The 56453-nt window shown below is 65.9% G+C and carries 54 protein-coding genes, 1 tRNA gene and 2 riboswitches (1 of these 57 running past the window's edge); of the genes, 19 read left to right on the top strand and 36 right to left on the bottom strand.

Features of this window, described 5'->3' with window-relative positions; all coding sequences use genetic code 11:
- The 4 genes from iolD to AC1DRE_RS12670 form a co-directional block, all read right to left on the bottom strand.
- On the bottom strand, positions 1-1322 hold the 5' portion of the coding sequence (gene iolD / locus AC1DRE_RS12685) for a 3D-(3,5/4)-trihydroxycyclohexane-1,2-dione acylhydrolase (decyclizing) (protein WP_476985064.1). Its footprint begins 607 nt before the window's first position; only the first 1322 of its 1929 coding nucleotides appear in the window; it begins with the start codon at positions 1320-1322; its stop codon lies off the left edge, out of view.
- A gap of 39 nt (positions 1323-1361) precedes the next feature.
- Positions 1362-2312 carry a Cgl0159 family (beta/alpha)8-fold protein gene (locus tag AC1DRE_RS12680; protein WP_476984968.1) on the bottom strand — a complete coding sequence of 317 codons (951 nt, stop codon included), beginning with the start codon at positions 2310-2312 and terminating at the stop codon, positions 1362-1364.
- Positions 2309-3310 carry a 5-dehydro-2-deoxygluconokinase gene (iolC, locus tag AC1DRE_RS12675; protein WP_476984967.1) on the bottom strand — a complete coding sequence of 334 codons (1002 nt, stop codon included), beginning with the start codon at positions 3308-3310 and terminating at the stop codon, positions 2309-2311. The genes AC1DRE_RS12680 and iolC overlap by 4 nt, the downstream gene beginning before the upstream one ends.
- Positions 3311-3518: 208 nt before the next feature.
- Positions 3519-3923 carry a tautomerase family protein gene (locus tag AC1DRE_RS12670; protein WP_476984966.1) on the bottom strand — a complete coding sequence of 135 codons (405 nt, stop codon included), beginning with the start codon at positions 3921-3923 and terminating at the stop codon, positions 3519-3521.
- A 173-nt stretch (positions 3924-4096) separates the two neighbouring features.
- Here AC1DRE_RS12670 and AC1DRE_RS12665 point away from each other — a divergent pair, with 173 nt between their 5' ends.
- The 3 genes from AC1DRE_RS12665 to AC1DRE_RS12655 are packed head-to-tail and all read left to right on the top strand — an operon-like array spanning position 4097 to position 5435.
- Entirely contained in the window at positions 4097-4459 is a 363-nt protein-coding gene (locus tag AC1DRE_RS12665; protein WP_214950414.1) for an ArsR/SmtB family transcription factor, read from the top strand.
- The gene (locus AC1DRE_RS12660; RefSeq protein ID WP_476984965.1) at positions 4456-4965 is read left to right on the top strand and encodes an SRPBCC family protein; all 510 of its coding nucleotides are present in this window, start codon (positions 4456-4458) and stop codon (positions 4963-4965) included. The genes AC1DRE_RS12665 and AC1DRE_RS12660 overlap by 4 nt, the downstream gene beginning before the upstream one ends.
- On the top strand, positions 4962-5435 hold the full coding sequence (locus tag AC1DRE_RS12655) for an SRPBCC family protein (RefSeq protein ID WP_476984964.1): 474 nt from the start codon (positions 4962-4964) through the stop codon (positions 5433-5435). The genes AC1DRE_RS12660 and AC1DRE_RS12655 overlap by 4 nt, the downstream gene beginning before the upstream one ends.
- A 179-nt stretch (positions 5436-5614) precedes the next feature.
- Here the strand turns inward: AC1DRE_RS12655 and sucD are convergent, their stop codons facing one another.
- The 6 genes from sucD to AC1DRE_RS12625 form a co-directional block, all read right to left on the bottom strand.
- Positions 5615-6517, bottom strand: coding sequence for a succinate--CoA ligase subunit alpha (sucD, locus tag AC1DRE_RS12650; RefSeq protein ID WP_214950403.1), 903 nt, complete (start codon positions 6515-6517; stop codon positions 5615-5617).
- 11 nt (positions 6518-6528) lie between these two features.
- Complete coding sequence (gene sucC, locus AC1DRE_RS12645; protein WP_104173615.1) at positions 6529-7698, bottom strand: ADP-forming succinate--CoA ligase subunit beta; 1170 nt, start codon at positions 7696-7698, stop codon at positions 6529-6531.
- 224 nt (positions 7699-7922) lie between these two features.
- On the bottom strand, positions 7923-8630 hold the full coding sequence (locus tag AC1DRE_RS12640; protein WP_476984963.1) for a hypothetical protein: 708 nt from the start codon (positions 8628-8630) through the stop codon (positions 7923-7925).
- A gap of 18 nt (positions 8631-8648) precedes the next feature.
- The gene (locus tag AC1DRE_RS12635; protein ID WP_476984962.1) at positions 8649-9962 is read right to left on the bottom strand and encodes a glycosyltransferase; all 1314 of its coding nucleotides are present in this window, start codon (positions 9960-9962) and stop codon (positions 8649-8651) included.
- Between the two features lie 121 nt (positions 9963-10083).
- Complete coding sequence (gene pcrA / locus AC1DRE_RS12630; RefSeq protein ID WP_476984961.1) at positions 10084-12576, bottom strand: DNA helicase PcrA; 2493 nt, start codon at positions 12574-12576, stop codon at positions 10084-10086.
- 79 nt (positions 12577-12655) lie between these two features.
- Positions 12656-13504, bottom strand: coding sequence for an inositol monophosphatase family protein (locus AC1DRE_RS12625; RefSeq protein ID WP_476984960.1), 849 nt, complete (start codon positions 13502-13504; stop codon positions 12656-12658).
- A 66-nt stretch (positions 13505-13570) separates the two neighbouring features.
- Here AC1DRE_RS12625 and AC1DRE_RS12620 point away from each other — a divergent pair, with 66 nt between their 5' ends.
- On the top strand, positions 13571-14194 hold the full coding sequence (locus AC1DRE_RS12620) for a hypothetical protein (protein WP_476984959.1): 624 nt from the start codon (positions 13571-13573) through the stop codon (positions 14192-14194).
- 4 nt (positions 14195-14198) lie between these two features.
- On the opposite strand, the gene AC1DRE_RS12615 is transcribed toward AC1DRE_RS12620, so the two are convergent.
- The gene (locus AC1DRE_RS12615) at positions 14199-14984 is read right to left on the bottom strand and encodes a DUF998 domain-containing protein (RefSeq protein WP_476984958.1); all 786 of its coding nucleotides are present in this window, start codon (positions 14982-14984) and stop codon (positions 14199-14201) included.
- A gap of 86 nt (positions 14985-15070) precedes the next feature.
- Here AC1DRE_RS12615 and AC1DRE_RS12610 point away from each other — a divergent pair.
- The 3 genes from AC1DRE_RS12610 to AC1DRE_RS12600 all read left to right on the top strand — a co-directional run bounded on the left by AC1DRE_RS12610 (position 15071) and on the right by AC1DRE_RS12600 (position 16097).
- Positions 15071-15143: transfer RNA gene (locus tag AC1DRE_RS12610), tRNA-Arg, on the top strand.
- Between the two features lies 1 nt (position 15144).
- Positions 15145-15690: a DUF6314 family protein gene (locus AC1DRE_RS12605; protein ID WP_476984957.1), complete on the top strand. Its 546-nt coding sequence runs from the start codon at positions 15145-15147 to the stop codon at positions 15688-15690.
- A gap of 2 nt (positions 15691-15692) precedes the next feature.
- Positions 15693-16097 carry an NUDIX hydrolase gene (locus AC1DRE_RS12600; RefSeq protein ID WP_476984956.1) on the top strand — a complete coding sequence of 135 codons (405 nt, stop codon included), beginning with the start codon at positions 15693-15695 and terminating at the stop codon, positions 16095-16097.
- 9 nt (positions 16098-16106) lie between these two features.
- On the opposite strand, the gene AC1DRE_RS12595 is transcribed toward AC1DRE_RS12600, so the two are convergent.
- Both AC1DRE_RS12595 and AC1DRE_RS12590 read right to left on the bottom strand, forming a co-directional pair.
- Positions 16107-18020, bottom strand: coding sequence for an ABC transporter ATP-binding protein (locus AC1DRE_RS12595; RefSeq protein ID WP_476984955.1), 1914 nt, complete (start codon positions 18018-18020; stop codon positions 16107-16109).
- The gene (locus AC1DRE_RS12590; RefSeq protein WP_476984954.1) at positions 18017-19723 is read right to left on the bottom strand and encodes an ABC-F family ATP-binding cassette domain-containing protein; all 1707 of its coding nucleotides are present in this window, start codon (positions 19721-19723) and stop codon (positions 18017-18019) included. The genes AC1DRE_RS12595 and AC1DRE_RS12590 overlap by 4 nt, the downstream gene beginning before the upstream one ends.
- A 183-nt stretch (positions 19724-19906) precedes the next feature.
- Here AC1DRE_RS12590 and AC1DRE_RS12585 point away from each other — a divergent pair, with 183 nt between their 5' ends.
- Together AC1DRE_RS12585 and AC1DRE_RS12580 are read left to right on the top strand one after the other, a co-directional pair.
- Positions 19907-20650: a hypothetical protein gene (locus AC1DRE_RS12585; RefSeq protein WP_476984953.1), complete on the top strand. Its 744-nt coding sequence runs from the start codon at positions 19907-19909 to the stop codon at positions 20648-20650.
- Complete coding sequence (locus AC1DRE_RS12580; protein WP_476984952.1) at positions 20647-21381, top strand: hypothetical protein; 735 nt, start codon at positions 20647-20649, stop codon at positions 21379-21381. Before AC1DRE_RS12585 ends, AC1DRE_RS12580 begins: the two co-directional genes overlap by 4 nt.
- Before the next feature lie 189 nt (positions 21382-21570).
- Here AC1DRE_RS12580 and AC1DRE_RS12575 read toward each other — a convergent pair whose 3' ends face one another.
- The 10 genes from AC1DRE_RS12575 to AC1DRE_RS12530 form a co-directional block, all read right to left on the bottom strand.
- Positions 21571-24597, bottom strand: a complete 3027-nt coding sequence (locus AC1DRE_RS12575) for an alpha-mannosidase (protein ID WP_476984951.1) — start codon at positions 24595-24597, stop codon at positions 21571-21573.
- A gap of 174 nt (positions 24598-24771) precedes the next feature.
- Entirely contained in the window at positions 24772-25644 is an 873-nt protein-coding gene (gene fdhD / locus AC1DRE_RS12570) for a formate dehydrogenase accessory sulfurtransferase FdhD (RefSeq protein WP_476984950.1), read from the bottom strand.
- Between the two features lie 71 nt (positions 25645-25715).
- Entirely contained in the window at positions 25716-27233 is a 1518-nt protein-coding gene (locus tag AC1DRE_RS12565) for a molybdopterin molybdotransferase MoeA (RefSeq protein ID WP_476984949.1), read from the bottom strand.
- Positions 27230-27598, bottom strand: a complete 369-nt coding sequence (locus AC1DRE_RS12560; protein WP_476984948.1) for a DUF6457 domain-containing protein — start codon at positions 27596-27598, stop codon at positions 27230-27232. Before AC1DRE_RS12560 ends, AC1DRE_RS12565 begins: the two co-directional genes overlap by 4 nt.
- 61 nt (positions 27599-27659) lie before the next feature.
- On the bottom strand, positions 27660-28277 hold the full coding sequence (mobA, locus tag AC1DRE_RS12555; RefSeq protein WP_476984947.1) for a molybdenum cofactor guanylyltransferase: 618 nt from the start codon (positions 28275-28277) through the stop codon (positions 27660-27662).
- A gap of 47 nt (positions 28278-28324) precedes the next feature.
- The gene (locus AC1DRE_RS12550; protein WP_476984946.1) at positions 28325-28825 is read right to left on the bottom strand and encodes an HNH endonuclease; all 501 of its coding nucleotides are present in this window, start codon (positions 28823-28825) and stop codon (positions 28325-28327) included.
- A 222-nt stretch (positions 28826-29047) separates the two neighbouring features.
- A complete protein-coding gene (locus AC1DRE_RS12545; RefSeq protein ID WP_476984945.1) occupies positions 29048-29803 on the bottom strand; it encodes an NlpC/P60 family protein in 756 nt (251 codons plus the stop codon).
- A 138-nt stretch (positions 29804-29941) separates the two neighbouring features.
- On the bottom strand, positions 29942-30604 hold the full coding sequence (locus AC1DRE_RS12540; protein WP_476984944.1) for a C40 family peptidase: 663 nt from the start codon (positions 30602-30604) through the stop codon (positions 29942-29944).
- Positions 30605-30674: 70 nt separating this feature from the next.
- A riboswitch (cyclic di-AMP (ydaO/yuaA leader) is annotated at positions 30675-30852 on the bottom strand.
- A 130-nt stretch (positions 30853-30982) separates the two neighbouring features.
- A complete protein-coding gene (locus AC1DRE_RS12535) occupies positions 30983-31810 on the bottom strand; it encodes a M23 family metallopeptidase (protein ID WP_476984943.1) in 828 nt (275 codons plus the stop codon).
- Positions 31811-31813: 3 nt separating this feature from the next.
- Positions 31814-32027, bottom strand: a riboswitch (cyclic di-AMP (ydaO/yuaA leader).
- A gap of 140 nt (positions 32028-32167) precedes the next feature.
- Complete coding sequence (locus AC1DRE_RS12530) at positions 32168-32863, bottom strand: iron-dependent transcriptional repressor DtxR (protein ID WP_104173688.1); 696 nt, start codon at positions 32861-32863, stop codon at positions 32168-32170.
- A gap of 383 nt (positions 32864-33246) precedes the next feature.
- Between AC1DRE_RS12530 and serC the strand changes: the two genes are divergently transcribed.
- Positions 33247-34377: a phosphoserine transaminase gene (gene serC, locus AC1DRE_RS12525; protein WP_476984942.1), complete on the top strand. Its 1131-nt coding sequence runs from the start codon at positions 33247-33249 to the stop codon at positions 34375-34377.
- Positions 34378-34400: 23 nt separating this feature from the next.
- Here serC and AC1DRE_RS12520 read toward each other — a convergent pair whose 3' ends face one another.
- From AC1DRE_RS12520 to AC1DRE_RS12510, 3 genes are read right to left on the bottom strand one after another with little or no spacing between them, the layout of a single operon-like run.
- A complete protein-coding gene (locus AC1DRE_RS12520) occupies positions 34401-35750 on the bottom strand; it encodes an MFS transporter (protein WP_476985063.1) in 1350 nt (449 codons plus the stop codon).
- A 44-nt stretch (positions 35751-35794) separates the two neighbouring features.
- The gene (locus AC1DRE_RS12515) at positions 35795-36421 is read right to left on the bottom strand and encodes a DUF3027 domain-containing protein (RefSeq protein ID WP_476984941.1); all 627 of its coding nucleotides are present in this window, start codon (positions 36419-36421) and stop codon (positions 35795-35797) included.
- 8 nt (positions 36422-36429) lie between these two features.
- Entirely contained in the window at positions 36430-36813 is a 384-nt protein-coding gene (locus AC1DRE_RS12510) for a cold-shock protein (RefSeq protein ID WP_011690655.1), read from the bottom strand.
- A 184-nt stretch (positions 36814-36997) separates the two neighbouring features.
- Here AC1DRE_RS12510 and AC1DRE_RS12505 point away from each other — a divergent pair, with 184 nt between their 5' ends.
- The 6 genes from AC1DRE_RS12505 to AC1DRE_RS12480 all read left to right on the top strand — a co-directional run bounded on the left by AC1DRE_RS12505 (position 36998) and on the right by AC1DRE_RS12480 (position 44131).
- Positions 36998-37231 (top strand): hypothetical protein, encoded by a 234-nt coding sequence (locus AC1DRE_RS12505; protein WP_476984940.1) that lies wholly within the window; start codon positions 36998-37000, stop codon positions 37229-37231.
- A gap of 10 nt (positions 37232-37241) precedes the next feature.
- On the top strand, positions 37242-39746 hold the full coding sequence (locus tag AC1DRE_RS12500; RefSeq protein WP_476984939.1) for a helicase-associated domain-containing protein: 2505 nt from the start codon (positions 37242-37244) through the stop codon (positions 39744-39746).
- A gap of 40 nt (positions 39747-39786) precedes the next feature.
- A complete protein-coding gene (locus AC1DRE_RS12495; protein ID WP_476984938.1) occupies positions 39787-41442 on the top strand; it encodes a DNA repair helicase XPB in 1656 nt (551 codons plus the stop codon).
- A gap of 81 nt (positions 41443-41523) precedes the next feature.
- Positions 41524-42234, top strand: a complete 711-nt coding sequence (locus AC1DRE_RS12490) for a response regulator transcription factor (RefSeq protein ID WP_104173653.1) — start codon at positions 41524-41526, stop codon at positions 42232-42234.
- A gap of 2 nt (positions 42235-42236) precedes the next feature.
- Complete coding sequence (locus AC1DRE_RS12485) at positions 42237-43727, top strand: sensor histidine kinase (RefSeq protein WP_476984937.1); 1491 nt, start codon at positions 42237-42239, stop codon at positions 43725-43727.
- A gap of 116 nt (positions 43728-43843) precedes the next feature.
- Positions 43844-44131, top strand: coding sequence for a WXG100 family type VII secretion target (locus AC1DRE_RS12480; RefSeq protein ID WP_476984936.1), 288 nt, complete (start codon positions 43844-43846; stop codon positions 44129-44131).
- 84 nt (positions 44132-44215) lie between these two features.
- Here AC1DRE_RS12480 and AC1DRE_RS12475 read toward each other — a convergent pair whose 3' ends face one another.
- The 6 genes from AC1DRE_RS12475 to AC1DRE_RS12450 all read right to left on the bottom strand — a co-directional run bounded on the left by AC1DRE_RS12475 (position 44216) and on the right by AC1DRE_RS12450 (position 50055).
- The gene (locus tag AC1DRE_RS12475) at positions 44216-45232 is read right to left on the bottom strand and encodes an RNase H family protein (protein ID WP_476984935.1); all 1017 of its coding nucleotides are present in this window, start codon (positions 45230-45232) and stop codon (positions 44216-44218) included.
- 210 nt (positions 45233-45442) lie between these two features.
- On the bottom strand, positions 45443-47071 hold the full coding sequence (gene groL, locus AC1DRE_RS12470; protein ID WP_104173656.1) for a chaperonin GroEL: 1629 nt from the start codon (positions 47069-47071) through the stop codon (positions 45443-45445).
- Between the two features lie 295 nt (positions 47072-47366).
- Positions 47367-48698, bottom strand: a complete 1332-nt coding sequence (locus AC1DRE_RS12465; protein ID WP_476984934.1) for an ABC transporter substrate-binding protein — start codon at positions 48696-48698, stop codon at positions 47367-47369.
- Entirely contained in the window at positions 48698-48901 is a 204-nt protein-coding gene (locus tag AC1DRE_RS12460) for a cold-shock protein (RefSeq protein ID WP_476984933.1), read from the bottom strand. The genes AC1DRE_RS12465 and AC1DRE_RS12460 overlap by 1 nt, the downstream gene beginning before the upstream one ends.
- 169 nt (positions 48902-49070) lie before the next feature.
- Positions 49071-49718, bottom strand: a complete 648-nt coding sequence (locus AC1DRE_RS12455) for a LytR C-terminal domain-containing protein (RefSeq protein ID WP_476984932.1) — start codon at positions 49716-49718, stop codon at positions 49071-49073.
- Between the two features lie 49 nt (positions 49719-49767).
- Positions 49768-50055 carry a DUF3263 domain-containing protein gene (locus tag AC1DRE_RS12450; protein WP_258073917.1) on the bottom strand — a complete coding sequence of 96 codons (288 nt, stop codon included), beginning with the start codon at positions 50053-50055 and terminating at the stop codon, positions 49768-49770.
- Positions 50056-50232: 177 nt separating this feature from the next.
- Between AC1DRE_RS12450 and AC1DRE_RS12445 the strand changes: the two genes are divergently transcribed.
- Together AC1DRE_RS12445 and AC1DRE_RS12440 are read left to right on the top strand one after the other, a co-directional pair.
- Positions 50233-51000 carry a uracil-DNA glycosylase gene (locus AC1DRE_RS12445; RefSeq protein WP_476984931.1) on the top strand — a complete coding sequence of 256 codons (768 nt, stop codon included), beginning with the start codon at positions 50233-50235 and terminating at the stop codon, positions 50998-51000.
- A 15-nt stretch (positions 51001-51015) separates the two neighbouring features.
- The gene (locus AC1DRE_RS12440; protein ID WP_476984930.1) at positions 51016-51855 is read left to right on the top strand and encodes a siderophore-interacting protein; all 840 of its coding nucleotides are present in this window, start codon (positions 51016-51018) and stop codon (positions 51853-51855) included.
- A gap of 58 nt (positions 51856-51913) precedes the next feature.
- Here AC1DRE_RS12440 and AC1DRE_RS12435 read toward each other — a convergent pair whose 3' ends face one another.
- The 3 genes from AC1DRE_RS12435 to AC1DRE_RS12425 are packed head-to-tail and all read right to left on the bottom strand — an operon-like array spanning position 51914 to position 55454.
- Entirely contained in the window at positions 51914-53410 is a 1497-nt protein-coding gene (locus AC1DRE_RS12435; RefSeq protein ID WP_476984929.1) for a threonine/serine exporter family protein, read from the bottom strand.
- Between the two features lie 29 nt (positions 53411-53439).
- Complete coding sequence (locus tag AC1DRE_RS12430; protein WP_476984928.1) at positions 53440-54573, bottom strand: lipid II:glycine glycyltransferase FemX; 1134 nt, start codon at positions 54571-54573, stop codon at positions 53440-53442.
- A gap of 59 nt (positions 54574-54632) precedes the next feature.
- Positions 54633-55454 carry a DNA/RNA non-specific endonuclease gene (locus AC1DRE_RS12425; protein ID WP_476984927.1) on the bottom strand — a complete coding sequence of 274 codons (822 nt, stop codon included), beginning with the start codon at positions 55452-55454 and terminating at the stop codon, positions 54633-54635.
- A 136-nt stretch (positions 55455-55590) separates the two neighbouring features.
- Here AC1DRE_RS12425 and AC1DRE_RS12420 point away from each other — a divergent pair, with 136 nt between their 5' ends.
- Positions 55591-56157 (top strand): TspO/MBR family protein, encoded by a 567-nt coding sequence (locus AC1DRE_RS12420; RefSeq protein WP_476984926.1) that lies wholly within the window; start codon positions 55591-55593, stop codon positions 56155-56157.
- Position 56158: 1 nt separating this feature from the next.
- Here AC1DRE_RS12420 and AC1DRE_RS12415 read toward each other — a convergent pair.
- Positions 56159-56453: L-serine ammonia-lyase, iron-sulfur-dependent, subunit alpha (locus tag AC1DRE_RS12415; RefSeq protein WP_476984925.1), on the bottom strand; the 295-nt coding region annotated here is incomplete at its 5' end.

Here is a 56453-nt window from a genome sequence, read left to right as displayed (position 1 = left end):
ACGTGGTAGCCGAAGGGGTCCCGGACACGCCACATCTTGTGCAGGTCACCGGGCAGGGACCCCGCGGCGCAAATGACGACGTCCGCCGCGTCCATGGCCCGGCTGGTGGCGCCGATGATCTCGTTCTGGGCCGGCAGCGGCGTGAACCGGGTGTCGAACGCTTCGTCCACCGTGGCGTCCCAGCGCTTCTTCTCGGCAGCGATCCGCTGTTCCAGGTCGGCACCGACGCGGTAGCCGCCCAGGGCCTGGTTCAGCTTGACCAGGGCCTTGCGGGCATCGGCGACGATCGGCAGCGAGGTGCCGTGCTTGTACGCGTCGATGGCGGCCACGTTGATGTTGATGAACTTCACGTCCGGGTTCTGGAACGCGGTCCGCGACGCGGTGGTGAAGTCCTCATAGCGCGTGCCGATCCCGATGATCAGGTCCGCTTCGGCTGCGATGGCGTTCGCCGCCGTCGTGCCGGTGGAACCGATCGCACCGAGGGAGAACTTGTGGTCCCAGGGCAGGACGCCGACGCCGGCCTGGGTGTTGCCCACCGGGATGCCAGTCAGTTCGACGAACGTCGCGAGTTCGTCGTTGGCGTAGGCGTAGAGGACGCCGCCGCCGGCAATGATGAGCGGGCGTTTCGCGGCACGGATGGCTTCCGCGGCACGGCGGATGTCCCCGTCCTCGGCCTCGGGGCGGCGGATGCGCCACTCGCGCTCGGCCAGGAACTCCCCGGGCACCTCGAACGCCTCGGCCTGGACATCCTGCGGCAGCGAGATGGTCACGGCGCCGGTTTCTGCCGGGTCGGTCAGGACGCGCAGGCCGTGGTGGAACGCGGAGAAGAGCTGCTCGGGCCGGGTCACCCTGTCGAAGAACTTGGACAGCGGCCGGAAGGCGTCGTTGACGGTGATGTCGTAGGCGTAGGGCTGCTCGAGCTGCTGCAGGACGGGGTCCGCGGCGCGGGTGGCAAAGGTGTCACTCGGGAGCAGCAGCACCGGCAGGCGGTTGGTGGTGGCCAGTGCCGCCCCGGTGAGCAGGTTCGAGGACCCCGGCCCGATCGAGGTGCTGATCGCGAACGTCTGGCGGCGCCGGGTGTGCCGGGCGTAGCCCACAGCCTGGTGCGCCTGGGCCTGTTCGTTGCGGCCCTGGTAGTACGGCATGATCGCGGGATCGAGCTGCTGGTACTGCTTGAGGGCCTGGCCGACGCCGGCAACGTTGCCGTGCCCGAAGATGCCGAACGTTCCGGGAATCAGGCGTTCCCGGTAATCCAGCCCGCCGACAGAGTCAACGGTGTACTGCTTGGAAAGGTATTCCACCACGGCCTGGGCCACGGTCATACGACGGGTTCCGGTTGCTGTTCTCGTCCCCATGGGAAGTTACTCCGATACTTCTGCGGTGTGGGCTGATGCGGTGTGGTGAAGGAGGGAGGCGGCGGTGGCCACGGCCCCGGCAACGTCGCCGTCCTGCGGGTACAGGAGGGTCCGGCCGACAGTGAGGCCCTGCACGCCGGGGAGGGCCAGGGCGGCTTCCCACGTGGCGAAGACCTCGTCCTGGGTACCTTCCGGATCCCCGCCCAGCAACACGGTAGGCATGGTGGTGGCGGCCATAACGCGCTCCATCCCGGCCACCACGGGCAGCTTCATCCACGTGTACGCGCTCGTGGAGCCCAGGCCCTCGGCGATCGCGATGGACTTGATGACTGCGTCCGTGGACAGGTCGTTGCGCACCTTGCCGTGTTCGCGGACCGACAGGAAGGGCTCCACCATGGCGATCAGCTTGCGTTCAGCGAGGGAGTCGATGACCTTGGCCGTCGCTTCCAGCATGGACACCGTGTCCGGGTCGCTCAGACAGATGCGCGTGAGCATCTTCCCGCCGTCTGCCCCCAGGGCTTCCAGGGCTGCGGCGGTGTGGCCGGTGAAGCGGTCATCGAATTCGTTGACCAGGCCGGACAACCCGCCGCGGTTCATCGATCCGAACAGCAGCTTGCCCTCGAGTGCCCCGAGCAGAAGCAGGTCGTCCATGATGTCCGGCGAGGCGAGCACGCCGTCCACATCGGGGTTGGCCAGCGCAATCTGCAGGCGGTCCAGCAGCTGCCGGCGGTCCGCCATGGCCACCGGATCGTTGCCGACCGCGAGGGCGCCGCGGGCGGGGTGGTCGGCGGCGACGATGAAGTTCTGCCGGCCGTACTTAAGCCCGGGGTGGCGGCGCCGCGCCTTGGCAGCGCGGGCAATAGCGTCCGGATCCTCCAGGCGGATGGTGCTCAGGTGCGCGTAGCGGCGGGGATCATCGTCGAGGGCATTGTTCGAGGCGATGGGCGTGAGGGTCACAGTGCTGCTCCTTCTGTGGCGAACTGCCCGGGAACCAGGCGGCCGCGTTCGGCCAGCAGCGAGGTGACCTCGGCCGGCGTCGGCATCGCGTCGGCGCAGGACAGGCGGGAGGCGACGATCGCGCCGGCGGCATTCGCGTAATCCAGGACCTGGGCCAGGGGCCAGCCGGCCAGCAGTCCGTGGCAGAACGCGCCGCCGAAGGAGTCTCCGGCGCCGAGGCCGTTGACGGTCTCCACCGGAACGGGGGCGGAGACCACGCGTTCGGTGCGGGTCTTGGCCATCACGCCCTCGGGGCCGAGCTTGACGACGGCGATTTCAACGCCGGCGGCCAGGAGCCGGTCTGCCTGCTCGTCCGGAGTTCCCTCCCCCACCGCGACGGCACATTCCTTGTCATTGCCGATCGCCACCGTGACATGCGGCAGGATCCTGGCGACCTGGGCACGGGCCTCCGCTTCCGAGGACCAGAACATGGGCCGGTAATCCAGGTCCAGGATGGTGTACTGCCCCTCCTTCAGGCCGGCGTGCGGGCGCGCTTCGTGGGCCTTGATGTGTGCTTCGCGGCTGGGCTCCTGGCACAAACCGGTCACCGTGGACCAGAAGATCCGAGCCTCCCGGATGGCGTCCAGGTCCAGCTCTTCGGCCCTGATCTGCAGGTCCGGGGCCGTGGGAAAACGTCCGTAGAAGTAGAGCGGGAAGTCTTCCGGCGGCTTGATCGCGCAGAACGTGACCGCGGTGGGCCATTCCTTCACCGGCGTCACGAACGTGTCGTCCACGTTGAACTTGTGCAGTTCGCGGTGCAGGTACGTGCCGAAGGCGTCATCGCCGGTGCGGGTGATGACACCGGTCCGGCGGCCGTGCCGCGCGGCTGCCACAGCCACGTTGGACGGTGAACCACCGAGGTACTTTCCGAAGGACGTGACGTCCTCCAGATTCACCCCGATGTCGTTCGGGTAGATATCAACGCTGATGCGCCCGATCGTGAGCAGTTCGTGGGTCACGGTAATCGCGGACCTTTCTGGTTTGAACTCTGTACCTCTGAACAGATAGAGCTCCGGTTCCTGGCGGACCCCCGTGAGCGGGGCCACAACCACTACTTTGCCCTAGAAATAATGTCCTGTCAAAGGTTTGTACTGACATATTTACAACTTGGCATAACGCGCCGACCTGCCACCCGCGGGACTGCCCGGCGGGGGCAAAAAGCCCGGGCTACTTCCGTGGAACCGCCAGCTCTCCGGTGACATACTGGGCCCGGCCGAAGCCGAAGGACCAGTCGCCGGCAGTATTCTCCACATATCCGATAAACACGTCCTCGCCGGCCACGCCCAGCTCACCCAGCCTGCCCGCGATCGCCGCAAAGAGGGATTGCTTGGCCTCCTGACTCCGGCCGCCCTGGGTAAAAATCTGGATCATCACCACGTCCGGCGTGCGCTCAAACCCCAGCCCGGCATCCTGGGCAAGGATCTGCCCGCGCGGATGTTCGGTCAGGACATGGAAGTAGTCGCGCTCGGGGATCCCGTATTCCGCCAGGATCGCATCATGGATCCCCCGGCTAAGACGGCCCAGATCCTCAGGACTGCGGCCCTGGTTGACATCAATTCGCACGAGAGGCACGCTTTGCTCCTTCAATAGTTTGTACTGACATACTAACAAACTATGGAAGGAAGGGACAAGCCGACAGTGCGGGGAAATACCCCTTGCCCCGGGGACTGCAGCAGGCGTAGCCTTAAACAACCAACAGGTTGATAAAGCGATTGATTGACTAATGGCGAGGTGATTGGCAGGCCATGGACACCGGCGACGATGAACTGCTCGATGCGGCCTTCCTGGCCCTCGCCGATCCGGTCCGCCGGCGCATCATCTCCCGGCTCAGCCGGGGCCCGGCTACCGTCAACGAACTGGCGGAACCCTTCGCGATCACCAAACAGGCGGTCTCGAAGCACATCCAGGTCCTCGAGCAGGCGCAACTGGTCACCCGCACGCGTGACGCCCAGCGCCGGCCCGTCCACCTGAACCCCGCACGGTTGGAGGCGCTCACCGCATGGATTGACCAGTACCGGTTGGTCCGCGAGGGGCAGTTCCGCAGCCTCGATGCCGTACTCCAATCCAGGGCCGCCGCAGGCGGCACACAGGCAAAGGACCCATCATGAGCAACGAACTGAAACTCAGCATCCCCGAGGGACTCCCCTTCATTGACTACGAACGGGAATTCGACTTCCCGGTGGCGGATGTGTTCCGCGCCCACAAGGAGCCGGACCTGATCGTCCAGTGGCTCGGGCCCCGTGGACTCAAGATGGAAATCAACCACTACGATTTCCGCACCGGCGGCAGTTACAGCTACCTCCACACGGGACCGGACGGCTCCGCGTACGGGTTCAACGGCGTCTTCCATACCGTCCGCGAGAACGAGTTCGCCGTCCAGACCTTCGAATTCGACGGCTACCCGGACGTGGTCAGCATCGAATTCCTCACCTTCGAGGACCTGGGCGGCGGCCGGTGCCGCATCAAGGGGCACTCCGTCTACCCGAGCCAGGAGTCCCGCGACGGCATGGCGCAGTCCGGCATGGAGGGCGGCATGACGGAGGGCTATGAGCGGCTCGACGAACTCCTCGGCGGGACTGCCGGCAGCCTGGTGGCCGGGGAGGGAACGGCATGAGCAACGCACTGAAGCTCGTGGCCCCGGAGAATCTTCCATTTGTGGACTCCGAGCGCGAGTTTGATTACCCGGCGGCAGCGGTCTTCCGCGCGCATGTGGATCCCGGGCTGTTCCGGCAATGGATCGGACCGCGGGAACTGACCACGCGGATTGACGGGTTTGATTGCCGCCCAGGCGGAACGTACCGCTTCGTGCAGGAGGGCAGGGACGGCCGGGAGCATGCGTTCCGCGGCGTCTTCCACACGGTCCGCGAGAATGAGTTTGTGCTGCAGACGTTCGAATATGAAGGGTATCCGGATGTTGTCACGCTGGAGTTCGGAACATTCGAGGACCTGCCGGGCGGGCGTTCCAAGCTCACCGGCAGGTCCGTTTACCCCAGCGTGGAAGCACGCGCCCGGTTTCTGGCTGACGGCATGGAAGCCGGCATTGCTGCAGGCTACGAACAGCTGGACGAGCTGCTCGACACATAGCGCGAACGGACAGTTGTGGCCCCTGCGCCCGGGGCCACAACTGTCCGTTCGCGCTGCCCCAGAGGTGGGCGGCCAGTGAGGCAGCTGGCGGTTAAAGAAAAGCACGACGGCGTCCGGTCACCTTCCCAGGGGAAGGCGACCGGACGCCGTCGTACTTTTGGTGCTGTGGTGTTTCGGACCTAGAGGGTCGCGAAGACCTCGCGCAGCAGCTTGGCGGTCTCGGACGGCGTCTTGCCGACCTTGACGCCGGCGGCCTCGAGGGCTTCCTTCTTGGCCTGGGCGGTGCCCGCGGAACCGGAGACGATGGCGCCTGCGTGGCCCATGGTCTTGCCTTCCGGAGCGGTGAAGCCTGCCACGTAGCCGACAACCGGCTTCGTGACGTTTGCCTTGATGTAGTCCGCGGCACGCTCTTCAGCGTCGCCACCGATCTCGCCGATCATCACGATCGCCTTGGTCTCGGGGTCCGCTTCGAACGCTTCGAGGGCGTCGATGTGCGTGGTGCCGATGACGGGGTCGCCGCCGATGCCGATGGCGGTGGAGAAGCCCAGGTCCCGCAGTTCGTACATCATCTGGTAGGTCAGGGTGCCTGACTTGGAGACGAGGCCGATGGGGCCCTTGCCCGTGATGTTTGCCGGCGTGATGCCAACGAGGGCCTCGCCGGGGGTGATGATGCCGGGGCAGTTCGGTCCGATGATGCGGGTGACCTGCTTGCCGTTGGCGTCGACCTTGGACTGCGCCAGTGCCCAGAACTCAGCGGAGTCCTGGACCGGCACGCCCTCGGTGATGACGACAACCAGGCCGATGCCGGCCTCGATGGCTTCAACAACGGCGTCCTTGGTGAACGCCGGCGGTACGAAGACGATGGAGACGTCGGCGCCGGTCTCGGCAATGGCTTCCTTGACCGTGCCGAAAACGGTGATTTCGTTATCGCCGTGCAGGACCGTGGTGCCGGCCTTGCGGGCGTTGACGCCGCCCACGACGTTGGTGCCGGCCTTGAGCATCAGGGCGGTGTGCTTGGTGCCTTCGCCGCCGGTGATGCCCTGGACGATGACCTTGGAGTCCTTGTTCAGATAGATAGACATGGTGCGTCCCTTTACTTAGCTGCGTTGGCGAGCTCGGCGGCCTTGTCGGCGCCCTCGTCCATGGTGGCGGCCAGGGTAACCAGCGGGTGGTTGGCCTCGGCCAGGATGCGGCGGCCTTCTTCGACGTTGTTGCCGTCGAGGCGGACAACCAGCGGCTTGTTGGCGGAGTGCCCCAGCTCAGCCAGTGCACCCACGATGCCCTTTGCCACAGCGTCACAGGCGGTGATGCCGCCGAAGACGTTCACGAACACGGACTTGACCTGCTCGTCGCCCAGGATGACGTCCAGACCGGCAGCCATAACCTCGGCGGACGCTCCACCGCCGATGTCCAGGAAGTTGGCGGGCTTGACGTTGCCGTGGTTTTCACCGGCGTAGGCAACGACGTCCAGGGTGGACATGACCAGGCCGGCGCCGTTGCCGATGATGCCAACTTCGCCGTCCAGCTTGACGTAGTTCAGGTCCTGCGCCTTGGCCTTGGCCTCGAGCGGGTCAGCAGCATCCTTGTCTTCGAGGAGTGCGTGCTTGGGGTGGCGGAAGTCCGCGTTCTCGTCCAGGGTGACCTTGCCGTCAAGGGCAACGATCTCGCCGGCGCCGGTCTTGACCAGCGGGTTGACCTCAACCAGGGTTGCGTCTTCCTTCTTGAAAACGTCCCACAGCTTCAGGATCACGTCGGCGACTTTGCCACGCAATTCCTCCGCGAAGCCTGCAGCGGCAACGATTTCATCGGCTTTTGCCTGGTCGATTCCCACAGCGGGATCGATGGCGATTTTGGCGAGCGCCTCGGGGCGTTCGACGGCGAGCTGTTCGATTTCCATGCCGCCTTCTACCGAGCACATGGCCAGGTAGTTGCGGTTGGCCCGGTCCAGCAGGACGGAGAAGTAGTATTCTTCGGCGATGTCCGCGCCCTGGGCGATCATGACCTTGTTGACCGTGTGGCCCTTGATGTCCATGCCCAGGATGTTGGTGGAGTGCTCCAGAGCCTCATCGGCGGTCTTGGCGACCTTAACGCCGCCGGCCTTGCCTCGGCCACCGACCTTAACCTGTGCCTTGACGACAGTTACGCCGCCGATCTTCTCGGCAGCTGCCTTTGCTTCTTCAGGGGTGTGCGCCACGATGCCAGCAAGCACGGGTACACCGTGCGCCTCGAACATATCGCGCGCCTGATATTCAAACAGGTCCACGGTTTAGTGTCCTTCTACGTCGAAGTAGTTTCTGTACAGCCGGACCCCACGTAGTCGTGGTTACCGGGCTGCGGAATAAACGCACCCTGCGGCAGGTTTGGAAACGAGCCACACGGCGCAATGCTCCTTTCGGAACTCTAGTCCTTTCTGCGGACCGGCCCGTTCCAGAGTACCTGTTATGTGAGTAAGGACACTATTCTATGGAGCGTAGAAAAACCCCTAGATTACGGGCTTTTTGCCCCCTCCGAGGGCGTCGCTGAGGCGTTTTCACTGCCGCCGGAAACTAGTTCGTAATGGTCCCGGGAAATGAAGAAGGCAACACCGGCTGAGACGTTTCCGCAGGCCACGCCGCCGTTGTAGGCCGAGCAGCGCAGCCCGTTCCGCTCCAGGTTCTGGCCGTCCTCCAGGACGGGGAGCTGGGATACGGGGCCGGCTTTGCTGCCTTTGGGCCCGAATTCGGCTTCCATCTGGGTCACACCGGAGCGGCATTCGCCGTAGCTCGCCTTGTCCGGCGTGAGGAGGGCTGCGCCGCCCAGGTAGCCCAGGCCGGTGCCGGCGCAGTCGTCCGTGACGTCCGCGGGATCAGGTTTGGCATACCTTGCCAGCTCGCAGTGCGCCACCGGCACGATGGCGAGCTTGTTGTTGCCGGGGTCGCTGAAGGCGTTTGGTTCATACGGCAGGTTGACGTGTTCGCCGCGCGCCGAGGTGAGGGAGCAGACGGTGTTTCGGTCCGCCGTGACGAAGCTGAGTACGTCCGCGCCCGCAGAGAACGGGGCGGAGTCCGCCACAGGCGCCTGTTCCAGCTGCTCCAGCACGGGAAGCGGCGGCGGGGGCACGTAATCCGGGTCCTTCTGCGTGACGGTGCACGCCGTGCAGGCCATCAGGAAGAGGGCGGCCAGGATCCCCAATACAGTCCGTCGCATGGCACCCATTATGCGTCATGACTGCCGTCACCCCGCGCCGGGAGCCAGCACGCTTTCGACGACGGCGGCCGCGGCGTCCGCCGGGTCACGGGTATTCAACTCTTCTTGCATGCTCCTGGCGCGGCTCTTCCAGCCGGGATCTGCCAGGACCGTTTCCACTGCCTTGGCCAGGTCCGCGGGCCTGGGCGCCTCGGTGCGCAGGTTGATTCCTACTCCCGCATATTCCACCCTGGCATTGACGTCGCTTTTGCCCTCATTGATGCCGGACACCACCAGGGGTACACCCTTGGACAGGCTCAGCTGGACTCCGCCGAATCCGCCGTTGGTGACGAAAGCGTCGGTAAAGTCGAAGACTTTGGCGAAGTCCACATAGTCGCGCACCAGGATATTGGGCTGCTGATAGCGTGCCTGCAGGGCGGTAGTGCCGCGGCCGCCGGTGGCCACGATGACCAGCGCGTCCATGTCCTTGACAGCTTCGAGCGCCGGGATGATGAGCTTGCCCTGGTCGGCATTGTCGACCGTCCCCTGCGTGATCACCAGGGTTTTGGAGTACCCTTTCGGCCACTCATCGTCCGGGCCTGCCGCCCCGGCGTCAGCAGCCTTGGCAGCCCCTGGCAGGCGGTATGGAAGAAGGGCGCCGACATACCTGACCTTGGGATTGACGTTGCGGCGGGGAAAGTCCAGCTGCGCCGGGCCCGTCTGGATGGTCGCGTCGGAGCAACGGTAGGGTTCATCGGTGAGCCGCCCTCCCCGGGGCACCTCCTGCCCAAAGGCCGCATGTTGCCGCCGGTAGCTTTGTCCTGCGGGCCGAAGAATGACTTTGTCCGAGATCAGGCCGGCCGCAGCCTGCAGGGCCCGTTCCACGGGATTGCGCGGCGGAAGGAACCCAAAGAAGAGCGGCGGAACCTGCGGGTCGCTTTCCATGTTGGGGATCGCCACAAAGTTCACCACCGGCTTGCCCAACAGATGCGACACGAGCCGATGGATGAACATGGAACTGTCCGCCACCAGGACGTCGAAGGTAAAGTCCCGGTGCAGGTCGCGGATGTCCTCGAAAAAGCTGGTGACGTTGCTGGCGAAGATCTTCTCGCCGTCGAACCCAATGGCCCGGGGCCCTTTCAGCCGTGCCCGCTCCGGATAGAGTTCCTCGAGGTTATCCGCCCGGTGCTCCGTGGCACGCCGGAACGGATGGAGCGGAATACCCAGGCCGTGGAGCTTGTCCCGGAAGACGGGCCCTGTGTACCAGCGGACGTCGTGTCCGTGCTCCTTGAGGCGCATCGCCACACCGGTCATAGGATTGAAATGGCCTTCTATGGCCTGGCTGGCGAAAAGGACTTTCATGCGGATCTGCTCCTGGTGGTGCTGATGACACGAGCTGAGATCCCTGAACTGTAATCCTGCCGCCAGGGCCCGGCAAGGGTCACTGCCCGGAGGCGGGACCCTTCCCGTCCTGGAACGGGTGTTAGGCGTCGAGCTTGGTCAGCGGTGCGTACCTCAGCAGCAGGCGCTTTTCGCCGACGCTGAACTTCACCTTGGCCACGGTCTTGTCCCCCGCGCCTTCGACTGCCAGGACGGTGCCGTTTCCGAAGCTCGTGTGGTTCACCTTGTCCCCGACGCTGACGGCAACGACTTCCTTCTGCGGCTGCACGCGGTTCTTGGCGACGGCGGCCGGAACATCGGCATTGAAGCCGGCGGAAGGGCTCGCCGCATTGCCGCGGGCCGTGCCCGCACCCCAGAACGATCCGCCGTACCGGCTGGAGCCGATGGACGCCCCGCTCCCCCAGCCACTGACCTGCCGGGAGGTACCTTCACGCCGCCATTCCACCAGTTCGGCGGGAATTTCCTCGATGAACTGGCTGGCCGGGTTGTACTGGCTCTGGCCCCACATGCTGCGGACTTCCGAGCGCGTCACATAGAGGCGCTTCCGGGCACGGGTCAGGCCCACGTAGGCCAGCCGCCGTTCCTCCGCGAGCTCCTTGGGATCCGTGGCCGAACGCTGGTGCGGGAAGAGGCCGTGCTCCATGCCGGTGAGGAACACCACCGGGAATTCCAGCCCCTTGGCGGTGTGGAGGGTCATGAGCGTCACCACGCCCAGTCGTTTGGCTTCCGCCACGGCGGCATCGATGTCAGCGCCCGGGGCGTCCGGGATCTGGTCGGCGTCCGCCACGAGTGACACCTGCTCCAGGAAGGCGCCCAGGGAACCTTCGGGGTTCTCCTGCTCGTATTCGCGCACGACGGCGACGAGTTCCGCGAGGTTTTCCACCCGGGACTCATCCTGGGGATCGGTGCTGGACCGCAGCCCTGCCAGGTACCCGGTCTGCTCCAGGACAGCTTCCAAGGCAGCAGCGGCACCGGAGCCGCTGGCCACCTCGGCGAGGTCATCCAACAGCTTCACGAACCCAAGCACCGCGTTGACCGAGCGGGTGGCCATCCCCGGCGCCTGGTCCGCGCGGCGGGCGGCGGCCATGAATGAGGTCCGTTCGCGTTCGGCCAGGGCCGCCACGGCACCCTCGGCGCGGTCGCCGATGCCGCGTTTGGGTTCGTTGAGCACACGGCGCAGGTTGACGTCGTCGTCGGGGTTTACCAGCACGCGCAGGTACGCGAGGGCGTCCTTGATTTCCTTGCGCTCGTAGAAGCGCGTGCCGCCCACCACCTTGTACGGCAGGCCAACGCGCACCAGGACATCTTCGATGGAACGGGACTGGGCGTTGGTGCGGTAGAAGATCGCGACGTCGCCGGGGCGCAGGTTGTCCTCGTCCTGCAGCCTGTCGATTTCCTTGGCGATGAACTGGGCTTCGTCGTGTTCGTTTTCGCCCACGTAGCCGATGATTTTGTGGCCTTCACCCTCGGCGGTCCAAAGCCTCTTGTCCGGACGGTTGGGGTTGCGGGAAATCACCGAGTTGGCGGCTGTGAGGATGTTCTGGGTGGAACGGTAGTTCTGCTCCAGCTTGATGGTGCGCGCGTTCGGATAGTCCTTTTCGAACTCCACGATGTTGCGGATGTCCGCCCCGCGGAACGCGTAGATGGACTGGTCCGAGTCGCCCACCACGGTGAGTTCGGAAGCCCCGGGCCCCTCGCCCACAATTTCGCGGACCAGCGCGTACTGGGCGTGGTTGGTGTCCTGGTATTCGTCCACCAGGACGTGCCGGAAGCGCCGGCGGTACGATTCGGCGAGCGCCGGGAAGGCTCGGAACATATAGACGGTTTCGGCGATGAGGTCGTCAAAGTCCATGGCGTTGGCCTGGCGCAGCCGCTGCGTGTAGCCCTTGAAGACGTCGGCCACGGCTTGTTCGAAGGGATCGTTGTAATTGGCCGAGGAGGCATACGAATCGGCGTCGATCAGCTCGTTCTTCAGCGCCGAGATCTTGTGCTGGATGGCCTTGGGCGCGAACTTCTTGGGGTCCAGGTCCAGGGTTTTGGACACCTGGGTGACAAGCCGCAGGGAGTCCGCGGAGTCATAGATGGAGAAATTGGACTTGAGTCCGACGTTGGCGGCTTCCTGCCGGAGGATGCGCACGCAGGACGAGTGGAAGGTGGAAATCCACATGATCTTGGCGCGGCCCCCCACCAGTGCTTCGATGCGCTCCCGCATTTCCGCGGCGGCCTTGTTGGTGAAGGTGATGGCCAGGATCTCACCATGATGCGCCCTCCGGGTGGCGATGAGGTAGGCGATCCGGTTGCTGAGTACGCGTGTCTTGCCGGATCCGGCTCCGGCCACGATGAGCAGCGCGCCGCCGGTGTGCTTGACCGCTTCTTCCTGCTGGGGGTTGAGGCCCTGCAGGAGTTCGTCCACGCCGGGCAGCTTGGGACGTGCCCGTTCCCCCTCGGATTCCGGCCCGCCGTTCCCGTAGCGGGCCGGATCTTCCCCTGCCCCGGGGCGCGACTTGGTGAGCGCTGCCGCTTTCGGGGCAGCCTTGAACGGTCCGTCAGCATACGGGTCAAACAACATATCCATGGTGCTATAAGTCTAGGCGGTGGGGCCGACACTCACTTCCGGACCGGCCTGCGTTCGGCTCAGAGCGTGTCCAGGGCCCTTACTCCACCGAGCCGGACTCGAGGGCGGCGCGGAGCTGCCGGACCGCCGTCGTGCCTCCTGCAACGAACCACTCCAGGCCGTTGACGCGCACGACGTCGACGGCGCCGCCGGCGGCAAGCACAATGGCTTTGCCGGGGAGCCAGTCCCATTCGGGGCAGCTGTGCTGAAACCAGCAGTCGAGCTCGCCGTCGGCCACCCGGCCAAGGTCGCAGGACCCTGATCCGAACATTCGCAGCGATGCAGCCGCGGTGGCCGCGGAGTGCCAGGGCATGGCGCACAGCGGGTCCGCAAGCCACGAGGGGTGGATGTAGGTTGCGGCGCCCTGTTCGGCCAGCGGCTGCAGCGTCCGCGCCCCGCCGTCCATATGGAAGGACGTCAGCCGTTCACCGTTCAGGGTGGCTGGCCGGGTGGTTCCGCCCAGCCAGAGTTTGTCCTCTTCAGGCTGGAAAATGGCGCCGAGAACCGTGCCGGCCGAGTCCTTGAGGGCGAGCGCGGAGCACCAGTACGTGGAGCCGTGCAGGAAGTTGTAGGTGCCGTCCACGGGGTCGATCACCCAGGTCCGCCCGCTGCTCCCCTCCACGGAGGCGCCTTCTTCCCCCAGGATGCCGTCGTCCGGGCGGCAGCGCCGCAGCTGTTCGAGGACATAGGCTTCGGCGGCGTGGTCGGCAGCCGTGACCACATCGGAAACCGAGGTCTTCTGCTGTCCTTCCAGGCCGCCCTGGCGCATCATCAGGGCCAGCATCCCGGCTTCCCGGACCAGTGCCTCGGCCAGCTGGTAATCGTCCAGGCCCGCACTGAGCTCCGCCGCGCTGTGCCTGCCAAGTTTGTGTCTTCCAAGTTCCGTCACGCGTCCCAGCCTATCCGCGGCCGCAGGCGGGGAACAGGCGGGGACAGGAACAGCGATAATGAACCCATGGCCAAGACACCAGCACAGCGGATCAAGAAACATGGCGCCAACGCGTCCGTTCCCCAGCACCACCTGCCGCCGGTGATCAACCCCACCACCCAGCGGTCGCCGGAGAAAGCGCGGAACAACAGCAACGTAATCCTCATTGCCGGCGTCGTGGCCAGCCTCTTCCTGTTCTGGTACCTGCATTTGCTGACGCTGAACCAGCTCACCCAGCTCTCCGGCGGCCTGCCGATGCCCGATTCGCTGATCGGCGGTTTTGACCAGGGCTTCGTGGACCAGCTGAGGGCGGCGATGAATGAGGAAGCCCGCGGCCAGCTCAACTATGTCCACAAGACGGCGGGAACGCTGTTTCCGCTGATTTTCGGCTTCACGTGGCTCCTGCTGATTGGGACCAACGTGGCACGCAAAACGCTCCGCTGGTCGCTCTGGGCGCTCCCGCTCCTTTTCGCCGCCGCCCGGCTGTGGGGAAACGCTGCCATCGATTCCATGCTGTCCGCGTCAACGGCCGACGGCGGCCAGGTGGCCCTCGCGTCCGCCCTCACCGTCAGCGGCTGGGTACTGCTCGTGGTGAGCCTGCTGGCAGGCGGCGCGGCGGTGTTCCTGGGTCGGAAGCCCAAGGGTCGCTAGCCCCTCAAAGGGTCCCGGCTGCTTGGGCAGCTATCCGCGCCTTCCGTGCCTTCAGTTCCTGCCGGACGCGCTGGGCAATCACCAGCCCCGTGGTGGCCAGGCCGATCGTGACCGGATAGCCCATAAACCGCTCCAGCGTGCCCGGCTCCGGGACATCCATGCCAGTGGCCCCGCCGATCGCCAGCGCCCCAAAAGACACCGCCCCGCACGCAAGGATGAACCATCCCAGCGGCGACTGCCTCAGCCACAGCGTGCCTAACAGCAGCAGCGCCAACGCCCCGCCGATGAAGTACATCAGGGCGCCGGTCAGATGCACGGCGAACCATCCGGCGTCCTCGGGCACCAGCCCCACAATGACGGTCCCGGTGCCAGCAGTGAAGGTGAGGACCTTGGCCGCAAGGGCCGTGAACCAGGGAACACGGTGGCCGGGACCGAAGGTAAGCCGGACGCCGGGCCGGGCTGCGACGCACAGGAGTGCCGAGCTGAGGAGCAGCGCCCCCACCAGCATGCCCAGGCCCTGCACCACGAACGAGGCATTCATGACCGCGTGCAGGGGCGAACACACGTCCCTGCTTTCATAAAGGCCGCAGTGGACGGCCCCGAGATCGCTGATGTAGCCGGTCCGGCGGTCGTAGGGCTGCGGACCGGACCACGCCGCGATCACCGCCGATTCAGCCACGAAATACTGCAGCACGCTCAGCTTGGCCCAGGCCCCGAAATACTCCCGGGTGGAGGCTATGTCCGGGAGGAATCCGGCCCGGAGGGACGTTGCTGGTGTTGCTGCAGTCATGTCAAGAGCGTAGTACGCGCCTGTACCTTGTATGCTTGTATCCGTGCCCGAACAGGACGGCCTGGTGCCAACCACTTCGGACGCCCGCCCTCGTAGCTCAGTGGATAGAGCACGGCTCTCCTAAAGCCGGTGTCGTTGGTTCGATTCCAATCGAGGGCACTTGAACTTCCAGCGGCAGGATGCAGAGCTGAACGAGGCGCAGGATTTCGATCTGCGTGCCTACCTGCTGGGCAGCTGGTCCGTGGAGCGCACCCTGTGGGACCGCAGCTCCGACGCCCGAGGAACCTTCACCGGCGTCGTCCGCTTTTCCCCGAACGACGACGGCGGCCTTGCCTTCCATGAAGAGGGCACCATGCGCTGGCCTACTCCCGCCGGCGACACGTTCACCGGCCCCGCGAGCCGGGACTACATCCTGCATCCCACGGCCGCCTCCGACTCGATGGACATGACGTTCCCCGACGGCCGGCCGTTCCACCGGATGAGCTTCCGGGCCGAGTCCAGCCACGACGAGCACTGGTGCGACCCGGACACCTACCGCGTCACCTATGCGCTCCGCGGCCCGGACGAGTTCAGCTACTCCTGGGACGTTCACGGGCCGCGGAAGAACCAGCTCCTGGAATCCGTGCTGCGCCGGCTGGCGCGGGACGGAGCAGGTCCGGACGGGCTGGCGCCGGACGTGGCGGGCTCCTATGGGCTAGGGTCGTAGCCGTGAAAGACCGCATTGTTGTGTCCGCCGTCTGCGTCTATGACGATCGGGGCCGCCTGCTGACCGTCCGCAAGCGCGGCACGGACAAGTTCATGCACCCCGGCGGCAAGCCCGAATCCGGCGAAACCGCAGCCCAGGCCGCCTCGCGTGAACTGCTGGAGGAAGTGGGCATCGAGGTGGCGCCCGAAGACCTGCGGCCCATGGGCGTCTGGCTTGCCGACGCCGCCAACGAGGCCGCCACGGACATTGAGGCAACAGTGTTTACTGCTCCGGGCACCTGGAGGGCGCACCCCTCGGCCGAGATAGCCGAAATCCGCTGGCTGGACCTGGCCGCCGAGCCGCCGGCCGACCTTGCACCCCTGCTGACGGACCACATCCTGCCCGCCCTGGCGGCGGACCGCGCGTAGGGGCCGGGCCTAGAACTCGGGAACGGCCTCTTCCACCACAGCGTTCGCTTCCGCGAACTGGGTGCGGTAGAGCTCCGCGTACCGGCCTTCCGCCGCGAGCAACCCGGTGTGGGTGCCGCGTTCCACGATGGCGCCGTCCTCCACCACCAGGATCATGTCCGCGGCGCGGATGGTGGACAGCCGGTGGGCGATCACGACGGCGGTGCGGCCTTCGAGCGCTGCCCCCAGCGCAGCCTGCACGGCCGCTTCGTTGGTGGAATCCAGGGCGGCCGTGGCTTCGTCAAGGATGACGACGCGCGGCTGCGCGATCAGCAGCCGGGCAATCGTGAGGCGCTGGCGTTCACCGCCGGAAAGCCGGTAGCCGCGCTCCCCCACCACTGTGTCAAGGCCGTCGGGCAGGGACCGGATCATGTATTCGAGCCGGGCCTGGCGCAGCACATCCCACATGTCCGCTTCTGTGGCGTCCGGGCGGGCCAGCCGCAGGTTGGAGGCGATGGATTCGTGGAACAGGTGCCCGTCCTGGGTCACCATGCCCAGCGTCGCCCGCATCGAATCAAAGGTGGCGTCACGGACGTCCAGGCCGGTCCCGGGCACTGTTCCGCCGAGGCGCACGGCGCCGGAATCGACGTCGTACAGCCGTGACAGCAACTGGGCGATGGTGGACTTGCCGGCGCCCGAGGACCCGACCAGGGCAACGGTCTGGCCCGGTTCCACCCGGAAACTGATGCCGTGCAGCACTTCTTCGCCGCCGCGGGTGTCCAGGGTGGAGACGTCCTCGAGCGACGCCAGCGACACCTTGTCCGCGGCAGGGTAGGCGAACCGGACGTCGTCGAACTCCACCGAGACGGGACCCGGCGGCACCTCAACGGCGTCGGGCTTCTGCTGGATCAGGGGCTTGAGGTCGAGGATTTCGAAGACCCGCTCAAAACTGACCAGGGCGCTCATGATTTCCACCCGGGCGTTGGAGAGCGCGGTGAGCGGCGCGTACAGGCGGGTGAGCAGCAGCGCCAGCACCACGACGTCGCCCGCGGCGAGCTGGCCCTGCAGGGCGAGGAAGCCGCCCAGCCCGTACACGAGGGCAAGCGCCAGCGCCGAGACCAGTGTGAGCGCGGTGACGAACGTGAACTGGAGCATGGCGGTGCGCACGCCGATGTCCCGGACCCGCCCGGCGCGGACGGCGAACTCACGGGATTCCTCGTCGGGGCGGCCGAAGAGCTTGACCAGCGTGGCGCCGGGCGCGGAGAACCGCTCGGTCATCTGGGTACCCATGGCGGCGTTGTGCTCGGCAGCCTCGCGCCGAAGGTCGGCCAGTTTGGACCCCATCCGGCGTGCCGGAATGAGGAAGATCGGCAGCAGGATCATGGCCAGCACGGTCACCAGCCAGGACTTGCCCAGCATCACCACGAGGGTGAGCGCCAGGGCCACCACGTTGCTGACCACGCCGGACAGCGTGCCGGCGAAGGCCGACTGCGCGCCGATGACGTCGTTGTTCAGCCGGCTGACCAGGGCCCCTGTGCGGGTGCGGGTGAAGAAGGCGATGGGCATCTTCTGGACGTGGTCGAACACCTTGGTGCGCAGATCCACGATCACGCCCTCGCCGATGGTGGAGGACAGCCAACGGGTCACGAGCCCCAGCCCGGCCTCGGCCACGGCCACGACGGCGATGAGCACCGCCAGCCTCATCACGACGTCGGTACCGGCGCCTGCGATGATGGCGTCCACCACCTGGCCGGCAAGGACCGGGGTGGCCACGGCCAGGACAGCCATGGCGATCGAGAGCAGCACGAAGGCGATGAGCTTGCGGCGGTGCGGCCGGGCGAAGCCGAATACGCGCTTGAGAGTCGCCTTGGAGAACGGCTTGGAACCGCTGGCGGCCCGCGTGATGTTGTAAAGGGAGCTCCATGCTACCCGGTCCATGCTCATCGTGACTGGCCTTTCATGGCGCCGTTCCCGGCGCCTGGTGATGCCGCGGCTGGTGCGGACCCGCCGGCGGGCAGCTCGGTCACCACGCCGTCCTCCACATTCCAGCGGACGTCCAGGCGTACGTTTTCCAGCAGCCTGCGGTCGTGCGTCACCAGGAGCAGGGCGCCGTCGTAGCTTTCCAGGGCCTCCTCGAGCTGCTCGATGGCGGGCAGGTCCAGGTGGTTGGTGGGCTCGTCCAGGACCAGCAGGTTCACGCCGCGAGCCTGCAGCAGGGCAAGGGCCGCGCGGGTCCGTTCGCCCGGGGAGAGCGAGTCGACCGGGCGCGAGGTGTGGTCCGCCTTGAGTCCAAACTTGGCCAGCAGGGTGCGGACTTCCGCCGGGGTCAGCTCCGTCAGGACAGCCTCGACGGCATCGCCGAGGGTGAGGTCACCGGCCAGCAGGCCGCGGGCCTGGTCGATTTCGCCAATGGCTACGGAGGCGCCCATGGCGGCGTTGCCGGAGTCCGGCTTCCGGATCCCCAGCAGGAGCCGGAGCAGCGTGGACTTGCCGGCCCCGTTGGGACCGGTGATGCCGATGCGCTCCCCGGCGTTGAGCTGCAGGTTCACCGGCCCCAGGGTGAAGTCACCCTGGTGGACGACGGCGTCCCGCAGCGTTGCCACAACGGCACTGGATCGCGGGGCCTGGCCGATGCTGAACTGCAGCTGCCACTCCTTGCGCGGCTCCTCCACTTCGTCGAGCCGGGCGATCCGGGATTCCATCTGGCGCACTTTCTGGGCCTGCTTCTCCGAGGATTCGGTGGAGGCCGCACGGCGGATCTTGTCATTGTCAGGGCTCTTCTTCATGGCGTTCCGGACGCCTTGGGAGCTCCACTCACGCTGGGTCCGGGCGCGGGAAACGAGGTCCGCCTTCGTGTTGGCGAACTCCTCGTACCGCTCCCGGGCATGGCGGCGGGCCACGGCGCGTTCCTCCAGGAAGGCCTCGTAGCCGCCGTCATACACCGCCACGGAATTCTGGGCGAGGTCCAGTTCCACGATGGTGGTGACACAGCGGGCCAGGAACTCACGGTCGTGGGATACCAGGACCACACCGCCGCGGAGCCCCTGCACGAACGCCTCCAGCTTGGCCAGTCCGTTGAGGTCAAGGTCGTTGGTGGGCTCATCGAGCAGGACCACGTCGAAGCGGCTCAGCAGGGCGGCAAGCGCCACGCGTGCCGCTTGCCCGCCGGACAGCCCCGTCATAAGCGCCTCCGGCCCCACCTCCAGGCCCAGGTCGGCAAGGACCGGCGCGATCCGGTCGTCCAGGTCCGCAGCGCCGGAGGCCATCCAGCGGTCAAAGGCCAGGGAGTAGGCGTCATCGGCACCGGCGGCACCCGAGCCCAGAGCCTCCGCCGTTGATTCCATGTCTGCCGTTGCCTGTGCACAGCCGGTCCGGCGGGCGACGTACCCTGCCACTGTCTCGCCGGCGACGCGTTCGTGTTCCTGCGGCAGCCAGCCAACGAAGGCATCGGCCGGGGCCAGGCTCACTGATCCGGCCAGCGGCTGGTCCGCCCCTGCCAGCAGCCGGAGAAGTGTGGATTTGCCGGCGCCGTTCGCGCCAACAACGCCCACGACGTCGCCCGGGGCCACGGTGAGGGAAAGTTTTGAGAAGAGTGTGCGGTGGTCGTGACCGCCCGAAAGATCTTTGGCAACAAGGGTTGCAGTCATTAGTCCATCCTCTCACTGCGGCCCAAAACGGCCTGAAATCCCGCCGGGCATGGAAGAACCCGCTGGTCCGGACTTGGGGGGTGTACGGACCAACGGGTTCGACCATCTAGCATAGTTCATATACCCCCCGCCGTAAAATCGACTGTCGCTACTCCAACCGCCCCACCCCGCAGGAAGCCATCCATGCCACTCCCCGCCAAGGCGTTCCAACGCTGGCTTCACGGAATAGCGCCCCAGGCGAGCACCGCCGATATCTGCAGGATCTCCGGAGTCAAGCGGACCACCCTGGCGCAGCAGCTGGTCCGCGGGAAGGTGGCGGAAAGCACCGTTGTCAGCATCAGCCGTGCCTTCAATATCAACCCGGTGGCGGCGTTGGCCACCTTCGCGAGTTACAGCGAGCTTGCCGGAAGCCCCGTGCTGCCCACTGCCGCGGAACTGGTCAGCCAGATCGCCACCATGGACCTCCTGAGTGCGGTCATTGCCCGCTCCGCCGGTGCAGCGGCCGGCGGCGACGCTGACAAGCCGCCTGCGCCGCGGCTCACACCCGCGCCGCATGCGACCTCCGTGAAGAACTGGGTAGACGCAGTCGACGACGGCGAACTCCGGCACCGGGTTTCCGCCGCCACCGGGATCGCCCCCCAGAATTACTCCGCGCAGCTGACCGCCAACCGGCTGACCCCGGAGCTGGCCATCGCCACGTCCAGGGCAGCCGGTGTCGGGCTGACGGGCGGGCTGGTGGCCACGGGGATGATTACCGAGTCCGAGGCCGGCTGGCCGCCCGGCGCACGGCAGGCAGCACTGGACGCCCTGTCCGACGGCGAGCTCGCCGCCCTGGCCGGCGAGCGGCTGCAGGCCCTGGGGAAGACCCTCAAGCGCCAGGAACAAGACCACCAACAAACCAAAACGATCTGGGAGAACCTCGGATGATCGAGATCCTGCAATGGTCCACCCTGGCCGTCTGCTGCGCCGCTGCCGTGGCGCGAATTCCAAGTGCGGTCAGGGGTGAGAACAGGTCACTCTTTTACATCTTCGTGCTGGCCACACTCGCAATCCTCCTGAGCATTGACGGCCCGTATGTAGCCATCGACGGCCTGCTCGGCGGCATCAACGTCGCCAACCTCATACTGCGCTTCGTCCTCTTCGCCGTCATCTTTTTCATTGGGCTGCGTTGCGTTAATGCCTTCGGCGCCGACAAACAGAGGCGCTGGCTGGTCGGGAGGCCTGGACTGCTGGTGTTTGGCCTCATATCTGCCGTCATGGTCGTCTTTTTCGCCATGATGGATTCGTTTAGCTCGTCGGCGGGGCTAAGTGCGGTGTACGAGCGCAGCACCCGCAATGCCCACCTGGTGGAGTATTACGGTGCAGCCGGACGGGCCTACCCGGCCTACGTTTCCCTTGTGCTTCTCCCCGCCATGGTGAAGGCGGTTGGCAGCCGGCTGCCAGGGCTGGTGCGGGCGGGTGCCCTCCTGCTGGCCATTGGCGGTGTCTGCCTGACCGTGAGCCTGCTGTTTCCCTTCTTCCCGGCACAGTTGACTCCCCTGAAGTTCATCATCAATTACGGAGCCGCGCTGTGCTTCGTGGTGGGCCTCGCCGCCTTCTGGATGGCCAGGGTCCGGGCAACGCAAGCCGCCCCGCAAAAGTCATCTACCGCAAAGTAGACTTAGGGCTTTCACAAAATCATTAGAACGTGAGAGAATCATGAATGTGTGAAAGTGGCTTCTGCTTTGCGCCGGGAATGGGGACAATCCGTTCGACGCCGGGCGGGCCGCTGAACACAATTGGGGGGATGAGTGGTGGCGGGCCGTTGGGGACCGCCCCCACTCAGCCTGTTTAACGGCTGTTGCGCCTCAGCGGGTGAATCGGAGCGTCACAAGCTGGAACGGCCGGAGCGTCAGTTTCGCGGAATCCAGGCCCGCCGTCACGCCCTGGCCCGCGATGGGACGCTCCAGCAGATCCACGGCATGGACGCCCTTCGTGTCGAAGTTGGCCGTCACCATTCCCTCGGACCGCTCCCCCAGGGACTCGTAGAGACGCACGATGACGTCACCGGAGCCGTCTTCCGCCAGCTTCACCGCCTCGACCACGATTCCCTGGTTGAACACCGTGAACAGGGGGCTGACGGCGTGGTCGCCCTTCACGATGCGCGGTGCAAGGTTGGTCCGGTAGCCCTCTTCCACGGCATCGGCGATGGCCGCCCCGGGCCTGATGGTCACCATGAGTTCGTGCCGGCCACGGTCCGCACCTGGATCCGGGTACTTGGGGGCGCGCAGCAGCGACGTGCGCACCGTGGTGGTGGTGCCGCCGTCGTCCCTCACGCTGCGGGTGACGTCGTGGCCGTAACTGGAGGCGTTGGACACCGCCACGCCATAGCCCGGCTCCGCCACGTGGATCCAGCGGTGGGCGCAGATTTCGAACTTCGCCGCCTCCCAGGACGTGTTGGTGTGGGTGGGCCGGAACACATGACCGAACTGGGTCTCCGACGCTGAGCGGTCCGCCCGGACGTCCAGCGGGAAGCCGATCTTGAGCAGCTTTTCCCGCTCCTGCCAGTCCACGGCGGTCAGGATGCTCAGTGATCCGGAGCCGGCCTCCAGCGATATCCGCTGGGTGATGGCTGACGATCCGGCCAGCCGTTCCACCACCACGACGGCGTCCCAGCCGCCCCGTTCCAGGGTCACCGAGCGCGCTTCGGTCAGTGAGGTGACGTTCCGGCGGTAGAACTCGTCAATGTCCCACGCGTCCCATTCGTTGGGCGTATCGCGGTGGAGTTCCAGATGGTTCCCGAACTGGCCCGGGGCAATCGCTTCGCGGCCGCTCGCGTGGTCGAGCAGCGAGGTCAGGAGTCCGTTGGCGTCCAGCACGGCCCTGATCATGCCGTTGTCCAGGATGTAGCCCCCGCCGGATTCGGTCACCGTCACCGGGTGGTCGCTCCGGACGGGTTCGGCGGCGGCCAGGGCGGGAACACCACTGCGTTCGTGCGGCGCTGCGTTGAGCAGGAACGCAGTGGTGCCTTCACCGAGCACGGCGCGCGCGGCGCCGGCGATGATGGCCTCAAGCGCATCCGCGACAGCCGCATAGTTCCGCTCGGCGTCCTGGTGGACCCACGCGATCGAACTCCCGGGCAGGATGTCATGGAACTGCTGGAGCAGGACCAGCTGCCACAGGCGTTTCAGTTCGGCCGCCGGGTAGGCGAACCCGCCCGCGGTGCGGACGGAGGCCGTGGCGCACCACAGTTCGGCTTCCCGGAGGAGGTGTTCGCTGCGGCGGTTGCCCAGTTTGGTTTTTGCCTGGCTGGTGTACGTTCCGCGGTGCAGTTCCAGGTACATCTCCCCCACCCACACGGGCAGGGACGTGTATTCAGCCTGCGCCTGCGTGAAGAAGTTGGCGGCAGTGCCGATCCGCACCTTCGGGGAGCCTTCGAGGTCGGCCGTGCGGTGGGCTGCGGCGATCATTTCCCGGGTTGGTCCGCCGCCGCCGTCGCCATAACCGAACGGGACCAGCGAGACAGTGCCACGGCCATGGTCCCGGTAGTTCCGTTCGGCGTGCGCCAGTTCGCGGCCGCTCAGTTCCGAGTTGTAGGTGTCAACGGGCGGGAAGTGGGTGAACAGCCGGGTGCCGTCGATCCCTTCCCAGTTGAAGGTGTGGTGCGGCATCCTGTTGACTTGGTTCCAGGAGATCTTCTGGGTCAGGAACCACTTGCTGCCGGCCGCCTTGACGATCTGGGGCAGCGCACCTGAGTATCCAAAGGAATCAGGCAGCCAGGCTTCCTGGCAATCCACGCCAAATTCATCCAGGAAGAACTTCTTCCCTTCGATAAACTGCCGGGCCATGGCCTCGCCGCCTGGCATGTTGGTGTCCGATTCCACCCACATGCCGCCCACCGGCACGAATTGGCCGGCCTTGACCTTCTCGCGGATACGGCCGAAGAGTTCAGGGTAGAACTCCTTCATCCAGGCCAGCTGCTGCGCGGACGAACAGGAGAAAACGAAGTCAGGAGACTCATCCATCAGGGCGACGACGTTGGAAAACGTGCGGGCACACTTGCGGATGGTTTCCCGGACCGGCCATAGCCAGGCGGAGTCGATGTGGGCGTGGCCCGTGGCAACCAGCTGATGGGCCGAGGCGTAGGCCGGGCGGGACAGCACATCGGCCAGGGCTGTACGGCCCGCCGCGGCGGTGCCGGGAACGTCGTCCGGATCCATGATGTCCAGCATCCGTTCCAGGGCGCGGAGGATCTCGTGCCGGCGCGGCAGTTCCATGGGGAGCTCGTGCATGAGGCCGCTCAGGGTCCAGACATCCTGCTGCAGCGCCCAGACGGTCTGGTTGAGTTCGGCGATCGCGATGGTGCCAAGCCGGTATTTGGGGTCCTGCCCGGCGGTCGCCTTGTCGCCGTAGGGCATGGCTGCGAAGGTCCAGCCCTGCGCGACGTCGGGATTGGCGGCGGCCTCGACGTAGAAGTCCACTGCCATGCCGCTGCCCAGGAGTTTCAGCGGTATGTACTGGTTCCGCGGTGAGATGGCCTTGATGATGGTTCCGTCCGGCCGCCACGCAATTCCCTCGCACTGGAAGCCGGGGGCCTCCAGGCTGAATCCGAGGTCCACGACGATCTCCACCGTGGTGTCAGGAGCAGTTCCCCATGAGTCCGGCACCTCGCCCTGCAGCCTCATCCATTTGGTGCTCCACGGGCGGCCCCACGGCGACTCGTGGTCCAGCGGGGTGAAGTCTTGGTGGAGGGCTTCCATGACGGAAACTGGCTCGTCCGGAACGTCCCAGCTGCTGAGGTTCAACGGGACGCTGCGGGTATACACCGCAGTGTCCACGCGTTCGCGCATGAAGCGGTCGAGACGGACTTCCGTGATGCGTCGGTCGTCGTGCAATGTGGTCCTCTTTAATGCCTGTGGCCTGGGAGCTGACAGCTGATCCGCGGTACGTGCCTGCCCGCTGGGTTCAGCTTATGCGCACACCCCGGAACTCGGCCGAAGGAGCGGATCGGCGCGTCCAATCGATGGATAAAATCTACTGCGCCCAGTCCGTTATTCCAAGCTCTTTGCCTATCCGGGCACCGGCGCGGGAGCCGTAATCCGGTGTTGTCCGGCATAGACATTGAGCGTGGTGCTCCTGCTGAATCCTGCCAGCGTCATGCCGCTGGCTTCCGCCAACTCCACGGCCAGGCTGGAAGGTGCACTGACAGCGGCCAGCACCGGGATGCCGGCGAGGGCAGCCTTCTGCACGAGTTCGAATGAGGCCCTCCCGGAGACCTGCAAGACCGTGCCCGCCAGCGGCAGCAGCCGTTCGCGCAGCGCCCAGCCAACCACTTTGTCCACGGCGTTGTGGCGCCCCACGTCCTCACGCAGGCACAACAGCTCAGTGCCGCCGTCGTCCGTGATCCGGAAGAGACCGGCGGCGTGGACACCTCCCGTAGCGTCGAAGACGGCCTGTGCTGCGCGGAGTTTGTCCGGCAGCCCGGACAGCGTCTGCACAGGGACAGTCAGCGGATCCGCTGCGGGGCTGAAATGCGACGACTTGCGGACGGCGTCGATGGAGTCGGTGCCGCAGATGCCGCACGAGCTTGAGGTGAAGATGTTCCGTCCCCTGTCGGGCAGGACGACGTCGGGCCGCAGCTGGGCTTCCACAACGTTGAAGGTCTGCACGCCGTTCTCGTCCTCGCCGGCGCAAAACCGCAGCGAGACGAGCTGCTCGGGGGCCCAGATGATGCCCTCGGACACCAGGAATCCGGCCACAAGGTCAAAATCGTCTCCGGGCGTCCGCATGGTTACGGTAAAGGGAAGGGACCCCAACCGTATTTCCAGCGGCTCCTCCACCGCCAGCACGTCTTCCCGGTGCCGCACGGGAAATTCACGGGACTGGGGGGAACCGTCCAGGACAAACCTGTGGATCTTGCGGCGTTGCGTCATGCGGGCCACGATGTGCTCCTAACAGTGCGGGATATGACCATCATTGCAAGCCCGGACCGCCTTCACCAGCGGGGACCGATTTAGCCCAGCAGGGCGCTCCAGTCCACGGGACCGTCCGAAGCCGCGGGCTTCCGGGAAGCCTTGCGTGGAGCAGTCTTGGGCTTCGCGGCCGCAGGTTCCGCCTGCTGGATCGGCGCACCCCAGGGCAAGGCGAAGGCGGGCACCGCCTCCCCCAGCTGAACGCCGTGCGGCGGAACCACCAGGACGCCGTCCGCCGCCGCAAGGCCGCGCATCATGCCGGGACCGGTGTGCTGGGCCGGGGATGCCATGCCGTACAGGAGCCTGAACGGCATCAGCCTCGTCCGTCCCGGATCCGGGTCGATCATCGTTCCGCAAGGCACTTCACGGATCGGCGGCAGTGTCCCGTGGCCCAACGCAGCCAACAGCGGCGCACCAACCGTGCAGAGCGCCATCATCGCGGCAAGGGGATTACCGGGCAGCCCAAGGATGAAGCGGCCGTCCGGCAGCTCGGCGAGGACCGCCGGGTGCCCGGGACGCATGGCGATGCCGTCGATCAGCAGGCGGCCGCCGAGTTCCGCGACAGCCCGGCGGAGGTGGTCCGTCCCGGAACGGCCGGTTCCGCCAGTGGTGATGACGACGTCGGCTGGCGCCTCTTCCGCGGCCGGCTCCCCTGTTTCCTGCCGGAGCACTGACCCGTCATCCGGCCCGGTGTCTTCCAGGGCGGCAAGCCATGCGTCATAGTTGTCGCCGATCTTCTCCTGCCCGGCGCTGATGCCACCAAGCATTTCAACCACAGCCCCAAGCTGCGGGCCGAAAGTATCACGGACCTTGCCCGGCGCGGGCAGGCCTGCGGTGACCACCTCCGATCCTGTCAGCAGGAGCTTCACCACGGGTTTCCCCTGGACCCGCAGGGCGTCGTGGCCGGCCAGCGCCGCAAGCGCAAGGTGGGCCGGGTTCAGGACCGTGCCGCTTTTGACCAGGATGTCCCCGGCGGCCGCCTCCTCGCCCGCCTTCCGGATGTGCTCGCCGTTCTTCGGTTCACCGGGCCGTGCGGCCCCGCCGAGGGCCAGGACCGGGAGCCCTTCGTCGTCCGTGGTTATCGTGCCGCTCTCGCTGCGAAGAACAGCCTTCGCCCCGGGCGGAATCAGGCCGCCGGTGACGATGGGGCTGGCCTGGTGGGGTGCGAGCCGATGTCCGGGGTCCGCCAGGATCCAGGGCCCCGTGCCATTGACTGCCCAGCCGTCCATGGCGGACGACGCGTAGTGCGGCATGTCCTGGAGCGCCGTAATATCGGCCGCGAGTGTTCGGCCCAGTGCGGTCCTGAGCGGCACCAACCCGGGCGGAATGGGAGTTGCGCAATCGAAGGACGCCTGCCGGGCCTCCTGCCAGGTGTGTGCCAAATGGCTGTGCCCGGTATCGGCGGACCCGGCTGCCGCGGCAGCGGCGTCCCCCGCTCCGGGTTCGGCGGAGGACCCCCGGGCCCCTCCGCCAGGGCGTGGTTCTGCTGAATCTTCGGTTTCGCCGCGTTCGGGCACGTCGCTGGCGGCGTCACCGCCGTCCGGCGGCGCAGCCGTCATGCGCCGGTGTTCCCAGTGCTGACCGACGGTCCGGGCGCAGCGTCGGTCCGCACCGCACCGGAGCCGACCGGATCAGCCGGGCCAGCTGTGGAATCGGCCGCTGCGTAATCCATTGCCAGCGCCCGTGCCACTCCCAGGGCCGCCTGCATTGAGACCGCGTCCGGCGCCTGCCCCGAGCCCGACGCCATACCCGCCGCGAAGCCAGCGATGAAAGTGGTCAGCGGCGCCGCCGGCCGCACCACCGAATGGGCCGCGACGCCGGCCAGCGCAAGCACTTCATTGACGTCCACCTCGACGTCCTCCAGCTCGAAGGCTTGCAGCAGGGCCCGGCACCAGTCCTCCAGCGTTTCGTCCTGGCTTTTCACTGTTGCCTCCAAACTCAAATTCAGTTGCGGTGCCACTGCACGGTCTCCCACCATCGGTGGATCATGACCCCTGGCGGGACACCCCTAACGCGGTGGCATCGTCCCACGTGTCCACGTCATCCGTGGCGCCGGCAGGGACAGTGACAGCCCGCACGTCAAGCCTAGCAAGGAGGGAGAAGACTGATGCCCCTGTGAGCCCCCCGCCCTTCTCCATTTCGTCCACCGCACGTTCTAGCGCAGCTGTGCCATAAAAGCCGGCAAGCGGCTGTTTGCGTCCATCCGGAGAAACGGCCATGATTCCCTCGGATTCGGTGACATCCCGGCTTTCATTGGCAAGGGCGGCCCGCAGGGCGGCCACGGCCTGGTCCGCTTTGGGCATGTCGCAGGCCAGGATCAGCGTCAACGCTGCCCGGAGGGGGCCTCGCGAGCGGTCAAGGGACGCCAAACCTGCAGCGATCGCCGCAGCAGGTCCCGCGAACACCGGCTCCTCGCGGCATGTCAGAACGCCGGGTGGCAACGCGCCCGGGTCAGGTCCAACCACTACCGTGGCGCCCGCACCGGCGGATGCTGCCAGCGACAGCGCCAGGAGGGTGGCGCCGTCGTACACGAGCTGGGACTTGGGCACGCCGCCCAGGCGCGAGGACCGCCCGCCGGCCAGAATCAAGGCATCAAACTCCACATGGCAAGCCTAGCCCCGGACCCGTGGCCCGGCGCAGACGTGACGCCTCAGGCGGCGGATTCGGGCAGGAGGAACGGGTCCCACGCTGGCGTGGGCTTCTCCAGCTCCTTGATCTGCCAGATGGTGCCGTGCGGAGGCGCCGGTACGAACCGGAGCTTCCAGCCCATCTCGGCCGGCGTGTGGTCACCCTTAACGTTGTTGCACCGCAGGCAGGCGGCCACCAGGTTTTCCCAGGAGTCCGCACCGCCCCGCGATTTCGGGTGGATGTGATCAATGGTGTGTGCTGCCTTACCGCAATAGGCGCAGCGGTGTCCGTCACGGCGCAGCACGCCCCGGCGGCTCACAGCCGTGATTGTGTTGTACCGGGGCCGGATGTAGCGGTTCAGGAGAATCACGGACGGGCGGCCCAGGATCTCCTGCGGCCCAACGACAGGATCGTCGCCTTCGGCCACCACGCTTGCTTTTCCGGTCAGCACAAGAACCAGCGCCCGGCGGAAGGTCACAACCGCCAGCGGTTCATATCCAGCATTAAGAACGAGAGTGCGCATGCACATACCTCTTCACGGCCGCACCCGTCAGGGGCTCGAGGGCCGGCTGCCCTCTGCTTGTCCGGGCTATGGATCGACAACACAAGAGTAAACACTCAAGTGCCCGATCACCGAATCGTGCCTTTACCACACGCTGCGTGTCGGTAAAAATTCACCTGCCGGAAACGCAGAAGAACCCCTGCCAATGGCAGGGGTTCTTCTGGAAATCGCTAACCGGAGGCTTTAGCCGCCAACGCGGATGAAGACCGGGCCGGAGCCGACGTTGACGCTGAACAGGGACGTGGTTCCACCGTTCCAGCCACCGTGCACGGCCTGGCCGTTACCGACGTATACAGCGATGTGGGCCATGCCCATGCCACCGTTTTCGTAGTAGGCGAGGTCGCCCGGCTGTGCCTCGGCTGCACTCACGGTGCGGCCCAGGGACAGGTAACCTGCCGGCCAGCCGTGGTAGTTGATGCCCACAGCAGCAAGCGCGTTCGTGGCCAGGGCGGTGCAGTCCTGGGAAACACCGAGCTGGGCGTAAGCGGCTGCTGCAATGGAGGCACCGTTTCCGCTGGCAGCGGCGGGAGCTGCGGGGGCCGCCGGGGCGGACACGGTTGCCGCAACGGCTGCGGGAGCGGCCTCGGGAGCAGCTTCCTGAACCTCGACGACCGGCTTCGGAGCCTCAACGACCGGAGCCGGGGAGGTGGAAACAGCCGGCTTCTCGAAGGCGATGGCGATGCTGGAAGCGGCCGAGATGTTGGCCGGAGCGGAAGACTGAACTTCCAGGGTGGAAGCGGAGGTTGCTTCGCGCTGAACGTTGGTGTCGGCAGCGTTGGCTGCGATACCGCTCGTCAGGACCAGACCGGAAGCAGCAGCGATAACCGCAGCCTGACGGCCCATGCCACCGGCGTTGTCGCCGACGGCCTTGGCAATGACAGCAAGCGAGTTGGTTTTGGTAACCTCGGCGCGGTGCCGTGCGATGGCACGAGTAGTCATTATTTCTCTCTTTCGTTTTCCTCAGACTGCGTGGCAGGCCGCGGTTTTTGGACGCTCCGGCATCTTGGGGGTAAGCCGGAACGGCCCGAACGGGTTTTTAGCGAAGTACGCGCGCTTCAGCGAAGGGAAGCGCGTGTTTTAGCGAAGCGTGTAGTACGCAGACGTGCCCGTGGCGGACACGGCGTGCAGGATGGTGCCCTGCGACGGGTTCAGCGCGCTGATCATCATGCCGTTGCCGACGTAGATGCCAACGTGGGCGCCGCCGTTTTGCATGACCAGGTCGCCCGGCGCCGGGGTGGCGGTAGGCGTCATGGCGTTCCATGCGTTGGTGCGGGGGATGCTGATGCCGGCCTGGGCGTAGACCCACTGGGTGAAGCCTGAGCAGTCCCAGCCGCTGGGGGTGGTGCCGCCCCAGACGTAGGCACTGCCGATCCCGGTGTAGGCGATCGCGGCGAGGCCCGATGCGGCAGCGGAGGAAACGGCGTCGGCGAGCTTGCCGGCCTTCGCTTCTCCGTCAGCCTCAGTTGAATCTGAACCGGTCGACTGAGCCCGTACGGTTTCAACCTTGGGCGCTGCCTTCGTGGTCACTGCCGGACGCTCGAAGGAAATAGTCGCTGTCGGTTCCGCGGTAACGGCCAGCTGGGCCGACTGTGAGCCGGACTCCGTGGAAGCGGACACTCCCAGGTTGGTATCTGCGGCGTTTGCCGGCATACCAACGCTGAGGATCAGTCCGGACGCGGCTGCGATGACAGCCGCCTGACGACCTACGGTCCCGGCGTTGGCAGTAACAGCCCTGGACACAGAGTTCAACGGGTTCGTACGAACCGTTTGCGCACGGTGGCGCGCAGAATTGTGACGTGTAGACACGAAGGTAGCCTCTCCCAATGCCTACGAGGTGAGCTGTCGGATTCGGATGGGAGTCACCCGGCCACTCGGCTTCCTGAGAAGCTTTGCGACTTAACCCCAAGGTCTTCTTGCGAAGACCAAAATTGGTTCCCCCGCCTCTGCCAGACGATGTAATGCGAACGGACCTTGAGCGGTGGCAGAGTTAGGCAATCCACTCAAGAGCGCCAACTTCGGAAAAGTTGGCGTGCTTTAGACGGTACAGGAATTCCCGGTCAATGTCACATTCAGGTCACGGCATGTCACAGGAATCCGAGAGTGTTCCATCGGCTTGGATCAGAGCCAGCCGGTGGGGTCGACGACTTCGCCGTTGACCATCACTTCAAAATGGAGGTGGCAGCCGGTGGAGGCGCCGGTGGTCCCGCTGAGGGCCACAACGTCGCCACGGCTGACCTTCTGGCCTACCTGGACGTTGGACGAGGACAAGTGGTTGTACGTGGTCTCCAGGCCGTTGCCATGGTCAATCACCACGCGGTTTCCGCCGCCGTAGGGGTGCCACCCGGAGAACGTCACCGTTCCGCTGGCCGCGGCCATAACGCTTGTGCCGCACTGGGCCGCATAGTCCTGCCCGCGGTGGAATTCGCCGGTGCCGCCGGTGATCGGGCTGACCCGAAAGCCGAAGGGGGATGCGGAAACCATCTGCGCCAGCGGTGCCCCGAGGCTTCCGGTGGACGCTGCACGGGTAATGGTGCCGGCGGACTGCGCGCTCAGCAGCTGCTTGAGCTTGCCGTCGGGATCGCCCTTGGTGGCGATATAGGTCCGGTTGAAGTCGATTTTGGCGCCTGCAGCCGCGGAAACCTCAGGCTGCGCCGCTACGGATGCGGCGGCCGCTGACGTGTTTCCTGTGTCCGCGGTGCTCATCATGGGTCCGGTTGACGGGACGGTCACAGTGAGGACCAGCCCTGTGGCGGCCAAGGCAATGCCGGCCTTCTGACCCACACCGCTGGCGGAAGCGAACTCCGTGACCTGGCTGAACAGGCTCCGGCGCCGGCGCGCATCACGATGTGCATCGCGTGGCCTGACCGTCATAACGGCTTCGGCCACGGGGTACTCCGAAGCGGGACCAGTCGCCCTGCGGCGGCCCCTGACGGTCTGCGTGGTCAAGAATTATCCTCTCTGGATAGCCTGCGGAGTTAGCTGTCGGATTCGGGTCAGAGAGATCAAAGACCCGGTCCGCCAATGCAAGGCATCCGGCACAGGGGTATCCCTAAGGATTCCTTCGTCGGAGATGACTTGCCGCTGACGGACTTCACCCCAAGGCCGTCTTTCAACGGCCGGTTGTGGTTCCCCCGCCTCTGCCAGGAGGTGATTCGTACGCTGATCCGCTGGCAGAGCTCGGCTTCGGATCAGGTAACGCTTTAGTATCGGCGCTAGTCCCCAACTATAGGCGATTAATCAGCGCGGTAATAATTCCGTTATCTACGTCTCAGTGAGTTGTAGGTGGTCCTATGATGCGTGCGGTTAGCTGACGGTAACAAACACGTGGGCCGCAACTTCCGGCGGGAGCTCGAGGGCGCCTTCGATTTCAGGCACGCGCACCGAGATGTACTCCCCTACCCGCTCCAGCGCGAGCGTCGCCCCCGGCCGGATTCCGCCTTCATCCAGCTGGACCAGCAGCTCCGGTTCAACCTGGATGGGTTCGGCCAGGCGGCTGACCGTAATGCGCGAGTCGGCCCCGTACCCGGTCATGGCGTCGAGCAGGTTCACCACACCGTCGGTGAACAAGGGGGCAGGCTGGCCGCCAAGCGCCGCCAGGCCGGGAATGGGATTGCCGTAGGGGGAAACGGTGGGGTGGTTCAGGAGTTCGAAGATACGCCGTTCAACGCGCTCGCTCATGACATGTTCCCAGCGGCAGGCTTCGTCGTGGACATACGCCCAGTCAAGGCCGATGACGTCAGCCAGGAGCCGCTCCGCGAGCCTGTGCTTGCGCATGACTTCGGTGGCCCGTTTCCGGCCGGTTTCGGTGAGCTCAAGGTGCCGGTCGCCGGAAACAACCACCAGCCCGTCGCGCTCCATCCGGCCGATGGTCTGCGAAACGGTGGGCCCTGAGTGGCGCAGCCGTTCGGCAATCCGGGCGCGGAGAGCCACGATGTTCTCTTCCTCAAGCTCCAAGATTGTCCGAAGATACATCTCCGTGGTGTCGATCAGATCCGTCATCCAGCTCAGCTCCTCGAGCACAGTCCTTGCGTCAGTCCCACCGTACCGCGCGGAGGCGTTCTCCGTCGGTCTCGTCAAGTGGATCTGCATCCACCGATCAGCCTTGGGAACAGCCCTCCCCGGGGATCAGCCCGGCCGGCGTCGCGGCCCGCTGTACGTCAAGGTCAAGCCTAGCCTATTTTGAATTACTCCGGATAATCCGCCGCCGTACAGCCGGCGCAACGGAAGTCCGCCGACCGCCGGGATGTCTCAGTGACTGGACTATGACGGGTGCCGTTCCGTCCCCCGCAGGCACGTCAGGCAGAATATAGGGGATTCCCCCGGCAGGAACCCGTGTACTGCCGGGCCTCTCCCACGTCCACGCCGAAAAAATTGGAGCCATCGTGAGCGACACCAGCATCACTATCCCCGCCAACCTCCTGCCCAAGGACGGACGGTTCGGCGCCGGGCCTTCAAAGGTCCGCCCGGAGCAGATCGAGGCCCTGTCCGCCGCGTCTGCCACGTTGCTGGGTACCTCCCACCGCCAGGCCCCGGTGAAGAACCTCGTGGGATCGGTCCGCACCGGCCTCAGCGAATTTTTCCGCGCGCCGGAGGGCTACGAGGTTGTTCTTGGCGTGGGTGGCTCCACTGCGTTCTGGGACATCGCGGCGTTCGGCCTGGTGGACAGCAAGGCACAGCACCTTTCCTTCGGCGAGTTCGGCTCCAAGTTCGCCTCCGCCACGAACAAGGCTCCGTTCCTGGACGCCTCCTCCATCCTCAAGGCCGAGCCCGGCACGCGGCCCACGGCCCAGGCAGAAGCGGGCGTGGACGTGTATGCCTGGCCGCAGAACGAGACGTCCACAGGTGTGGCTGCCCCGGTCAAGCGGGTTGCCGGTGCGGATGAGGGATCGCTGGTGCTGGTGGATGCCACGTCCGCCGCAGGCGGCCTGGACGTGGATGTCTCAGAAGCCGACGTTTACTACTTTGCGCCGCAGAAAAACTTCGCCTCCGACGGCGGCCTGTGGCTGGGTCTCTTCTCCCCCGCCGCGCTGGAGCGCGCAGCGAGGATCAAGGAAAGCGGCCGGTGGATCCCGGACTTCCTTGACCTGCAGACCGCCGTTGACAACTCCCGCCTGAACCAGACGTACAACACCCCCGCGCTGGCTACGCTGGTGACGCTGGACGCGCAGGTGCAGTGGCTGAACGCCAGCGGCGGCCTCGATTTTGCCGCTGCCCGCACTGCGGACTCAGCCGGACGCATCTACTCGTGGGCCGAGGCCTCCGAGTACGCCACGCCGTTTGTCACCAAGGCCGAAGACCGCTCAAACGTGATCGCCACGATCGATTTCGACGATTCGATTGATGCCGCGGCCATCGCCAAGGTCCTCCGCGCCAACGGGATTGTGGACACGGAGCCTTACCGCAAGCTGGGGCGCAACCAGCTGCGCATCGCCACCTTCGTTGCGATCGAGCCGGACGACGTCTCCGCCCTCCTGTCCAGCATCGACTACGTAGTGGGCGAACTGCGGAAGTAACGCATCAGCTGACGCTGACCCCGTTAGCGTTCGACGGCGTCGTCCGGGTTTTGCTCCCGGACGGCGCCTTCTTCTTTGCCTTCTTGTCTTTCCGCTTCACCGGTGTGGCCGGACGCGCCGGATACCAGTCGGAAATACCGCATCCCCCGGGCACGTCGGTTGAAGCCCAGCCTCAGCTGCTTTGCCCGGATGATCCACACCATTCCGATCAGTGCGGCCAGCAGCCCGGAAACCGCAGCCACGGACATGGACCAGCGCGGCCCTGCAACGTTGGCCACCCAGCCGACCAGGGGCGCCCCAATGGGGGTTCCGCCCATGAAGATGGCCATGTAGAGGGCCATCACCCGGCCGCGCATGACCGGGTCCGTGGTGGTCTGCACGTAGCCGTTTGCGCTGGTCATCATCGTGATGGCACAGAGGCCCACCGGCACCAGGGCCACGCCGAACCAGAAGTAGCTGGGTGCCAGGGCCGCCAGCCCTGACGTGACGCCGAACGCGCCGGCTGCCCCGAAAATGATCCGCAGCCGTGGCTTGCTTCGCCCGGCGGACAGCAGCGCGCCGGCCACGGAGCCGATGGCCATGATGGAGTTCATCAGCCCGAAGGCACCGGCGTCCAAACCGAACTCCGTACCCACCATGGCCGCGATGAACAGGACAAAGTTCAGGCCGAGGGTGCCCACAATGAAGACGGCCACGAGGACCACCACGATGTCCGGGCGGAACCGCACGTAACGAAGTCCTTCACGGATCCTCCCCTTGCCGGGAGCTGCGCGGGGAAGGAGGCGCAGGGATGAAGCGGGAATCTTCCACAGGCTGAACAGGAGTGCCAGGAACGTGGTGGTGTTGATCAGGAACACCCATCCCGGTCCGACGGCCACCGTCAGCACACCGGCCACCGCGGGTCCGATCATCCTGGCGACGTTGAAGGAGGCGCTGTTGAGTGCCACCGCGTTGGGCAGGTAGTCGTCCCGCACCAGCTCGGAGACGAAGGTCTGCCGCACCGGTGCGTCCAGGGCGGACACAAGGCCCAGGAGCAGGGCAAAAGCGTAGACATGCCACAGCTGCCCGGCACCGAGGACCACCAGCAGGCCCAGCCCGGTGCTCAGCAACGCCATGGTGGACTGGGTCAGCACAAGGAGGTGCCGCCGGTTGAAGCGGTCCGCCACCAGGCCGGCCACGGGCGCCAGGAAGAGCTGCGGCCCCAGCTGCAGGGCCATGGTGATGCCCATGGCCCCCGCGTCATGGTCTGTCAGATGGTCAAAAACCAGCCAGTCCTGGGCGGTGCGCTGCATCCAGGTCCCGATATTGGATATCAGGGCACCAACGAACCAGAGCCGGTAGTTGAGGATATGCAGGGACTTGAAGGTGGACATCATCGCCGGCCTCCGTGTTGCCTGGTCCCCGCTATTTCAGCTGGCTAGTCAGCCTCGCGGAGCGATTGGCCGGCGTCTGATTCCGGGTGGCCGGCGTCGTGGCGGTCGTCGGATTCCTCTTCCGCGCCGCTGTCGGAAACGGTTGCCTCGTCGTCGTCGTCGAAAACGGTTGCCTCGCCCATCAGGTCCGGGGCAGCATCGTCTGCGGCGGCGTCGTCCGCAGCGTCCACGGCGATCCCGTCGACGGCTGCGCCGGCGTCCGCAGTTTCGGCGTCCGCAATTTCATCGTCCTGGGCATCCTCGGGGCGAACCCGTTCTGCCCACGGCACCCATTCCGGCGCAAGGATTGAATCCTCCGAGGGCAGCAGGCCGAGTTCGTTCACCGTGATGACCTTGGAACGTGAGTTGCGTGTGAGCACCGCGTACCACTGCCACCCCTGGTACCCGGCCAGCAGGGACTCAAAGAGATGTGTGACAACACGGTCCCCCTCGGTCTTTGCACCCAGGTGCCGTCCGATCTGCGAGGCCGGGGCGATGCCTTCAACCGCAGTCCGGGCGAAGTCGGCGGCTGCAGCAAGCACGGCATCCGGCTTGCCGGTGCGCCATACGGGGACGCCGGCACGGGGCCTTGCGGCCGGTTTGGGGGCGCCCTGATCAGGTTCGGAAGTCATACGGATGCCTAAGCGTCCAGCTCGTCGGCAACCTTACGGAGGGCGGCGGCAATCGCCTTGGCCTTGTTGCCTTCCGGGTACTTTCCGGCGGACAGCGTTCCGGACAGGTTGTCCAGCACGGTCACCAGATCCTGGACCAGGGGGGCCAGGTCCTTGGCGCTGGGACGCTTTGCCTTGGCGATGGACGGCGTCTTGTCCAGCACGCGCAACCCGAGCGCCTGCGCTCCCTTGCGTCCGTCAGCCACGCCAAACTCCACCCGGGTGCCGGCCTTGAGCTCCGTTACGCCCTCGGGCAGGGCGGATTTGGGCAGGAAGACTTCCTGGCCGTCCTCGCCCGCGAGGAATCCGAAGCCTTTTTCCTTGTCATACCACTTGACCTTGCCGGTAGGCACGTAATCAACCTTCTTCGTTCTGGACTTCCTGTGACACGGCCGGCGGCCACCGCATCCGCATTGTTATGCGGGTTCAGGGTATGACTGCCTGGACCATGTTGGTCTGTATCTTCAAGGTTATCCTGCCGGGACCCGGTTTCCCGCTTTGCGGCACGGGCACAGCCGGGCTGTTAGCGTTACTTCCATGACACCCTCCCGCTACCGGCGGCCACTGATGATAGCTGCGGCGGTCATTGCCGTTTTTTCCCTGGCCGCCGTGGGCGCCGTCATGGCCATTGCCTTTGCCGGCAGCGCAGCCCCGGTGTGGGTGACGTCCTTTGCCTTGTACGGCCTGCCGCTGGCATTCCTCCTGATGATTATCCTGGTGATCGACGGCGTTGCCGCCCGGCGCCGGGCAGGAAAGTCCGGCGGGCGGTAACGTTGAACTGATGTCCCTTATTCGCGCGCTCAGCAAGGAACTGGAGGCACGCAGCGATGACTCGTTGCGGGCCTTGTTCTCCGCGCGGCCGGACCTCATCTCACCGAACGTTCCGGACTTCCCGGCCCTGGCAGCCCGGGCCAGCGCGCGCGTCAGTGTGCAACGGGCGCTGGAGCGGCTGAACCGGCCGCAGATGCAGGTCCTGGAGACCCTTCACCTTTGCACCAACACGGACACTGCCCACAGCGCTTCTGCTGCGGGGCTGAAGAAACTGGTCCATGGCGCGTCGCTTTCCGCCATTGAACGGATCCTGCATTCCCTTGAGGAACTGGCCCTGGTGCACCGTGCCGATCCTCCGCACGGCGTCGCACTGCCTGCCGGTCCCCGCCAGCGGTTCTATCTTCCCGTGGGAAGCCTTCGGGACGTCGTGGGAATCTATCCGGCCGGGCTGGGCCGCAGCTACACCGAGCTGGTCCGGCTGCAGCCGGCCTTCGCCCAGCGCGTGGTGCAACTCGTGGCCGAGCTGCACCACAGCGGTGCCGCTATCCATCCCGCAACAACGCCCATGGAAGCCGCCCTGTCGCTGCAGCACTGGACGGCCACCCCGGAGGCGCTGAACCGGATCCTCGCCACGGCCCCGGAGCGGACCACCGGGCTCCTGGCACGCTTCGGGAACTGGGCCATGGGCGCGGTCCCCCAGGCGCAACGGCGCGCTTCAGTCCTTAACGAAGGTTCCGACGTCGGCCCGGTGGATTGGCTCCTGGCCAGGGGCCTCCTGGTGCCGCTGGACGCCGCGCACGTGGAGTTGCCGCACAGCGTGGGCATCTCGCTCCGCGGCGGCGCCGTGATCGAGGATTTCACCCTGACTCCCCCTGTCCCCCGGCTTGGACAGACCACGGCAGCACTACGGCGCAATGCCGCCTTGGGCGCCATCGCGGAAACCCTCCGGCTGACAGGCGACCTCCTGTACTGCGTGCGCGAGCAGCCGCTCGTGACATTGCGGAGCGGCGGCGTCGGGGTGCGCGAGATGAAGCGGCTGGCCGACGCGCTCCGGATCGAACTGCACGACGCCGGCCTGCTGGTGGAGCTCTGCGCCCTCGCCGGGCTCGTCCGGCTTGACGTTGACAGCTCCGCCTGGGTCCAGCCGGAGCAGCTGGAGTGGCTTACGCTGCCGCGGCAGGAGCAGTGGCTGTGGCTGGTCAACGCCTGGCTGGCCAGCGAGCGCGCCCCGTCGCTGGTGGGGCAGCCCATCACCGGCCCCGGCGCGGGCCCTGCCCCGCATCGTGCAGCGGCTGGCACCACCATCAACGCACTGTCCGCTGAAGCCCAGCGGCCCGACGCCCCGGTGGTCCGGAAGCGGATTCTGGAGATCCTGAACGAACTTACGCTTGAGGCGGCCGAGGCGGACGGCAAGGCCCCGGTGCTTGACGCCGCGGCGGTGCTGCAACGGGCGGAGTGGACCCAGCCCCGCATGGCCAGGCGATTTAGTTCGCTGATCCGCGGTGTCCTCGCCGAAGCCGAAATGCTCGGCCTCATCGGGTCGGGTGCGCTCAGCCAGCTGGGCTCGGCCATAGCCGCCGAGCGTCCGGATGAGGCTTTGGACATCCTGGGAGAGCATCTGCCGGCCGCACTCAACCACGTCCTGCTGCAGGCCGACCTTACCGCTGTGGCGCCGGGATACCTGGCACCTGAGCTGAGCGAAAAGCTCCTTATGATGGCCGACGCCGAGGGCCAGGGCCCGGCCACCATCTACCGCTTCTCCGTGGCCTCGATCCGTCGCGCCCTCGACGCCGGCCACGATGCCGCCAGTTTGTTGGGCTTCCTGCGCGAGCATTCGGCCACCGCGGTGCCGCAGCCGCTTGAGTACCTCGTGGAGGACACGGCGGCGCGTCACGGCAGGCTCCGTGTGGGCGGCGCCTCCAGTTTTATCCAGAGCGACGATGAGGACGCCCTGCTGGAGCTAGTCAAGGAATCCAGCGCGTCCGGGCTGGGGCTGGTACGCATCGCGCCCACAGTCCTCATATCCCGCGCAGGGCCCAAGGAAACCGCCCAGGTATTGCGCGCCCTGGGACTGTCACCGGCCGTCGAGGAACCGGAATCAGCGCTGGTCCGGCTGCGCCGCACCACTGCCGTTCCGGGCAGCGGGCGCCCGGTGTACAGCGCGCCGCGGACGGCGCCTCCGGAGGCCGACGTCGACGCCCAGCTGGTGATTCTCCGCAGCCACAAGGGCCCCCACAGCGGGAACGGCAACGGGAGCCACCGCCCGTCGGCGGGTTCAACTGGTGAGGAAGCAACGCAGCTCGGGCTCGAAACCCTGCAGAAGGCCATCCGGCTCCGGCAGTCCGTGGTGATGAACGTTGTGGACAGCCAGGGGAATTCCAGCCGCGAAACGGTTGTTCCGGTTTCTGTGAGCGGAGGACGGGTCAGGGTGTTCGACCCCGCCCGCGAAACCGAGCGGGTGCTCTCCATCCACCGGATCATCGATATTGAGGCGGAAGAGGAATTCCAGCAGTGACCAGCATCCACCCGACCGGGAGCCTTCGGGCGTTGGCGCCGTGAACGACGGCCCCCTGATTGTCCAAAGCGACAAAACCATCCTGCTCGAAGTGGACCATGAGCAGGCAACGGAGGCCAGGCACGCCATCGCCGCCTTCGCCGAGCTTGAGCGCGCGCCGGAGCACGTGCACAGCTACCGCCTCACTCCCCTGGGCCTGTGGAATGCCCGCGCGGCAGGGCTGGACGCTGAACGGGTGCTGGACACCCTCCTCAAGTATTCACGTTTTCCCGTCCCGCATTCCCTGCTCATCGACATCGAAGAAACCATGTCCCGGTACGGAAGGCTGCGGTTGGAAAAGGATCCGCAGCACGGGCTGGTGATGCGGACCAACGATTACCCCGTGCTCGAGGAAGTCTGCCGTGCCAAGAAGATCCAGCCCCTGCTGGGCCCGCGCATCGACGGCGAAACCGTGGTGGTCCATTCCTCGCAGCGGGGGCAGCTAAAGCAGTTGCTCCTCAAGATCGGCTGGCCCGCAGAGGACCTGGCCGGCTACGTGGACGGCACGCCCCACCCCATCATGCTCAATGAAACCGGCTGGAAGCTCCGGCCGTACCAGAAGCTGGCCACGGAGAACTTCTGGGCTGGCGGCAGCGGAGTGGTGGTGCTCCCCTGCGGCGCTGGCAAAACGCTGGTGGGCGCAGCGGCCATGGCCATCAGTTCCACCACGGTGTTGATCCTCGTGACCAACACCGTGTCCGCCCGGCAATGGAAGGACGAGCTCATCAAGCGGACGTCGCTGACGGCGGACGAAATCGGCGAGTACTCCGGCTCGGTCAAGGAAGTCCGCCCGGTCACGATTGCGACGTACCAGGTCCTCACGACGAAACGCGGCGGGCTCTATCCCCACCTGGAGCTGGTGGACGGCCACGACTGGGGCCTGATCATCTACGACGAGGTCCACCTGCTGCCGGCACCCATCTTCCGGATGACAGCGGACCTGCAGGCCCGACGGCGGCTCGGCCTGACGGCCACGCTGGTGCGCGAGGACGGCCGCGAAGGCGAAGTCTTCAGCCTGATCGGCCCCAAGCGCTACGACGCCCCGTGGAAGGACATCGAGGCCCAGGGCTACATCGCGCCGGCGGACTGCGTGGAAGTCAGGGTGGACCTGCCGCACGACGAACGTGTTGCGTACGCCATGGCCGAGGACGCCGACAAATACAGGCTGTGCGCCACCTCCGAAACCAAGTCCGATGTGGTGGAACAACTGGTGGCACAGCACCGGGGCGAGCAGCTGCTGGTGATCGGCCAGTACATTGACCAGCTGGACGAACTGGGCGAACGGCTGCAGGCCCCGGTCATCAAAGGCGACACGTCCGTGAAGGAACGCCAGAAGCTGTTCGACGCGTTCCGGGCGGGCGAGGTGCAGACCCTGGTGGTTTCCAAGGTGGCCAACTTTTCCATTGACCTCCCCGAAGCCTCCGTCGCCATCCAGGTGTCCGGCTCCTTCGGTTCCCGGCAGGAGGAAGCCCAGCGCCTGGGCCGCCTGCTGCGCCCCAAACAGGACGGCCGCGCGGCGCGGTTCTATTCACTGGTGGCACGGGACACGCTCGACCAGGACTTCGCAGCGAAGCGCCAGCGCTTCCTGGCGGAGCAGGGCTATGCCTACCGGATCATGGATGCCAAGGACGTGGGACGGAATCCCACAGCCACCTGAGCGGACCTCCCAAGGCCGGGCCCATGGGACACACAACATTCATTCAGAAAACTCCCAGATTCTGGGAGCATCATGGGAGGTATGAAAAAGAACGGTCCCGAAGCCAAGCTGCTCGTCGTCGATGATGAACCAAACATCCGCGAGTTGCTCTCCACGTCGCTGAGGTTCGCCGGCTTCGAGGTCGTCTCGGCCGGCAACGGACGCGATGCCCTCGCCGCCGCCGAGCTCCACTCCCCCGATCTTGCGGTCCTTGACGTCATGCTGCCCGATATGGACGGCTTCACGGTGACCCGCCGGCTGCGTGCCGCCGGCAAGCACTTCCCCGTCCTCTTCCTCACCGCCAAGGATGACACCGAAGACAAAGTCACCGGCCTCACCGTCGGCGGCGACGACTATGTCACCAAACCCTTCAGCCTGGACGAGGTGGTGGCCCGGATCCGCGCCGTACTGCGGCGCACCCAGCCCATGATTGACGACGATGCCGTGATCCGGGTGGACGACCTGGAGCTCGACGACGACGCCCACGAGGTGCGGCGCGGCGGGACTGTCATTGAGCTCTCGCCCACCGAGTTCAAGCTCCTGCGCTACCTCATGCTGAACCCGAACCGGGTCCTGTCCAAGTCCCAAATCCTGGACCACGTCTGGGAATACGACTTCAACGGCGACGCCTCGATCGTGGAGTCCTACATCTCCTACCTGCGCCGCAAGGTTGACATCGATCCCGATGCCCCCGCCCTCATCCAGACCAAGCGCGGGGTGGGCTACGTACTGCGGACAGCCGAGAAGCGCTGACCTTGCTGCACCGTTGGAAGTCGGCCTCACTGCGTTCCCAGCTGGTGGCCATCATGATGGCGCTGATGCTGGTGGCACTCGCTGTGACCGGTTCCGGCACGCTCACGCTCCTGCACAGCTACCTGCAGGGGCAGGTGGACGACAAGCTAAAGGTCGCCGTCAATTCCGTTAAGCAGCAGCAATCCTTCAGCCAGTTGCAGGAACAGAACCCGAATATCCCCACGGACTACTCCCTCATGCTCCTGCGCCCGGACCAGGACCCCTTCCCGTTCGGCGGCAGCAAGGACTCCCACCCGGACATCGCCAGCCTTTCCCCGGCGGATGCCAAGAGGCTCGATCTGGACCCGTTCCAGGTCCGCGGGACCGACGGGCGCAACTGGCGCGTCGTGGCGCTGAACGTGCTGGACGGTAACCAGCGCAACGCCGTCGTGATTATCGGGCTGCCGCTGGCTCCCGTGGACTCCGTCGTGGAACACGCTGCGCTGGTGGTGATCGGGGTGGGCTTCCTGACGCTGGTTCTTGCCTTCTTCATTGCCACCTGGACGGTGTCCAGGTCCTTCCGCCCGTTGACGCGGGTCGAAAAGACAGCAGCAGCCATCGCTGCGGGTGACCTGTCGCGCCGCGTCGATGTGGAGAATCCCGCCACGGAAGTGGGCCGGCTGGGCGGCTCGCTCAACGCGATGCTCAGCCACATTGAGTCCGCCTTCGCAGCCAGGATGGCCTCGGAGGAGCGGATGCGCCGCTTTGCCGCTGACGCTTCGCATGAGCTTCGCACTCCCCTCGTGACGATCCGGGGGTTCTCCGAGCTCTACCGCCAGGGTGCCCTGACCAAGGAGGAGGACGTGGCCACCGCGATGGGGCGGATCGAGAGCGAGGCCAAACGGATGGGCTCCATGGTGGAGGACCTGCTGCTCCTGGCCCGGCTGGACGAGCAGCGCCCCCTGCAGCAAAAGCCCGTGGACCTGCTGCTCCTGGCCAACGACGCCGTGGTGGACACCCAGGCCAGCGACCGGGACCGGAACATATCACTGACCGGCCTCGACGGCGGGCCACCGTCTCCGGCGCCGGTGCTGGGCGATGAGGCGAAACTCCGCCAGGTGGTGGGAAACCTGGTGGGCAACGCCCTGCGCTACACCCCGGCAGGAACGCCCCTTGAACTCGCAGTGGGCGTACGGACCGGCGACACCGGCCAACGCCGCTCTGTCATCGAGGTGCGCGACCATGGCCCCGGGATCTCCGAGGCCGAGGCCCCGCGGATCTTCGAGCGTTTTTACCGGGCGGACACCTCGCGGACCCGCGAAACAGGCGGCAGCGGCCTGGGTCTGGCCATCGTGGCGGCCATCGTGGGCTCCCACTCCGGCTACGTCCGGGTGGAACAGACCGACGGCGGCGGTGCCACCATGGTTGTCAGCCTTCCGTTCCAGGACGAGGCAGCTCACTTTGCAGACAGCAACCACGACGGCGGCGACGGCGGCGAGGTTGTCCACATATAGGCAGTGGTTGTAGCGCGGTTTTCCGCCCACTTCCTAGGCTCGACGTAGCGGTCCCAACACCCGGGGCCGTCCGCAGGCTTGAACAAGCGTGCGCACTGCGTCGAAGGGCAATAACCATGAGCATCATCTCTGTTGATACCGAGCTGCTCCAGCTCAAGTCAGCGAACGTCAAGGCCACGGTGGACCGCATCAGCGCGGACGTCCAGGCGATGAAGCGCGGGCTGGATGAACTGCAGGGCACCTGGCGCGGATCCGCTGCCACCAACTTCCAGGCGCTGATCACGGAGTGGAGCCTCACCCAAGGCAAAGTCGAGGCTTCCCTCGCCTCCATCAACCTTGCCCTCACCTCGGCGGCCGCCACGTACGCCCAGGCCGAGCAGGGCAATGCCCAGCGGTTTAGCTGAACCGGACAGATGATGTGTGCTGCCGACTCCTTGGGCCAACGTGTTTGGCGGATGTGCGGCCGGGCTGCACCGCCGGGCCGCGGCTTACGCTTCCGGTGTTCCCTGGTGAAAGCGCAGGCGCCACTGGGATCCATCGAGGACCCAGAGCGAACTGCGGAGCGAGGATCCCGCCCTTCCCTTGCTGCGGTAGGTCAACAGGACTGCCTCAGCTCCGACCCGATCGGCGCCGATCAGGTCCAGTTCAGCTCCGCCGCCGGGGTTTTCCTCGAGCGCCATCATCATTGAATCCCGCGTCCACAGCCGCCCTGACGTGCCGATCTCCGTGAACTCCGGGTGCAGCAGCACTCCTGTACGCCCGATGTCGGCGCGGGTGTCGGGGCGGAGCAGCTCCCGTTCCTGTGCCTCAACGATGGCCTCAGGGGCTGCCTCCGGCCCGGCCTGCGCGGCGAAGGGATCCGCCTCCAGCTCACTGAAAAGGTCAGGCTCGCTGAATAGGTCCGGCTGATTGCTGGGTCCCGGCGGGGTGAGGAGCTCCCGCCGCCCTGCCACCTTGAGGGAGGCGGCTGCGGAGGCTCCGCCCGCTGCATTGTCTGTTCCACCGCCGGCTCCCGTGCGCGGCCGGGAGGCCCCGTCCCCGCGCACGAAGCCCGGGCCTGACCGCACGGCAACGCCCTGCTGATAGGCGGTCGCGGCAGCCCTGGCGCGGTCGTCAGCGGCTTCGTTCAGGTCATGGCCGGCGTGACCCCGCACCCATTCAAAGCGGTACTTGCGTCCTGCAAGCGAATGGTCGATTTCGCGAAGGATCTCCACGTTCAGCACGGGTTTGCCGTCCGCCTTGCGCCAGCCCTTGCGCTTCCACCCCGGCATCCATTTGGTCACCGAGTTAATCACGTATTGGCTGTCGCACAGGATGTGCAGTTCCTCGTCCGGAAGGTGCGCCGTGCAGCGGAAAAGATCCAGCACAGCCATCAGCTCGCCCTGGTTGTTTGTCCCGTGCGGCCAGCCGCCCGCCCGCCAGCAGTCATCATTCACGTACCAGGCCCATCCGGCCGGACCGGGATTTCCTAAAGCCGAACCGTCGGCTGCTGCAGTAATCGTCACCGCACTATCCTGCCAGACCGGCCCGACATTGTGGTTCTCCGCAGCAGGAACCAGTCCAGTGGACACGGGTCCAGTACCCGCCTGGCGGGACTGCCGGCCGCCGTCCGCAGCCGTCCCTGCCGACGCGGCTTGGGCCCGCAACGCAAAAGTGCGGCCCCCTCGAATCGAGGGAGCCGCACTTAGTGTGTGCGTCAGGCGCGGTTGGACAGGTTAGAACCCGCCCATACCGCCCATCTCGTCGCCGCCACCCATGGCCGGAGCGTTCTTCTCCGGCTTGTCGGCCACTACGGCCTCGGTGGTGAGGAACAGGCCCGCGATGGAAGCGGCGTTCTGCAGAGCAGAGCGCGTTACCTTCACGGGGTCGTTGATGCCGGCAGCCAGCAGGTCAACGTACTGCCCGGTTGCGGCGTTCAGGCCGTGACCTGCAGGCAGGCCGCGGACCTTGTCCACAACAACGCCCGGCTCAAGGCCGGCGTTGAATGCGATCTGCTTCAGCGGTGCGTCGATGGCAACGCGGACGATGTTCGCGCCCGTTGCTTCGTCGCCTTCGAGCTGCAGGTTGGCGAATGCCTTGGCGCCAGCCTGGATGAGGGCTACGCCGCCACCGGCAACGATGCCTTCTTCAACAGCAGCCTTGGCGTTGCGGACAGCGTCCTCAATGCGGTGCTTGCGTTCCTTGAGCTCAACTTCGGTAGCGGCACCGGCCTTGATGACTGCAACGCCGCCGGCCAGCTTGGCCAGCCGTTCCTGCAGCTTCTCGCGGTCGTAGTCGGAATCGGAGTTCTCGATCTCGGCGCGGATCTGGGAAACGCGGCCGGCGATCTGGTCTGCGTCGCCTGCACCCTCGACGATGGTGGTCTCGTCCTTGGTGACAACAACCTTGCGTGCCTTGCCCAGGAGTTCAAGGCCGGCGGTCTCAAGCTTGAGGCCGACTTCCTCGGAGATGACCTGGCCACCGGTGAGGATGGCGATGTCCGCGAGCTGCGCCTTGCGGCGGTCGCCGAAGCCCGGAGCCTTGACGGCGACGGACTTGAAGGTGCCACGGATCTTGTTGACGATCAGGGTGGCCAGGGCCTCGCCCTCGATGTCTTCGGCAATGATCAGCAGCGGCTTGCTGGACTGCATGACCTTCTCGAGGACAGCAACCAGTTCCTTGACGTTGGAGATCTTGGAGTTGACGATCAGGATGTACGGATCCTCGAGGACCGTTTCCTGGCGCTCAGCGTCGGTGACGAAGTAAGCGGAGATGTAGCCCTTGTCGAAGCGCATGCCTTCGGTGAGCTCAAGCTCGAGGCCGAAGGTGTTGGACTCCTCGACGGTGATAACACCTTCCTTGCCAACCTTGTCCAGCGCTTCAGCGATCAGCGCGCCGATTTCGTCGTCACCGGCGGAGATCGATGCCGTAGCGGCGATCTCTTCCTTGGTTTCGATTTCCTTGGCGGAAGCGAGCAGCTCGATGGTGACGGCTTCAACAGCCTTCTCGATGCCGCGCTTCAGGGACAGCGGGTCAGCGCCGGCTGCGACGTTGCGCAGGCCTTCCTTGACCAGGGCCTGTGCCAGCACGGTTGCCGTGGTGGTGCCGTCGCCAGCGACGTCGTCCGTCTTCTTGGCAACTTCCTTGACCAGCTCGGCGCCGATCTTCTCGTAGGGATCGTCCAGCTCGATCTCCTTGGCGATGGAAACACCATCGTTGGTGATCGTGGGGGCGCCCCACTTCTTTTCGAGGACGACGTTGCGTCCACGCGGGCCGAGGGTGACCTTGACGGCGTCGGCGAGGATGTTCAGGCCCCGCTCAAGACCGCGGCGTGCCTCTTCATCAAATGCAATGATCTTGGCCATAACGGCAGTAGTCCTTTCGGGACAGTCGTTAAGAATGAACCTTCGCTGCGGTGCCCGCGACGGACGACCCTTCACCGTCGGCCTCTGTATGCCGCGCGGATGGGATCTCACCCCAGCAAGGTATTTCTTTCGCTCCTTGTCCTTCCCGCTTAGTCCACAACCGGCCGGAACCGGGCGTCGATTTAGCAGTCAGTCCGTGGGAGTGCTAAGTCAATAATTAGCACTCCCCCGGGGAGAGTGCAAGCAGAGACTGCGGGAAATGGCGCGCCTGCGGCCCGCGCTACGCTAGGAGCGATCAGCCGACGGCGCGGGCGGCAGTTTCGCTGCCGGTCATCCTGGCCTTGTTGTCCGCGGAATAAGTGAACACCATGTAGTTGGCCGAGGTTACGTCCCCGTTGGCGTCGAAGCCGATCCGGCCGGACTCGCCGTCGTAATCCGCAGGCTTTCCGGCCTTGATGGCGTCGGCGCATTCCTTGTAGTTTTTGCACACCGCGGCCGTGTCCTCCCCCGAGGCTGCGGCCGGCACTGTTCCGCCGGACTTCGCACTCCCGCCGGAGACGGCGATCAGCCGCGCAGCAATGGAGGATCCGGCGTCGTCCTGGGCCGCGGCCGCGGCGATGGCCGCCAGGTTCACCGCGTCGTAGGTTTCCGCGGCGAACGTCATGTCCTTGAGCCCGGGATCAACCGCCACGAGCTCGCCCTGGAAATGCGCAGTCGGGAAGACGCCCGGAAGGATCCCGCGGGCGCCGTCGAGGGCCTTTGACCCGAGGGCGGAGCCGTACTGGTTGATGGCGCCGTCGCTGAGGATGAGCTTGCTGCCGGCCAGACCTTTGTTGTTGAGTTCTGCAATGGCGCCCTGGGCTCCGGTGCGCGCCACCAGGACGACGGCGTCCGGGCCGGCGGCCTTGGCGGCCGCGGCCGCCTGTTGTGCCTGGCCAGGCGTGAATTCGGCATCGGCGACGGTGCCAAGGCCGGCCGCCTTGGCGGCCGCTGCAACGGCCACGGCGACATCCTTGCCGTAGCTGCCTTCCTCGTGGAGGACCGCTATGGTCCTGGCCCCGCCGTCCTTGGCCAGTTTGACCAGGACGGGAGCCTGGGCGACGTCGGCTGCTGCCGTGCGGAAGTAATACCCCCCGCTCCTGTACCGGGAGAGTCCGTGCGCGGCATTCGCCGGGGAAATGACAGCCACTTTGGCGCGGGCCAGGACATCAATCGCGCCAGGCGCGCGGCTTGAGTCGGTGGGACCAATGACCACATCGGCCTTCGCCGCCACGAGTTCCTTGGCCTGGGCCGTTGTATCCTCGCTGATTTTCTCCGGGAGCAGCTCCACCGGCCGCCCCTTGTGGCCCCCTGCGGCGTTGATCTCCTCGACGGCGAGCTTGGCCGCCGCGAGCTGCGCGGAGTTCAGGAATGACTGCTTTCCAGTGCTGTCCAGGATCAGGCCGATGCGCAGGGTCCCGTCACCGCCGGCATCGACCGTGGCGACACGGGCGTTTCCGGTCTGGCCAGAGCAGCCAGCCAGCACCAGCGCCGCGCCCGCGGCAAGCACCACAGCGGCGAACCGCAGCCTCGCACTACCGGAGCGGACGGGGATCGTTGCGCCATGCACCGCCGCGGAAGCAAGCATCAGACCGGCCGGACGTTCTCTGCCTGGGGACCCTTTTCGCCTTCGCCTACTTCGAACTGCACCCGCTGCCCTTCGTCCAGGGCCCGGTAGCCCTCGCCCTCGATGGCCGACCAGTGGACGAAGACGTCGTCGCCGGAGCCGTCAACGGTGATGAAGCCATAGCCTTTTTCGGCGTTGAACCATTTGACGGTTCCCAATGCCATGTTGCCCACACTTTCCGGTTGCTTCTGTTCGGTCCACGTCACTGTGCACCGTCGGGACGGTCCGCGCGTTGCGGCGCGGCATCCGGAATCACTCTAGCTATTGCCGTTGCCGGGCGCAGGGCCGCGGCCTGCGAGCCCCCAATAGTTATTCAGGCGTAACCGAATTCCGCTACTGGAAGCCGGGCCCGAGGACCACCACAACAGGCTGCTGGAATTCGGCGGAGTCAACGAGCGAGGTGATGTTGAGGAGTTCCCCCAAGGCCTCTGCGTTGGCTTTTTGCTCAGCTCCGTTGTAGTAGATCACGGAGGACTGTTGCGGCATTCCGCCCCAGTTGCCCACCGGTCCCAGTGTCCAGCCATCCGCCGAAACAGTGCTGCTCACGCGGCCCGCAAGCCCCGCAGTCGCGGTCCCGTTGTAGACCGCCACGGGCTGGGACTTGTCAACAACCGGTGCATCGTCCTCGGGAGCGGTGGACTGAGCGCCGGTGGTGGGGAGCGCTTCACTGGCGGAGGGAGTCGTAGTTGGATCCGCGCTGGGCTCGGCGCCCTGGGATGCTGTCTGCGACGCTTCAGCGGAGGAGGAAGCGGAGGGGCTTTCCTGGGCGGACCCTGCCGCCATGAGCGGGGTCCCGGTGGGGACGAATCCCAGTTTGGGCAGGAACAGGAAGGCAACCAGACCGATAGCGAGAGCCACGACGCCGACAGCCAGAATGGGTCCCAGCCGGCGCCGGGGAGCATCGGAAGCGACCCGGTGGACACCCTGTCGTGAGGAGGTCTCCGGGACCTTGTCGAATTCATCCCGAGCGTATTTGGTCATGGTAAAACGATGTCCTTGCTGGTACTTGCTGATTTCTCAGCCCTGACTCTTACGCGTCTGAGCCCAAACGGCGCGCCGTGCGTGCCCGTTGGCGTGACGTACGTAGTCTACGCAATCTCTTCACGAGCATGGGGTCGTGGGCGAGGGCGTCCTCGGTATCAATCAGCGTGTTGAGGATCTGGTAATAGTGGGTGGCGGAGAGGTCGAACAGCTCCCGGATGGCTTGCTCCTTTGCCCCGGCATACTTCCACCACTGCCGCTCGAGCCCCAGCATTTGCTGGTCCCGCTCACTCAGCCGTGAGCCCGGCTGCGGGGCGGGCAGGAGGTCCAGGGTCACCGCGGTTTGGCTGCCGGTGTCCGCAAGTGACAGATCATCGCGCGCTGGTTCGGCCACGGCAAACTCCTTCACTTGATCCGGTTAAAGTCTCTTTCCATGGTACGGGCGAATAACACGCCTGTCATTTACGCTGTGTGACGTGGCGAAGGGGAGGCCGAGCACTGCGAGAATGGACTCGTGTTTGATTCTGAAGCCTTGTTCGAGCTGGAGCCTGCCGTCGAGGGTGCTGACTTCGCCGAGATGGCGCGGATGCCGTTGGCGGAACTGGTGGCTCCCGACTGGGCCGCGGCGCTTGCCCCCGTCGAAGCGGAACTGCGCAGCGTCCTGAGGTTCCTGGCAGCTGAAGTGGCGGCCGGGCACCCGGTGCTTCCGGCGCCGTCGAACGTCCTGCGTGCCTTTCGGCGACCGCTGGCTGAGGTCAGGGTGCTCATCGTGGGCCAGGATCCGTACCCGACCCCTGGCCACCCCATCGGGCTGTCCTTCGCAGTGGACGGGCACACCCGGCCCATTCCTCGCAGCCTGGCGAATATCTACAAGGAACTTGAAGCCGACCTGGGCCTGCCGGCCCGGATACACGGTGACCTGTCGCGCTGGGCGGAGCAGGGGGTCCTCCTGCTGAACCGGGTCCTTACGGTCCGTGCGGGTGCGGCGGGGTCCCACCGCGGCAAAGGGTGGGAGGCCATCACGACGGCGGCCATTGCCGCCGTTGCCGGACGGCGCTCCGCCGACGGCAGCCCTGTGCCCTTAGTGGCCGTCCTGTGGGGCAAGGATGCCGAGACCGTCCGGCCCCTGCTGGGGAACGCACCCGTGCTGGCCAGCGCCCATCCCAGCCCGTTGTCAGCCTCGCGGGGATTCTTCGGTTCCCGGCCGTTCAGCCAAGCCAACGAAACGCTCCGGTCGTTGGGTTCGGAGCCGGTGGACTGGGAGCTTCCCCCAGTTACTTAGCCTAGGCTTACTTACATGACTTCACTGCCCGCAACCACTTCAGCCAGCCGAAAATCGCGTCCCCAGACGAATCTCACGGTCCTCAGGCGCGAGGAACTCTCGCCCCACATGGTGCGGATCGTGGCCGGCGGCGAGGGCTTCTCCAGCTACGTGAACAACGATTACGTCGACCGTTACGTGAAGATCGCCTTCCCCCAGCCCGACGTCGAATACCCGCTCCCCCTGGACCTCTGGGCGGTCCGGGAGTCCATGCCGCGTGAACAGTGGCCGCACACCCGGACGTACACGGTGCGCTGGGTTGATGAAGAAAACCGTGAGCTGGCCATCGACTTTGTGATCCACGGCGACGAGGGGCTGGCGGGGCCCTGGGCGGCCAAAGCCCAGCCCGGCGACAGCCTGGTGTTCACCGGGCCGGGCGGTGGCTACAACCCCGACCCTGCTGCCGACTGGCACCTCTTCGCCGGTGACGAGGCCGCCCTCCCTGCGATTACCGCCGCCATCGAGTCGTTGCCGCCGGAGGCCCGTGGCCAGGCGTTCCTGGAGGTGGACAGCGACGCCGAGATCCAGCCGGTAGCGGCACCGGCCGGGCTGCAGATCCGGTGGCTGCCGCGTAACGGCGTCCCTGCCGGAAGCAGCGAACTTCTGGTCAACGCCGTACGGGATGCCGAGTGGCCTGGCGGCCGGGTGCAGGTATTCGCCCACGGCGAGCGCGGCTACATGAAGTCCCTCCGGGAGGTCCTCTTCCGTGAGCGGGGCCTGGAACGCGGGCAGGTATCGCTTTCCGGGTACTGGGCCTGCGGACGGGTGGAGGACGACTTCCAGGCTGAAAAGAAGCTCCCCATCGGCCAGATCTAGCGGACCGATCCAGCGGACCGCGGGCGGGAACTGATCCGGAGGCGGAGGCTGTGCCCGGCTAGCGGCGGCGGGCGCGGCGGCGTTCGTTGCTGGCCAGGCTGCGGGTCAGCGGACGGGCCAGGGTATCGCCCAGAACGATCCCGGCGGCGACGCCGAGAACGATCGCCCCCGCGTTCAGCATGCCCCCGGCGCCCAGCAGGATATCCGACTCTTCGATCGTCAATACATACATGGACCGGAATATGGTGAGTCCCGGCAACAGGATCAGTGCGGCGGGGACGGCAACCACCAACTGCGGGGCGCCCATCCGGAGTGCCACCACCCGGCCGAGCAAGCCGATGACGACGGCGGCCAGGGCCGGCGAAAAGCGCGGCCCGATTCCCAGTGCCTCACCACCGATGAGGACCAGATAGCCGATGACACCCACGGCCGCCGTGGGGAGGAGAAGCTTCCAGGTTGTCTGTTCGGTGATCCCGATGGCGACGACGGCGATGGCAACGAAGGCCCCAATTGCCCACCACGGGTACGCCGGAGGGAAGGTTTTGGTGACGTCGATTGGCTCCATGCCGGTCTTTGCGACCACCACGAAGCCGACGGCGATGCCGGTCACGAGGGCGCCGAAGGTCAGGATGGTTGACAGGAAACGTCCGGCCGCAGTGACCGGGAATCCGTTGATGGCGTCCTGTACCGACGAGACGAGCCTTCCGGTCGGAAGCAGCAGCAGGATGCCGCCGACCACCACGATCTCGGGGGCGATCTGTATCCCCACCGGGCTGCCGAACCGCGACAAGAGCAGGGCGATGAAGGTGACCAGGAACGCGCACGAGGCGGTAATAAAGAAGTCCGGTGTGCGCCAGCGGCTCAGTCGCCGGGCCAAGAGGCTGACCAGCAGGTTGGACACGAAGGCAACCGCGGAGGCTCCGAGCCCGCCACCGAGCACACCGACGAAGACGGCGGCGAACACTGCAAACGCGACCGTAACCATCCAGCGTGGGAATGGCTTGGAGCTCCGGACGATTTCGTCCAGCCGGCGCACTGCCTCGTCGCGGCCGACACCGCCGGCCACAATCTCCGTGACCAACTGGTGCACCTGGGCCAGGCCCGCGTAGTTGTTGGTCCAGGACCGTACCACCCGCAGCAGGGTGATGGGTGTCTGGTCCTTGGGGGCGTAGTTGATGGCCACCGACTGGTTGGTGATGTCCACTTCGATGTGCTTCAGGCCCAGGGCGGCTGTGATAGCGATGATGCTGGTCTCCACTTCCAGGGCACCAGCACCGTACCGGAACATGGACTCGGCCAGGTGGAGCGCGAAGTCGATGGTCTTGCGCGCGGACGTGTCCACTCCCCCCACCTGGATCATGGGGTTGGCGTACGGGCTGCCCGCAAGCCTGTCCACGATGCTCATGGGGGCCGTGGGCGGGTTCTCACCCTGTACCAGCCTGCGCAGCATGCGCTTGGCCGCGGCGTTCTGTTGTACCTGGGACGCGGTGAGTGGTTCGGTCGGGGGCAGCTCCCCCGTGGGCGGCCTGCGGCGACCGTCCGGTGCTTTGGTCATTGCGGCCTCCTCAAGGGCATCACACGGGTTTAGTAGAACTGCTGGCCTGTTCGACGGGTGTACAGCTGGCGCGCGACGCGTTCGCCGGCGGCCAGCCAGGCCTTGTATTTCAGCGGACTGATCACCTGGTCGTAGCATCCCACGAAGTCGGTGACCGTCTTGCTGAAACTCGTCTTGAACAGCCCCAGCCCGTGGAACGGGTTGGAGGTGTCCTTGAGTTTGTCGCTTGGCGGCGTTCCGCAAAAGTCGTATTCCGTGCAGCCGAGTTCCTTGACCTGGTTGATCGCCGTCCATTGGACCAGATGGGAGTCGCCGTACTGGCTGCGCTTCTGCAGCGAACCGCCGTCCTTGTACGTCCCCTTCCGGCCGTAGTTGATCACGAAGGCGCCCACTGAGGGAACCCCGTTCTCGTAGACGAACAGCAGCCGGCCCTGGCCGCGCTCAATGAAGTTGGTCCAGAACTTCTGGTAGTACCCGTATTCCCGGACCCTGACCTGCGACTTCGCTTCCACCGTGGTGGTCATGAGGGCGTACATGGCCCGGAAGTTCTCCTCGGTGGCCTCCGCGTTGCGGACTTCCACACCCTCCCGGATGGCCCGGCGGACGGCGTTGCGCCCCCTGGAATGCAGGTTTCGCAGCAGCTGGTTCTCCTCCGGCGCGATATCGAGCAGCGCGGTGGAGTCGTTGGGCTGCAGGTTGTGGGTCTTGACCAGGCCCGCGCCCTCGATCACCCGTTTGGCATCCTCGGAGAGGATGATGTCAGGCTCGATCTTGATGGCGAAGACGCCGAGCCTTGCCCGCTTAACGAACTCGGCGTTTGCGGCGGCGATTCCCGGGATGTCCTCCACGGTTGCCACGTCCGGCCCCTTGATGAGGTACCAAAGCTTGCCGAGGACCGGGAAGGACTTCTCCAGCACCAGGTTGTAGCTCGTGTAGTCGGCCGTTTCGTAGACCAGGTGGAGGGGCTTCCAGCCGAAGTGCTGCTTGACCTCGGCAAAAGCCTCGGACTGCAGCAGGTTTCCGCCGTTCGGGTTCGCAGTGACGTGGGTGTCCCAGTTGGCGACCTCCTCGGCGGAGGCAAAGCGGGCGGTGAATTCTCGCAAGTGCGCGGTGTCCAATCTTTGCAGGCAGGGCTTCGGCTGCATGCCGGGCATGCAATCCATAAGTCTATCGGCCCTGCCTCGGAAGACACTGACCGGCACCCTCCCCCACGGCCGCGGACTCAGAGCCGGATCTGCTCCATGGACTCGAGCCGTAACGCCATGGGCTCCTTGCCCCGGGATCGCTGGCTCTTGACGAGCCGGTCCGCGTTCTCCAGCCGGGAAAGGCTCAGCCCGGTCAGCTCGGCGATCTGCCGCACCGGGACCTGAAAGGTGCGGAACGGACCAAGCGGCGGTGGTTCGTCCGCCAGGAGCCGTTCCCGGACAGCCTTCTTGAGCTCCACTTTCCCCAGCAGCGGCGACTGGTCCAGGAGGAATCCCGCGGCAGCAAGTTTTCCGTCCATGGTCCAGGCAGCGACTTTCCAGAACTTCCTGGGAATCTGGACGCCCCGGTAGGGCAAGTCGTCCTCCTCCAGGACGGGACCGGTGAAGACGCTGAGCTTGGCGTCGTTGAGGTCGGCATGGTTGAGCACATGGTCCTCCAGCCCGACCCACAGTTCCTTGCCCTGGTTGAAGTCGTCAACCTGGGGTGCGGCGTTGGTGAAGGCGAAGGTGTCCTGGTTGGCTGCCTTGGCCGTGGCCGTGTCGCCCCAGACGGGATCCAGCCGCCGCACGAGATGCCCGCGGTCGAAAGCGTTGTTCTTGTACACCTCCGGCCCTGCCTGCTGCTCCTTCGGAACCCGGGAATCAAAATGCCAGGTTCCTTCGCGGGCCAGCGGCACCAGCTCGCGTCCGTTGATGTTCACCCCGACGACGGCGGCCAGTTTGCGAGCGGCACGCAGCCGGACCGAAAAGTGGATGTAGTCAAGCAGAACCGTTGCTGCCGGCGGGCTGGGCAGCTCAAGGCGTGCCCGTAAGAAGTCCCGGTCATATCCCCCAGTCATAGCTCCATAGTGGCACTGACCCCTGACTGTGAACAGAGTCGGTGAACAGAGCGGGTGGAGCGGGAAACCCAGTGCCCGCGTGCCCGGTGCCGGTCCGGCGCTTGACGCGGCACTCCGGACTGGCAAGGGTTGAAGGATGCAGGCTCACCACGAACAGTCCATGGCCGGTCCCGGCGCGTCCGTCCGCGGGTCCGGGGCCGGCTTCGAAAGCCACAGCTCCGGCGTTCAGGTGCTCGGACTGGCGGTGTTCCTGGCTGCTTCCGCACTGGTCTCCTGGCTGGGTGCCATCGCCACGCTGAACAATGTTAACGGCTGGTACGTCGCCGCGGACAAGGCCCCGTGGTCACCGCCCAACTGGGTGTTCGGCCCGGTCTGGACGCTGCTCTATGTCGCCATGGCAGTGGCTGCATGGCTCGTCTGGCGCCGCCGTGCTGAACGCACCAGACCTGCGTTGGTTGCCTACGGGATCCAGCTGCTGCTGAACCTGGTGTGGACGCCGGTGTTCTTTGGCCTCTATCCGGTGATGGGCACGCCGGCGCTCTGGCTGGGCTTCGCCGTCATCATCGCCCTGATAATCGCCGTGACCGTAACCGTCCTGTTCTTCGGCCCCATCAGCCGTGCCGCCGGCCTCCTGCTGTTGCCCTACGTCTCCTGGCTGGTGTTCGCCGCCAGCCTGAACTTGTGGGCCGCACTGCACAACTGAGTCAGCACTCCACGACGTTGACGGCGAGGCCGCCCATGGCGGTTTCTTTGTATTTGGAGCTCATGTCCTTGCCGGTTTCGCGCATGGTGACGATGACTTCGTCGAGGGAGACCCGGTGTGTGCCGTCGCCCCAGAGCGCCATTTTGGCGGCGTTGATGGCCTTCGCCGCGGCGATGGCGTTGCGCTCGATACAGGGGATCTGCACGAGCCCGCCGATCGGGTCGCAGGTCAGGCCCAGGTTGTGTTCCATCGCGATCTCCGCGGCGTTCTCCACCTGCTGCGGGGTCCCGCCCATG

It is taken from the genome of Arthrobacter sp. P4_H3, from assembly GCF_056400885.1.
This window is presented reverse-complemented; position numbering and strand designations above follow the sequence as displayed.

Bases quoted from the DNA above. Each gene is read 5' to 3' on its own strand.
- AC1DRE_RS12665 (WP_214950414.1), top strand. From the start codon at position 4,097: ATGGACACCGGCGACGATGAACTGCTCGATGCGGCCTTCCTGGCCCTC.
- AC1DRE_RS12660 (WP_476984965.1), top strand. From the start codon at position 4,456: ATGAGCAACGAACTGAAACTCAGCATCCCCGAGGGACTCCCCTTCATT.
- AC1DRE_RS12655 (WP_476984964.1), top strand. From the start codon at position 4,962: ATGAGCAACGCACTGAAGCTCGTGGCCCCGGAGAATCTTCCATTTGTG.
- sucD (WP_214950403.1), bottom strand. From the start codon at position 6,517: ATGTCTATCTATCTGAACAAGGACTCCAAGGTCATCGTCCAGGGCATC.
- AC1DRE_RS12640 (WP_476984963.1), bottom strand. From the start codon at position 8,630: ATGGGTGCCATGCGACGGACTGTATTGGGGATCCTGGCCGCCCTCTTC.
- AC1DRE_RS12635 (WP_476984962.1), bottom strand. From the start codon at position 9,962: ATGAAAGTCCTTTTCGCCAGCCAGGCCATAGAAGGCCATTTCAATCCT.
- pcrA (WP_476984961.1), bottom strand. From the start codon at position 12,576: ATGGATATGTTGTTTGACCCGTATGCTGACGGACCGTTCAAGGCTGCC.
- AC1DRE_RS12620 (WP_476984959.1), top strand. From the start codon at position 13,571: ATGGCCAAGACACCAGCACAGCGGATCAAGAAACATGGCGCCAACGCG.
- AC1DRE_RS12615 (WP_476984958.1), bottom strand. From the start codon at position 14,984: ATGACTGCAGCAACACCAGCAACGTCCCTCCGGGCCGGATTCCTCCCG.
- AC1DRE_RS12595 (WP_476984955.1), bottom strand. From the start codon at position 18,020: ATGAGCATGGACCGGGTAGCATGGAGCTCCCTTTACAACATCACGCGG.
- AC1DRE_RS12590 (WP_476984954.1), bottom strand. From the start codon at position 19,723: ATGACTGCAACCCTTGTTGCCAAAGATCTTTCGGGCGGTCACGACCAC.
- AC1DRE_RS12585 (WP_476984953.1), top strand. From the start codon at position 19,907: ATGCCACTCCCCGCCAAGGCGTTCCAACGCTGGCTTCACGGAATAGCG.
- AC1DRE_RS12580 (WP_476984952.1), top strand. From the start codon at position 20,647: ATGATCGAGATCCTGCAATGGTCCACCCTGGCCGTCTGCTGCGCCGCT.
- AC1DRE_RS12565 (WP_476984949.1), bottom strand. From the start codon at position 27,233: ATGACGGCTGCGCCGCCGGACGGCGGTGACGCCGCCAGCGACGTGCCC.
- AC1DRE_RS12550 (WP_476984946.1), bottom strand. From the start codon at position 28,825: ATGCGCACTCTCGTTCTTAATGCTGGATATGAACCGCTGGCGGTTGTG.
- AC1DRE_RS12545 (WP_476984945.1), bottom strand. From the start codon at position 29,803: ATGACTACTCGTGCCATCGCACGGCACCGCGCCGAGGTTACCAAAACC.
- AC1DRE_RS12530 (WP_104173688.1), bottom strand. From the start codon at position 32,863: ATGACGGATCTGATCGACACCACGGAGATGTATCTTCGGACAATCTTG.
- AC1DRE_RS12520 (WP_476985063.1), bottom strand. From the start codon at position 35,750: ATGTCCACCTTCAAGTCCCTGCATATCCTCAACTACCGGCTCTGGTTC.
- AC1DRE_RS12515 (WP_476984941.1), bottom strand. From the start codon at position 36,421: ATGACTTCCGAACCTGATCAGGGCGCCCCCAAACCGGCCGCAAGGCCC.
- AC1DRE_RS12505 (WP_476984940.1), top strand. From the start codon at position 36,998: ATGACACCCTCCCGCTACCGGCGGCCACTGATGATAGCTGCGGCGGTC.
- AC1DRE_RS12500 (WP_476984939.1), top strand. From the start codon at position 37,242: ATGTCCCTTATTCGCGCGCTCAGCAAGGAACTGGAGGCACGCAGCGAT.
- AC1DRE_RS12490 (WP_104173653.1), top strand. From the start codon at position 41,524: ATGAAAAAGAACGGTCCCGAAGCCAAGCTGCTCGTCGTCGATGATGAA.
- AC1DRE_RS12480 (WP_476984936.1), top strand. From the start codon at position 43,844: ATGAGCATCATCTCTGTTGATACCGAGCTGCTCCAGCTCAAGTCAGCG.
- groL (WP_104173656.1), bottom strand. From the start codon at position 47,071: ATGGCCAAGATCATTGCATTTGATGAAGAGGCACGCCGCGGTCTTGAG.
- AC1DRE_RS12465 (WP_476984934.1), bottom strand. From the start codon at position 48,698: ATGCTTGCTTCCGCGGCGGTGCATGGCGCAACGATCCCCGTCCGCTCC.
- AC1DRE_RS12460 (WP_476984933.1), bottom strand. From the start codon at position 48,901: ATGGCATTGGGAACCGTCAAATGGTTCAACGCCGAAAAAGGCTATGGC.
- AC1DRE_RS12455 (WP_476984932.1), bottom strand. From the start codon at position 49,718: ATGACCAAATACGCTCGGGATGAATTCGACAAGGTCCCGGAGACCTCC.
- AC1DRE_RS12440 (WP_476984930.1), top strand. From the start codon at position 51,016: ATGACTTCACTGCCCGCAACCACTTCAGCCAGCCGAAAATCGCGTCCC.
- AC1DRE_RS12435 (WP_476984929.1), bottom strand. From the start codon at position 53,410: ATGACCAAAGCACCGGACGGTCGCCGCAGGCCGCCCACGGGGGAGCTG.
- AC1DRE_RS12430 (WP_476984928.1), bottom strand. From the start codon at position 54,573: ATGGATTGCATGCCCGGCATGCAGCCGAAGCCCTGCCTGCAAAGATTG.
- AC1DRE_RS12425 (WP_476984927.1), bottom strand. From the start codon at position 55,454: ATGACTGGGGGATATGACCGGGACTTCTTACGGGCACGCCTTGAGCTG.
- AC1DRE_RS12420 (WP_476984926.1), top strand. From the start codon at position 55,591: ATGCAGGCTCACCACGAACAGTCCATGGCCGGTCCCGGCGCGTCCGTC.